Genomic DNA, 57,671 nt, shown 5'->3' with positions numbered 1-57,671 from the left:
GCATCGACGAGATCATCAACCCGGCGTTGCGCGACAAGGCACGGCGGCGCGGTGACGTCGTGGCCACCACGCCCGTGGTGGAATCCGGCGACGCCGTGCTCACGGTCACCGGCCTCAACGTCGTCTACCAGGGCGCCACACCCGTGCACGCGGTCAAGGACGTGTCGCTGACGTTGCGGCGTGGCGAGATCCTCGGCCTGGCGGGCGAGTCCGGTTGCGGCAAGACCACCCTCGCGTACGCGATCAACCGCCTGCACCGGCCGCCCGCCGAGGTCACCTCGGGATCGGTGGTGTTCGACGGGATCGACGTGCTGGCGCTGGCCCCGGAGGAGCTGCGCCGGTTCCGCTGGGTCCGGTTGTCGATGGTGTTCCAGGGCGCGATGAACTCGCTGAACCCGGTCACCCCGATCCGCGCGCAGTTGCAGGACGTCCTGCGCACGCACCGGCCGGAGATGTCCTCTCCGGACCGCGAGGACCGGTGTGCGGAGGTGCTGCGGCTCGTCGGCGTCGACCCGGCACGGCTCGGCTCGTACCCGCACGAGCTGTCCGGCGGCATGCGGCAGCGCGTGATGATCGCGATGGCGTTGCTGCTGGAGCCGCAGGTCATGATCATGGACGAGCCCACGACCGCGCTCGACGTGCTGGTGCAGCGGGAGATCCTGAACGAGATCAAGCGGTTGCGCGACGAACTGCGGTTCGCGGTCGTGTTCATCACGCACGACCTGCCGCTGCTGCTGGAGCTGAGCGACAGGATCGCGGTCATGCGCGACGGCGAGGTCGTCGAGTACGCGACGGCCGAGGAGATCTACCTGCGGCCCCAGCACCCGTACACGCGTCAGCTGCTGGCGTCGTTCCCCAGTCTGACCGGCGAGCGAGGAGCCCTGCTGTGACCGCGCTCGAAGTCCGCGACCTCGCCAAGACCTTCCACCGGCACCGCGCGGTCGACGGGGTCTCGTTCACGCTCACCGCCGGCCGGACGGTCGCGCTGGTCGGCGCGTCCGGCTCGGGCAAGTCGACGGTGGCGAGGATGATCGCCCGCCTGGTCCGCCCGACGTCCGGGGAGATCACGCTGACCGGGCCGGACGGCTCCCCCGTGCCGGACCGCGCCTACCGCGACCACGTCCAGATGATCTTCCAGGACCCGTTCGCGTCGCTCAACCCGTTCCACACGGTCGAGCACCACCTCGCCCGGCCGTTGCTGCTGCACGGACGATCACGGGCCGAAGTGCCCCACCTGCTGGAGCGGGTGAGCCTGAGCCCCGATTTCGCGCGACGGCGTCCGCACGAGCTCTCCGGCGGGCAACGGCAGCGGGTCGCGATCGCCCGCGCGCTCGCACCGGGCGCGAAGGTGATCGTCGCGGACGAGCCGGTGTCCATGTTGGACGTCTCGATCCGGCTCGGCGTGCTGAAGCTGCTGGACCGGTTGCAACGCGAGGAGGACCTGGCCGTCCTCTACATCACCCACGACCTGGCCACCGCCCGGCACTTCTCCGACGAGGTCCTGGTGATGCACCAGGGCCGCGTCGTCGAACGCGGGCCGAGCGACGACGTCCTGCTGCGCCCGCAGGACCCGTACACCCGCCGTCTCGCGGCCGCCGCGCCCGACCCCGACACCCGTTTCAGCCTGGGAGGTTCGTCTTGATCCGCCAGTACCTGCACGACGGCTGGCAGCTGACCGCGACCACGACCGAGGTGCCGGACAACGTCCGCGGCCGGACGGTGCCCGCGACCGTGCCCGGTGGCACGCACCTCGACCTGCTCGCGTCCGGGCTGATCACCGACCCGTTCCTCGACCGCGCCGAGGAGGAGCTCACCTGGATGCACCGCGCGGACTGGCGCTACGACACGACGTTCCTCGCCGCCGCCGTCACCTCCGGGCAGCGGGTCGACCTCGTCTTCGACGGCCTGGACACGATCGCCGCCGTCGAACTGAACGGCGCGCTGGTCGGCCACACCGCGAACATGCACCGCGGCTACCGCTTCGACGTGCGGGAACTCCTGCGGGACGGCGCCAACGACCTCACCGTGTCGTTCTCCTCTGCGCTCACCCACGCGGAGAAGGTCGAGGCCGCGCTGGGCCGGCGCGAGCACGTCAACGCCCACCCGTTCAACATGGTCCGCAAGATGGCGTGCAGCTTCGGCTGGGACTGGGGACCTGACCTGCAGACCGCGGGGATCTGGCGGCCGGTCCGCCTCGAACGCTGGCACACCGCGCGTCTCGCGCGGGTCCGCCCGGTCGTGACGGTCGCGGACGGCACCGGCCGGGTCGAGGTGCACGTCGACCTCGAATGGGCGGCGGACGAGGACCTCACGCTTCAGGTCACCCTGGGCGCGCACAAACGCACCGTCGCCGTCCCCGCCGGGCAGACGACGGTCATCGCCCGCGTGGAGGTGCCCGGCGCCGAGCTGTGGTGGCCGGCCGGGTACGGCGACCAGCAGCTCTACAAGCTGGACGTCGTGCTGCGCACCGAGTCCGAACTGCTCGACAGCACCGCGAAGCGGATCGGGTTCCGCACGATCACCGTCGACACGGCACCGGACGAGCACGGCACGCCGTTCACCCTCTTCGTGAACGACAGGCCGGTGTTCGTCAAGGGCGCCAACTGGATCCCCGACGACCACTTCCTCACCCGGATCACCCGCGAGCGGCTGGTGCGGCGGGTGGACCAGGCGGTGGACGCGCACGTCAACCTGCTGCGGGTGTGGGGCGGCGGGATCTACGAGTCCGACGACTTCTACGACGTCTGCGACGAGCGCGGTGTGCTGGTGTGGCAGGACTTCGCGCTCGCGTGCGCCGCGTACCCGGAGGAGGAGCCGGTGCGCGGTGAGCTGGAGGCCGAGGCGCGGGAGAACGTCGCGCGCCTGATGTCCCACGCCTCGCTGGCGTTGTGGAACGGCGGCAACGAGAACGTGTGGGGGTTCGCCGACTGGGGCTGGCCCGAGCAGCTCGACGGCCGCACGTGGGGCCTCGGCTACTACGACGAGCTGCTGCCGTCGATCGTGGCCGAGCTCGACCCGACCCGGTTCTACTGCCCCAGCAGCCCGTACAGCCCCGGCGAGCAGCACCCGAACGACGAGGACCACGGCACGCGCCACGACTGGCAGGTCTGGAACGAGGTGGACTACCGGCGCTACCGCGACCACGTGCCGCGGTTCTGCTCGGAGTTCGGGTTCCAGGGCCCCCCGTCGTGGTCCACGCTCACCCGCTGGATCCACGACCGGCCGCTGACCCCGGAGTCGCCGAGCTTCCTGCTGCACCAGAAGGCCGAGGACGGCAACGGCAAGCTCGTGCGCGGACTGGCCTCGCACCTGCCCGTCCCCGCGCGGTTCGAGGACTGGCACTGGGCGACGCAGCTCAACCAGGCGCGAGCCGTGGGCTTCGGCATCGAGCACTTCCGCTCGTGGTGGCCGCGCACGGCCGGTGCGGTCGTGTGGCAGCTCAACGACTGCTGGCCCGTCACGTCCTGGGCGGCGGTCGACGGCGAGGAACGCCTGAAGCCGCTCTGGTACGGGCTGCGGCACGCGTTCGCGCCCCGGCTGCTGACCTTCCAGCCGCGCGACGGCCGGACGGTGCTCATCGCCGTCAACGACCACGACGAACCGTGGGACGCGCACCTCACCCTGGACCGGCAGACGTTCCGGGGCGTCACGCTGCACCTGACTAGACTGCGCCGGACGGTGCCGCCCCGCTCGGTCCTCGCCGTGGACCTGGACGAGGCGTTGCTGAGCACGGCGCATGAGGACGCGGAGGTGATCGTGGCGACGACTGCGGAGGCCCGCGCGATCCTGCCGTTCCGGGAGGACCTCGAGCTGGCGTACGACCCGCGTCCCCTCACCGCGCGGGCGGAGGCGGTGCGCGGCGGGTACGAGGTCGAGGTGCGCGCGGACTCGTTCGCCCGCGACGTGGCGGTGCTGGCCGACCGGGTCGCACCGGACGCCGTCGTGGACGACTCGCTCGTGCCGATGCTCGCCGGGGAGGTGCGCGTGTTCCACGTCCGCACGGACGCCGTCGTCGACCCGGCGGCCTTCACCGGGCCGCTGGTCCTGCGCTGTGCCAACGACCTCCTCGCGGTGCCCCGTGTCCGCTGAACCGACCGGAGCGGTCGGGCTGGTGCTCGCGCGGCCGGCCCGCCTGCTCGGCGTCGAGCCGTTCTTCATGGAGTTCATCGCGGGGATCGAGGAACGGCTGGCGGAACGCGACCTGTCCGTCCTGCTGCACGTCGTGGCGGACCACGGGGCCGAGATCGCCGCGTACCGCCGGTGGGCGGCGCGCGGACTGGTCGACGCCGTCGTGGTGGTGAACCCGATCGCGGACGACCCGCGCCCGCCCGTGCTGGCCGAGATCGCACTGCCCGCGGTCGTCGTCGGCGACGATCCCGTGCTGCCGGCGGTCCGCACGGACCACGCGGGCCCGGTCGCCGAGGCGCTCGGGCACCTGCTCGGCCTGGGACACCGCCGGATCGCGCGCGTCACCGGTCCCTCGGCGTTGCTGCACACCCGTGCCCGCACCGAAGCACTGCTGGCGGGGTGCGCCCGAGCGGGAGTGGAACCGGTCCTCGTGGAGGGCGACTACTCCGAGGAGGCGGGCGCGAAGCTCACCACCGCGCTGCTCACCGGGCCGGAGCCGCCGACGGCGATCCTCTACGACAACGACGTGATGGCGGTCGCGGGACTCGCCGCGGCCGCGGAGCTCGGGGTCGCGGTGCCGGAGCACCTCAGCCTGGTGGCGTGGGACGACTCGACGTTGTGCCGGCTCGCCTCCCCCGCGCTCACGACGATGAGCGTGGACGTCCACCAGTTCGGGGTGTCGGTGGCGGAGTCTGTGCTGGAGCGGATCGACGGTGTGCCGGTCGTGCCGCGCTGGTCGCCGACGGCGAGGTTCGTACCGCGTGGCACGACGGCGGCCGCGTCCTCTTAGATGGCCGGGTGGCCTTTGACGCGGATGCCCGCTCGATCGTCCTGCGCCGCTACTGGCAGCACGTCATCGAGTTCGCCCTGTTGTGCGTCGCCGCCGTGCTGAGCCTGGTCCTCGGCGTCCTCGTGTCGTTGCCGCTGATCGAGCTCGGCGCGCCGAAGGAGGTCTTCACCTACGCGCCGCCGGTGGCGGTGGTCGCCGTGTCGCTGCTCGGGGTGCTGTGGCTCGAGATCTGGTACCCGTACCGGCACGGCGGCTCGACCCCGGCGATGCGGTGGCTCGGGCTGAAGATCACGACCCTGCGCGGCGGCGAGCCGTCGTTGCGCGACTACTTCGTGCGGTGGCTGCTGATGGCCGTGGACGGGTTGCTGCTGGGGCTGGTCGGCGCCGTGCTGATCGCCGTGACGCCGCGCAACCAGCGGCTCGGGGACCTGGTCGCGGGCACGGTCGTGCGGCGCGTCACCTGAGCAGGCCGCCCCGCCAGGCCCAGATGGCGATCTCGGTGCGGTTGCGCGCGCCGATCTTGCCGCCGGCGTTGGTGACGTGCGTCTTCACCGTGGACAACGAGATGTTCAGGTGTTCGGCGATCTCGGCGTTGGTCATGCCGCGGCCCACCGCCAGCACGACGTCGAGCTCGCGACCGGTCAGCGGGGTGCCGGCGCCGCGTTCACCGCCCGCGGTGAAGTGCGCGAGCAGCCGCACCGTGACGGCGGGCGAGACCAGCGCCTCTCCCCTGACCGCCGCGTGCACCGCCTCCACCAGCAACCGCGGCCGCGCGTCCTTGATCAGGAACCCGCACGCTCCCGCGAGCAGCGCCGCGTAGACGTTCTCGTCGACGTCGTAGGTGGTCACGACCAGCACCCGCAACGGATCCTCGACGCCCGGCCCCGCCAGCAGCTCGGTCGCCCGCAACCCGTCGAGCTTCGGCATCCGGATGTCCATCAGCGTCACGTCCGGGCGCAACCGGCGGGCCAGGCGGACCGCGGCCTCGCCGTCGGCCGCCTCGCTGATCACCTCGATGCCGGGCTCGGCGTCGAGGACGAGCCGGAAGCCGGTGCGCACGAGGGTCTGGTCGTCGGCGATCAGCACGCGGATCGTCATCAGATCCCCCTCGGTGGGACGAAGTCCTCCGGGACGCGCGCGGTCACCCGCCAGCCGTCACCGTGCGGGCCCGCGGTGAGCTCACCGCCCAGCGCGGTGATCCGCTCGGTCATGCCGGCGATGCCGTGCCCGCCTTCGGCCGGTGCGCCGGAGGGCACGCCGTCGTTGTCGACCTCCAGCACCAGATCTCCCTCCTCGGAACGCACGGCCACCCGTGTGGACGTGGCACGGGAGTGGCGCCGGGCGTTGGTCAGCGCCTCCATCAGAACCCGGTGCAGCGCAACGGAGACCTGGGGCGGCAACCTCATGGCCTCGACCTCGGTGGCGACGTGCACCGGCGTCTCCCCCGCCGCCGCGCGCACGACGTCGCCCAGCACCAGGCTCGGCGACGGCAGCGGCGCGTCGCTGCGCAGCACGCCGACGAGTCCGCGCGTCGCGGTCAGCGCCTCGGCCGCCGCGTGCTCGATGTCGTCGTAGACCTCGGCGGGGTCCTGGGAGGGCACCGCCTGGGCCGCGCGGGTCCGGACCACGATGCCGGTGACGTGGTGCGCCACCAGGTCGTGGAGGTCCCTGGCGAGTTGCAGCCTGTCCTCGTTGCGGACGCGGTCCAGCTCGCGGCGGTGCCGGGCGTCCGCGTCGCGCAGGATCAGGCCCAGCGCCAGCGCGGCACCCCACGCCAGCGCGGCGGCGACCGGGAACAGCGAGTCCAGGCCGTAGCGCACGACCGGGGCGAGCACGACGGTGACGCAGGCGGCGGTGGCGAGCACCGCCGCCCGCGCAGGAGGGAGCCGGCGGCATCCGGCGGCGGCCAGCAACAGCACCGCCAGCACCTCCGTCACCGGCGGGCGCACGGGAGCCCGTTCCACGAGCCCCGCGACCGCGGTCCCGGCGAGCGACAGCGCGATCACCGCGCCCGCCAGCAGTTCGATCCTGCGGGGGAACCTGCGCCGCAGCACCGCGAGAACCGCGGCGGCCTCCCCCGCGTACGGCACGACCATCGTCAGCAACGGCCCCAGCACACCTCGCGGGGCGTCCCCGTCGACCGCGAGCACGGCGTCCACGACCACCGCCACCACGAGCGCGACGACCTCCGCCACGAACACGCTGCGCCGCGCCGGTGTTCCGGTCATACCGGCATTCTCGCGCCCGCTCCCCCGACCGGTTACCCCGCCCTCTTGACGGTGTCGAAGTAGACGTTGGACGCCGGCAGGTAGCTCGCGATCACCGCCAGTGCCGCCACCGCCGCGCCCCCGTACGCCGGGAGCGTCGCCGACCCCTCGCCGACGAACAGCGACCCCACCTGGAACACGGTGAACACGGTCAGCAGCACCCTGGCCCAGTTGCGGCCCGACCGGAGCTTGAACGCGAGCCACAGCTGGACCAGCGCGATCACCACCGCGACGGTCGCGAACGTCACCTGGGTGACGGTGGCCGCGCTCTGCAGCTGCTCCTCGGTCATCGACGTCCCCGACGACCTCAGCGCGTCGACCAGGTCGTCGCGCGTGCCCACGAGGACGCCCACTGACGTCACCGCGAAGACGCACGACACGAGGAATCCGACGAACGCCGCGACGACGGTGCCCGGCGGCGTGGTCCTGCCCGTTGCAGTAGTCATGATCACGACCGTAGGAGCGCCGGGAAGTCGTTGCACCACAGCGGATCGGCATCTCGTACTTTCGGACGAGAGCCCGGTTGCGGCGGTGTCGCGGCACCGCCAGCATGCCGGGCCCGTCCGTCGCGTCAGCGGGTCAGGGCGACGCGGGTGAAGTCGACCGGGACGTCCAGGGCGACGTTGATGTAGTTGGTGAACACGTTCAGGGCCACGTGCGCCACCGTCTCGACGACCTCCTCCTGGCTCAGCCCGGCGTCGCGCGCGGCTTGGACGTCGGTGTCGGCGATCTGGCCGCGCTTCTCGACCAGGGCGGTGGCCAGGGTGAGCACCGCCGCGGCACGCGGGTCGTCGGACTTACCGCTCTGAGCGTTGCTCATCTCCTCGGCGGTGGCACCGGCCTTCCTGCCGAGCATGGTGTGCGCGGAAAGGCAGTAGTCGCAGCGGTTCCGGTCGGCGACTGCCACGGCGACCATCTCACCGAGCTTGGCGCCGAGAGCGCCCTTGCCCAGTGCGCCGAACTGGGCCCACATGCTGGTCAGCGCGGCGGGCGAGTGGGCGACGGCCTTGAACATGTTCGGCACGACGCCGAAGGCGCCCTTGATCTGCGCGAGGGTCTCGGCGCGCTCGTCGGTGATCTGGTCGGGGTTGGTGAGTTCGACGCGGGACATGGTGGTTCTCCTTCGTGTCGGGGTGGGATCAGGTGCAGGTGCCGTCGAGGGCGCAGACCGCGGGAGGGACGGCGCCGTCGAGCAACCTGGTGACGGCCGAGGCGAGCGACATGTCGTCGACCGGGCCGAGTTTCTGGCCGCGCAGCATGCCGTCGCGGTCGATGAGGACCGTGGTGGGCGTGCCCTGCATGCGGTAGCGGCTGAAGGTGACCGGTGCCGGGTGCGCGCTGCGCAGCGCGTCGACGCCGACCGGGAACGGGATGCGGTACTCGTGCAGGAACGCCTGGAGGCTCGTCGGGGTCATGGCCCTGTGGTGTTCGAACACGGTGTGCAGGCCGATGACGGCCAGTTCGTCACCGAAGGTCCTGGACAGCCGCACGGCCTGCGGGAGGGCGTGGCTGACGCAGCTCGGGCAGAGCATCTGGAACGCTTCGAGCACCACGACGCGGCCGTGCAGCTGGGCCAGGTTCACCGGCTCGCTGTTGAACCATTCGGTGGTCTCCCAGGGCATCGCGGGTGTGAGCAGCCCGCTCGACGGGGACAGCAGGAGGCTCACGGCGTCACCAGGCCCGGCCGGAGTAGGGCTGCGACCAGAGCGCGACCTGCAGCGTGACGGCCTTGAACCACGCCTGGTGCATGGCGTCGACCTGCTCGGCGTCGTGGCCACCGGCGGCGAGGAACGGCCGGATCGTCGCGGTGATCGGGTAGATGAACGCGATGATGTGGCGCAACGGGATGTGCGGCACCGAGTCGGCGTGGTCGGTCTGGTTCTTCTTCGGCTCGGTGTGCCGCAGGGCGATCTCCTGCTGGTAGGCGAGCCAGCGCTCGTCGTACGGGCGCGTGCAGGTGTCGGCGATCCAGCGGGCGAACCTCGCCCGCACCCGCGCCAGGTAGTCGTCGATCGGCGTGCCGTCCGGCGTGGAGAAGTAGGCCACGAGGTGCGGGTGGGAGCCGACGAACCCGTACCAGACGTCCAGCACCTGCTCGATCTGTCCACTGAGGACCTCACCGGCCAGGCGCAGCGCCTCCTCGTCCGCCGGTCCGAACAGGACGCTCGCCTTCAGCAGCGCGAGGTCCGCCGGCGTGACCGGCGACGGCGCGAGGCCGGGGTCGTCGTGGGTGTAGCCCGGGACGGGCTCGGGAGACGTCATGTCGCTTCCTTCGCGATGTCGGGGTTCCGCGGTGGGGATGTCCCCAGCGTGCCACAAACTAGGTAGGACTCCTACCAACTTTCTCAGATGGGTGATCCAGGTCTCAACGGGGAATGCACGTACCATCGCCGTGGAAAGTCCCACTGGCGAGGCGGAACGCATGACAGACACCGACGGCACGGCCGGGCTCGACCGGCGGCTGGCCGACGCGCTCGAGCGGCTCGGGCACGGCATGCGTTCACTGGCTCAGCGCACGGCGCGGGAGCACGGGCTGTCGCCGTTGCAGCAGCAGGTGGTGCTCGCGCTGTCCCGCCGGTCGCAGGCGCGCGGCGAGGTGGCCGCGCTCGCGGCCGAGTTCGACGTGACGACGCCGACGATGTCCGACGCGGTGACCGCGTTGGAGCGCAAGGAACTCGTGACCCGCTCACCGGGGACGGACGGCCGCCGGCGCACGCTGGCGCTGACCGGCACCGGCGAGGACGTCGCGCGAGGACTGTCCTCCTGGGACGATCCGCTGACGGCAGCGCTCGCGGGGATCTCCGAGCAGGACAAGGCCGTCACGCTGCACACGGTGCTGCGCGCGATCGCCGACCTGCACCGCGCGGGCGTGGTGAGCGTGACGCGCATGTGCACGACGTGCCGGTTCTTCGGGCGCGACGAGTACCCCGAACCGGAGGCACCCCACCACTGCCACCTGCTGCGCATGCCGTTGCCGCTGAACGGGCTCCGCACGGACTGCCCGGAACACGAACCGGCCGACGCGCCGGCCCGGCGCAGGCGCGGCTGAGGCTCAGCCTCCCAGCCGCGCGGCCTGGTCCTCGATGTCGCCGTCGACCCTGCGGCGCAACAACTTCACCCACGACTCGGGCAGCACGCGGGCGTGCCGGAGCAGCCGGCGCACGGCGACCTCGTCGTCGCGGTCGACGTTGAGCACGCGGTGCACCTCGGCCGCGGTGATCCCGTGCGACGGCCTGGTCGTGAGCTCCAGAGCGTCCCCCGCCGCGAGGTGTCCCGGCCGGAGGACCCGGCAGTAGAAGCCGGTGCGGCCGGTGTTCTGGGTGCGCACGGCCATGTCCTTGACCCCGTGGTGCGCCGCGAGCTTGTAGCAGGGCTGGCGGGGCTGGGTGACCTGCAGCAACACCGATCCGACCGAGTAGACCGACCCGAGCACGACGTCGCTCTCCAGCAGTCCGGACGTCGTGAGGTTCTCGCCGAACGCGGGCGTGACGAGCGGACCGACCTCGTCCGCCCAGGCCGGGTAGTGCTCGCCTGGGTAGAGCAACACCGCCTTGTCGGGCCCGCCGTGGTTCTCGCGGTCGCCCTGCTCGTCACCCGCCAGTCCGAGCGGACCGACCTCGACGGGCCCGGACACGGGTGACTTCGCGATCGCGGAGGTCACCGGGCGGCCGCGCCACGGCAACGGCCGCACCACCCCCGTCGACACGACCGACACGTGCGCACCGCTCATGGGAGGACCTCGCTCCTGGAACCGTTCTTGTCTTGGGGCGCCCAGCATGCCACAGTGTGGCTAGGAGTCCTAACTACTTGGAGTGGACGTGGTCGCAGCAGACCCGGTCGCCGCCCTGCGCGGGGCCTCGCTGAGGGTGACGAAGCAACGGATCGCGGTGCTGGTCGCTCTGGAACGGCACCCGCACTCGGACGCGGAACACCTCGCGCGGGTCGTGCGCGAGGACCTGGGTTCCGTCTCCACGCAGGCCGTCTACGACGTGCTGACGGCGTTGTCGGAGGCCCTGCTGGTGCGCCGGATCGAGACGGGGCCGCGGGCGCTGTTCGAACTGCGCGGCCACGACCACGACCACGTGCTGTGCCGGGAGTGCGGCGCGCTGGCCGACGTCGAACCGGCCGTCACCCCGCAGCACCTCCCGCAGGCGCACGGGTTCCGCGTCGACGAGACCGAGGTCCTGCACCGGGGCCTGTGCCCCGCGTGCCGCCCCGGCGTCCAGATCCCCTGATCGGAGAAGGTCCACCTGATGTCGTTCGAAGACAACACCAAGCCGCTCACCACGGCCGCCGGAGCTCCGGTGGCGGACAACCAGAACAGCCTCACCGCCGGTCCGCGCGGACCCGTTCTGCTGCAGGACCTGTGGCTGCTGGAGAAGCTCGCGCACTTCGACCGCGAGGTGATCCCCGAGCGCAGGATGCACGCGAAGGGCTCCGGCGCGTTCGGCACGTTCACGGCGACCGGCGACCTGACCGCTTACACGAGTGCGGCGCTGTTCAGCGAGGTCGGCAACCGGTGCGAGATGTTCGTGCGGTTCTCGACCGTGGCGGGCGAGCGCGGCGCGGCCGACGCCGAACGGGACATCCGCGGTTTCGCGACCCGCTTCTACACCAGCGAGGGCAACTGGGACGTGGTCGGCAACAACACGCCGGTCTTCTTCTTCCGCGACCCGTTGAAGTTCCCCGACCTGGCCCGCGCGGTGAAGCGCGACCCGAGGACGAACCTGCGCGACCCCGAGAACAACTGGGGCTTCTGGACGAACCTGCCCGAGGCGCTGCACCAGGTGACGATCGTGATGAGCGACAGGGGGATCCCGCGCTCCTACCGGCACATGCACGGCTTCGGGTCGCACACCTACAGCATGATCAACGCCGAGGGCGTCCGGCACTGGGTCAAGTTCCACTTCCGCACGCGGCAAGGGATCGAGAACCTCACCGACGAGCAGGCCGGTCAGCTGATCGGCCGCGACCGCGAGTCGCACCAGCGCGACCTCTTCGACGCCATCGAGCGCGGCGACTTCCCGGCGTGGAAGCTCTACGTGCAGGTCATGCCGGAGGCCGACGCCGCCACGTACCGCTTCCACCCGTTCGACCTCACGAAGGTGTGGAGCAAGGCGGACTACCCGCTGATCGAGGCGGGCGAGATGCGGCTGGACCGCAACCCCGGCAACTACTTCGCCGACGTCGAGCAGGCCGCGTTCACCCCGGCCAACGTCGTGCCCGGCATCTCGCTCAGCCCGGACAGGATGTTGCAGGGCAGGCTCTTCTCCTACGGCGACGCGGCGCGGTACCGGCTGGGCGTCAACCACCACCAGATCCCGGTGAACCACCCGAACGGCGCCCGGCTCGTGAACACCTACCACCGCGACGGCGCGATGAGGGTCGACGGCAACCAGGGCGGCGTGCCGGGGATCGAGCCGAACAACTTCGGCCGGTGGGCCGAGCAGCCCGGCTACGCCGAGCCGGCGCTGGCCGCGGGCGGGGTCGCCGACCGGTTCGACTTCCGCGAGGACGACTCGAACTACTACGAGCAGCCGGGAGATCTGTTCCGGCTGATGACCGGGGAGCAGCAGCAGGCGTTGTTCGACAACACCGCGCGGGCGATCAAGGGTGCTCGCAGGGAGACCGTCGAACGGCACGTCTTCCACTGCACCCAGGCCGATCCGGCCTACGGCGAGGGCGTGCGCAAGGCCTGCGAGGCGATCGGCGCGCTGTGACGGGTGTGGTGCGTGCCCCGCCGGGGAGCACGCACCACGTCCGCGTCCTAGCCGAAGTTCACGTCACTGCACCACATGTAGGTCTGGTCGAGGTGGGACGCCTGCCAGATCGTGAACACCACGTGGTGGCCGCGGTACGTGCCGTTCGTCTGGACGTTGAACCGGATGTCCTTGGCCGGCGCGAACCTCCCCGTCTGGGTGACGAGGTCGAGGTTGCCCCAGCCGAGCCGTTGCGTGGTGGGGTCGAACCCGTTCTTGCTGACGTAGACCCGGAAGTAGTCCGCGCCGTGACTCGCCTGGTCGTACAGGTGCATCTCGAAGTTCGCCCCCAGGTTGGTGGTCTTCCACCGGCCCGGGGTGTTCAGGGAGTTGTTGCGCGACAGCGCGTTGCTGCACAGCTGGCCGTCCGGAGTGGACCCCTGGAAGTTGCCGCGCAGGCCGTCCCGCAACGCGCTCATCCAGTTCCACATGGTGTCGGCGTTGGCCTGGAACGCCTGGTAGCACATGGGGTCCTGCTGCTGCATGGCCGGATTCGTGTGCTGGCTGCCCCACGTCTGCCAGCACTGGTAGGCGCGGGTGGCCGGACCGACGATCGTGCCGTGGGCCGACGCGGCCGGAGTCCACAGGAACGTGCAGACCAGTGCGCCGATGACCACGGCGACGAGACCGCGCCGTCTGGTGGAGAACCCGGAAGTGCGCATGACAAGCCTCCGATCTTCGCTGATCGAGCGGCGGCGGATTGGGAGCGCTCCCAGAACATTAACCCTAGCGGTGACCCTCAGAGACCACAACGACACGAGGAGTTATGACGACATTCGGAGCAGCCGGTTCGTACCCCGGGCGCAAACGCGCCATCATGCGAACGTTCCAGCGCGCCCCTAGCGTGAGGACATGTCCCTGATCTTCTCCAGTGTCGTCGACGCTCCCCTGGACGAGGTGTTCGCCTGGCACGCGCGGCCGGGCGCCATCCACCGGCTCACCCCGCCGTGGCAGCCGGTGGGCGTCGTGCGCGAGGCGGAGTCCCTCGACGGCGGGCGCGCGGTGCTGGGGCTGCCGCTCGGACTGCGCTGGGGCGCCCGGCACACCGCTTTCACGCCACCGCACCTGTTCGTCGACGAACTGGACTCCGCGCCTTTGAAGTGGGCGATGAAGTGGCGGCACAGCCACGAGTTCGCGGCGGAGGGCGACGGGACGCGGATGACCGACCGCGTGGACACGCAGGTCCCCGGCGTGTTCCTGCGGTCGATGTTCGCCTACCGGCACCGCCAGCTCGCCGCCGACCTGGCCGCCCAGGCGTCCGCGCGGAAGGCGGGCGACCGGCCGATCACGGTCGCGGTCACGGGTGCCAGCGGGTTCGTCGGCACGGCCCTGTGGTCGTTCCTCAGCACGGCGGGCCACCGGGTCGTGAAGCTGGTCCGCCGCTCCCCCGGCGGTCCTGACGAGCGGCGCTGGGACCCGGATCGACCCGCGCCGTACCTGCTGTCCGATGTGGACGCCGTCGTGCACCTGGCGGGCGCGTCGATCGCGGGCAGGTTCACCGACGCGCACCGCCGGGAGATCCGCTCCTCCCGGATCGGCCCGACCAGGGCACTCGCCGACCTGGCCGCCGCCACCGGCGTGCCGGTGTTCGTCAGCGCGTCCGCGATCGGTTTCTACGGCGCCGACCGCGGCGACGAGGAGCTCACCGAGGAAAGCGAACGCGGCGAAGGCTTCCTCGCGGACGTGGTCGCCGACTGGGAGGCCGCCACCGCACCCGCCGCGGCGGCCGGCGTGCGCGTGGTCACCGTGCGCACGGGGATCGTCCAGTCACCCGACGGCGGCACGCTGCGCCTGTTCCACCCGCTGTTCGCCGCGGGCCTCGGCGGAAGGCTCGGCGACGGCCGGATGTGGCAGTCGTGGATCGGCCTGGACGACCTGGTCGACGTCTACCACCGCGCGCTCTACGACGAGTCGCTGCGCGGCCCGGTCAACGCCGTCGCCCCGGAGGCCGTGCGCAACAGCACCTACACCACCACGCTCGCGAAGGTGCTGCACCGCCCGGCGTTGCTGCCGGTGCCGTCGTTCGGGCCGAAGCTCCTGCTCGGCGAGGAGGGTGCCCGCGAACTGGCCCGGGCGAGCCAGCTCGTCAGGCCCGCCGTGCTGACCGGGGCCGGGCACGCGTTCCGCCACCCGGACCTGGAGTCGGCGCTGAAGCACGTGCTGGGCCGCTAGTCGTGGTGATCACGAGTCAGGACGCGGATCCGGCGTGCACGAACACCTCGTTCGCGCCCAGCCTCGTGAACAGGTCCTGGTCGGCCGGGTCGCGCACCGCCGCCACGACGGTCGCCGTCGCGTTGAGCCCGCGCACGACCATCGTGATCAGCAGGCCGTCCAGGTCGTCGGGAACGGCCACGACGACCCGCTCCGCGAACTGCACCCCGGCCTGCTGCAACGCGCACATGTCCCGCCCGTCACCGCGTACGACCGTGGCACCGTTGGCGAGCGCACCGGTCAACGCGATGTCGTCGAGGTCGAGCACGGCGATCGTGGCGCGGTCGACCGGCAGATGTCTCAGGACGTCCAGCGCCGCGTCCCCGTAGCCCACCACCACCGTGATGCCGATCATCGTGGTCCCTCCCTGGTTGACTCATCGCGAACCTGACAGAGGGGATGCCCCGGTGCGGCTGGACTTGAACAGCTTCTTCGACCCGGACCTCGCGCAGCACGTCGAGGAGTCCAGGACCGAGAACGCGAGGAGGGGAACCCGTCGCGGTCCCTCGGGCCCCGCGGAACTGCAGGAGATCCGCGCCGCGACCAGGACGTCCGAGCACTCCGCGCCGATCGAGCACGACGGCCGCCGGACCCGCGTGCGGATCTTCCGCCCGAACGGCCAGCCCCGCGGCGTGTACCTGCACTTCCCGGGCGGGGGCTTCTACCTCGGCTCCACCCCGCAGGACGACGAGCGCGACCAGCGGCTCGCCGACGCGCTCGGCATCGCGGTCGTGGCCGTCGACTACCGCCTCGCCCCGGAGAACCCGTGGCCGGCCGCACCCGACGACGCGGAGACCGCGGCCCGCTGGCTGATCGCCCACGCCCACGAGCACTTCGGCACGACGAAGCTCGCCATCGGCGGTTTCTCGGCGGGCGCGACCCTCGCCGTGACGACGTTGCTCAGGCTGCGCGACCACCCGTTCACCGGCGCGGTGCTCCAGTTCGGCACGTACGACCTGAGCGGCCTCACCCCCGCGGGCCGGCTGATCGCGGACGAGTACTTCATCCAGGCGTACGCGGGCAACGCGCCGGACCGGACCGACCCCGACATCTCCCCCGTCTACGGCGACCTGCGCGGCCTGCCACCACTGCTGGTCGTCGTCGGCGCGCTGGACGTCCTGCTGGGGGACAACCTCGCTCTGGCGTCCCGGGTGGTCGCGGCGGGCGGCGAGGTCGACCTGAGGGTGTACCCCGAGTCGCGGCACGGCTTCACCAACCGCGACACGACGATCGCCCGGCAGGCGCGGCACGACGTGCGGCGGTGGCTGGCGGACCGGCTCTCCTGAGACACGGCTAGGCCAGGTGGATGCCCAGATCGGTGCGACCGGGCGCCAGGTCCTCCCGCAACGCGCGCGTGTCCGCGTACTCACCGTCGCGCAGGCGCCGGAACAGCCGCGGCCGTTCGTCGCCGATGCCACCGAGCCTGGCCGCCAGGCGCTCCGCCTGCTGCTCGACCCCGTCCGCGCCGAGCGAGTCGGCGTCGTGGACCACGTGCAGGTCGAGCGCCTCGACGCCGCAGTACCAGAGGACGCCGTGGGTGATCGGGAAGAGCAGGGACTCGAGGTCGCCGCTGATGCCGCGCGGGCCGATGGAGCGCTCGTCCTCGCCCGCGGTGACGACGACCAGCGCCTTGCGCCCTACCAGCCCGCCGTCACCGTACCGGCGGGGCACGCCGCGTTCGGGATCCAGATCACCGTAGGCGAAACCGCTCGTGAGGACGCGGTCGAACCACCCCTTGAGGATTGCCGGCGGCCCGTACCACCACAGCGGGAACTGCAGGACGAGCAGTTCGGCGGCCGCGAGCTTCGCCTGCTCCTCCCCGACGTCGGCGGGCAACTGGCCGCGGGCGTAGGCCTCGCCGGCCAGCTCCGAGATGTTGCCGGGGCGGTCCGCCAGGTCCCCCAGGTCCCGGCGGGACAGCACGGGGTCGAAGTCCTGGGCGTAGAGGTCGGAGACCGCGACCTCGTACCGCTGCGACACCGCCTTGGTCCCGGCTTGCAGGAGGCGGTCGTTCAGCGAGTCGCGGCGCGGGTGCGCGTACACCCACAGGGCGGTTCCGGGCTTCGGCGGATGAACGATGGTCATGCCGGCAAGTCAAGCCGCGAACGGCACGGCTCGGAATAGGTGAACGTCTCGCGCTCATGTGTGCGCGTCCGCGCCGGAGACCAGGGACACTCACGGGCGCGAACGACCCCCTGGGCCCGGCACCGTACTTCCTGAACACAGGAACACGAGGAGCCGAGGACATGCCCACCATCACGCTGACCCAGCAGACCACCGCGACGCCCGAGCAGTTCGTCGCCGGCCTCACCGACTTCGGCCCCGGCCGTGCCGAGCTCTTCCCGAACAGCGCCGACGCCGACCTGCGAGTGCACGACAGGGGCGACGTGTTCGCCGACGTCACCGAGGGCTCGGGCGGCATCTGGGAGCGCCTGCACTACGACTGGTCGAATCCCGAGCGGATCGTGCTGACCACCGTGGACTCCAACGTGTGGGGCGGCCGTTCCGGCCACACGTACACGTTCACGAAGAACGCGGACGGTACGACGCTCGTGCACGCGGAAGTGGTGCGGGAAGGCAAGAACCTCAAGGGGAAGCTGCTCGGGCTCTCGCTCGGGCTGCTCGGCAGGAAGGTGCTCGGCGGCGCGCTCGAGAAGACCGTGCGGGCCGTCGAGTCACGGGGTTAGGTAAGGGTGCCCTGGGTCAGCGCGCCGGTGGGAGCTAACGTAGCCCGTCGTGAGCATGGTCGTGGAGCAACGCGGGCTCGACCCCGCGCCCGCGCTGGAGGGTCCGCACCGGCGGCGGCGCCTCTGGCTGGCGGGGCTGCTGGTGGTGCTGGCCGCGGCATCGGTGTTGTCGCTGGTGGTCGGCGCCCGGTCGCTCACGCCGGCCGAGGTGTGGCAGGGGCTGTTCGGCGACCCCGCCGGGGACCAGCGGCTCACCGACATCACGCTGATCGTGCAGACGCTGCGGGTGCCGCGCACGGTGCTCGCGGTCGTCGCGGGCATCGGGCTCGGTGTCGCGGGGGCGTTGATCCAGGGCCACACCCGCAACCCCATCGCGGACACCGGGCTGCTCGGCGTCAACTCCGGGGCGTCGTTCGCGGTGGTGCTCGCCGTGTCCCTGTTCGGATTGCAGAGTCCGTTGCAGTACATGTGGTTCGCGTTCCTCGGGGCCGCGGCGGCGGGGGTCGTGGTGTTCGGGCTGTCGAGCCTCGGGCGCGGCGCGGGCAACCCGCTGACGCTCGCGCTCGCCGGGCAGGGCGTCACGTTGTTCCTGGCGGCCATGACGACGGCGGTCGCGCTGGGCAGCACCCAGGCGCTCGACGTGCTGCGGTTCTGGAACGCGGGTTCGGTGCAGGGCGTCGGGTTCGACGTGATCTGGGTGGCGGCGGTCTTCGTCGGCGTCGGGCTCGTCCTGGCGCTGCTCAACCTCCCGGCCATCAACCTGCTGAACCTCGGTGACGACGTCGCGCGCGGTCTCGGCGTGAACATCGCGGCGGGACGGACCATCGGTGTGGTGGCGGTCACGCTGCTCGCGGGCGCTGCCACGGCGGCGTGCGGGCCGATCGCGTTCCTCGGGCTGATGGTCGCGCACATCGCGCGGTGGTTCACGGGGCCCGACTACCGCTGGCTGGTGCCGTACGCCGGGCTGCTCGGCGCGATCGTGCTGCTGCTCGGCGACATCGCGGGCCGGCTCGTCGCGCGGCCCGCGGAACTGCAGGCGGGCATCGTCATCGCCCTCATCGGCGCCCCGTTCTTCGCGGTGCTGGTGTGGCTCGGGAAGTTCAGGCAGGCATGACCAACGCACCCGAAGCACCTGATCTTCACCGCGGTGTCCGCCTCGGCGGCTGGTCCTGGGTCTGGCGGCCGTGGATCGTGCTCGTCACGGTCGTGCTGGCCGCGCTGACGTTCCTGGTCTTCGCGGTGTCGATCGCGATCGGCGACTTCACCATCGAACTGCCCGCGGTGTTCAGGACGCTGGTCGGGCAGGGCGAGCGGGTCGACGAGTTCGTGATCATGGACCTGCGGATGCCCCGCGCGCTCGTCGGTCTCATCGCGGGTGTCGCCCTGGGCATCTCCGGCGCGCTGACGCAGTCGATCGCGCGCAACCCCCTGGCCAGTCCCGACGTGCTCGGCATCACCGGCGGCGCCAGCGCCACGGCCGTCTTCGTCGTCACGGCGAGCGGCGGCGCGGCGATCGCGAACTCGATCGGGCTGTCCGCCGCGGCGCTCACCGGTGGTCTGCTGACCGGGCTGCTCGTGTACTTCATGGCCTGGAAGAAGGGGATCGACGGGTTCCGGCTGATCCTCATCGGCGTCTCGGTCAGCGCGGTCATGCAGGCGATCACGACGTGGCTGCTGGTGCTGGCGGACATCCGCGACGTCGCCCGCGCGCAGCGGTGGCTCGTCGGGTCGCTCGACTCGCGGTCGTGGTCCGAGGTGTGGGCGTCGCTGTGGATCATGGCGGCGCTGGTCCTCGTCGTGCTGGTGGTGTCCTTCCAGTTGCGGCCCATGCACTTCGGTGACGACGTCGCCGCCGGGCTCGGCGTCCGCTACTCGGCGGTGCGCGCGGTCCTGCTGCTGTGCGCGGTGCTGCTGGCCGGCGTCGCGGTCTCGGCCGCCGGCCCGGTGCCGTTCGTGGCACTCGTCGGGCCGCAGATCAGCATGCGGCTGATGCGCACGCCCGTGCCGCCGCTGATCGCTTCCGGTCTCTTCGGCGCGTTGCTGCTGATCGGCTCCGACCTGGTCGCGCGGACGGTGCTGCCCAACGACCTGCCCGTCGGCATCGTGACGGCGATCATCGGCGGACCGTTCCTCGTCTACCTGCTGGTGCTGGCGAACGTGAAGCGGGCTGCCTGAGGACAGGCTTCGTTAAGTAAGGTTGCCCTATGACCGCGCTGCGCAACGATGCCGCCCGACTGGGGGCCGAGGGCGTCACGGTCGGGTACGCCGACCGGGTCGTGCTCGACAACCTCGACGTCGCCATCCCGACCGGGGTGATCACCACGGTCATCGGCCCCAACGGGTGCGGCAAGTCGACGCTGCTGCGCACGCTGTCCCGGCTGCTCAAACCGCGCCAGGGCACGGTGCTGCTCGACGGCCACGACATCGCGCGGCTCAGGACCAAGGACGTGGCGAAGCGGATGGGGCTGCTGCCGCAGACGCCGATCGCGCCGGAGGGCCTGACGGTCGCCGACCTGGTCGCGCGCGGCCGGCACCCGCACCAGAGCTGGGTGCGGCAGTGGTCGAGCGACGACGCGGACGTGGTCGCGAAGGCGTTGCACATGACCGGTGTGGCGGATCTGGCGCACCGCCCGGTCGACTCGCTCTCGGGCGGGCAGCGGCAGCGGGTGTGGATCTCCATGACGCTCGCGCAGGGCACCGACCTGCTGCTGCTGGACGAGCCGACGACGTACCTCGACCTCGCGCACGCCATCGACGTGATCGACCTCGTCGACGACCTGCACGAGAGCGGCTGCACGATCGTGATGGTCCTGCACGACCTGAACCTCGCGGTGCGCTACAGCGACAACCTGATCGTGATGAGGTCCGGGTCGATCGTGGCGCAGGGCCATCCGAGTGAAGTGATCACGAGCGAGCTGTTGCTGGAGACGTTCGGCCTCCAGGCCAAGGTGATCGACGACCCGGTGAGCGAGCGGCCGTTGATCGTGCCGATCGGGCGGACCCACGTGGTATCGAAGAGTGACCAAGACCTTGGTTAGCCTGCCCTAACTGGGTGATAAGGTTCGGCTGTCCTAATTTCCCCGCCGCGTGGGCAGCGAAGAACGAGGTGCCGAATGGGCCAGAGAACGACCATGACCTGGAAGCGACTGACCGCTGTGGCAGCAGCCGCAGTCGTCGGTGCCAGCGTCCTCGCCGGGTGCGGTTCCTCCACGCCTGAGACGAACTCCGGCACGAACAACGCCTCCGGTGGCACGTTCCCGACCACGGTCGAGCACTTCTTCGGCACGACGGAGATCAAGGAGGCGCCGAAGCGCGTCCTCTCCCTCGGCTACACCGACGACCAGACGCTGCTCGCGCTCGGCGTCGTCCCGGTCGGCATGGTCGACCAGTACCCGAACCCCGAGGGCACCAAGCCCGACATCAACACGCAGTGGGCCTGGGTCAAGGACAAGTGGGGCTCGACCACGCCCGAGGTCGTCATGAAGAACGGCGACACCGAGCCGAACTACGAGAAGATCGCGCAGCTGCGCCCCGACCTGATCGTCGCGGTGTACTCCGAGGCCGACCAGGCCTGGTACGACAAGCTGACCAAGATCGCACCGGTGGTCGGCCGCACCAAGGCCGAGAAGGAGCCCTTCAGCGCGAAGTGGCAGGACAACGTGCTGCAGATCGCGAAGGCGGTCGGCAAGGGTGACGAGGGCGCGAAGCTGATCAAGGGTCTCGACGACAAGCTGGCCGAGGCCAAGAAGGCCAACCCGGGCTTCGCGAACGAGACCGCCACCGTGGTCACCTGGTACAAGGACGCGGTCGTCCCGTTCACCACCACCGACGTGCGCGGCCAGCTCGTGTCCGGCATCGGGTTCAAGGGCAACACGAAGGTCGACGAGCTCGCCGGCGGCAGCTTCACCGCCCAGCTCTCGCCCGAGCGCATCGACGTGATCAACACCGACCGCATCTTCGTGATCGCCGACAAGGCGGACGCGGACTCGCTGAGGAACTTCCAGCTCTTCGCGAACCTGCCCGCGGTCAAGGCCGGCAAGGTCCACTACATCCTCGACAGCGAGGGCCCCGCGGTCGGTGCCGCGATCTCGCAGGCCACCCTCGCATCCCTGCCCTACGCGATCGACGAACTGGTGAAGGCCGCCAAGTCCGGCGCCTGATCCACGCACAACCCCAGCGAAAGGCCTCCCCTCGTGACCACGAGCGTCTCCGGCGTGCCGTCGAAGATCCTGCGCACGGCGTCCGGGCGGGAGGCCTCCCGCTGGCTGCTCGACCACTGCCGCAGCGCCCCCGCCCTGCCGATCGCCACCGTCGTGGCGACGATCGCGGGGGCGTTGCTGCAGATCGTCCCGGTGTTCCTGCTGGGCACCGTCGTCGACGGGATCGTGCAGGGGCGCGACGCGTCGATCCTCTGGTCGATCGGCATCGCGACCGTCGTCTCCGCGCTGGCGGGGGCGGTCATGACCGCGGTCTCGACCTACCTCGTCGGCCGCGTGGGCGCGGAAATGCTGGCGCGCCTTCGGGAAGGCGCCGTCCGCGCGGTGCTCGGGATGCCGAGCGCGCGGATCGAGGAGGTCGGCCGCGGTGACGTGCTGTCGCGCGTCGGCGACGACGTCGCGATCATCTCCAAGGGCTTCCGCACGGCCATCCCGACGATCTTCTCGGCGGTCGTGCTGGTGATCATCGCGACCATCGGCATGTTCGGCCTCGACTGGCGGCTCGGTCTCGCCGGTGCCTGCGCGTTGCCCGCCTACTGGTTCGCGCTGCGGTGGTACCTGCCGCGGTCGCAACCGCTCTACCGCGCACGGTCCGAGGCGCAGGCCGACCGCGCGCAGGCGTTGATCAGCGGCCTCGACGGAATCGCGACCGTGCGCGCCTATCGGCTCGAGAGCGCGTTCCGCGACAAGGTGACCGCGGAGTCGTGGCGGGTGCGCAACATCGGCATCGAAGTCTTCCGGTTCTTCGGCCGGTTCATCGGACGGGAGAACCGCGCCGAGTTCATCGGCCTGGGCCTGATCATTGTCGTCGGCTACTTCCTCGTGACGAACGGGGAGTCGTCGCTCGGCCAGGTCTCCGTCGCCGCGTTGCTGTTCCACAAGCTGTTCGTGCCTCTCGGCCTGATCATGGCGTTCTTCGACGAGGCGCAGAAGTCCGGCGCCGGGCTCACCCGGCTGGTCGGCGTGCTCACCGAGTCCGGCGGCGACCAGCTCGTGCGCAGCGCCGTGGCCGTCGACGCGGACGCGAAGCCGCTTCCGGTGTCGGTGCGCGGGCTTTCCTTCCGCTACCCCGAATCCAAGCACGACGTGCTGCGGGACGTCGACCTCGAGATCCCCGCCGGCACCTCCCTCGCCCTGGTCGGCGCGACGGGTGCGGGCAAGACCACGCTGGCCGCGCTGGTCGCGGGCACCGGCACCCCGCTGACCGGGTCCGTGCACATCGGCACCTCCGACCTGGCGGACCTCGACGAGGCGGGCGCCCGCGCGCTGGTCAGCATCCTCACCCAGGAGGCCCACGTCTTCGCCGGTCCGCTGGCCGAGGACCTGCGTCTCGCGGCACCGGACGCGACCGACGACGAGCTCATGGACGCGTTGCGGACCGTGGGCGCCGACTCGTGGGTGAACGCGTTGCCACAAGGCTTGCAGACCGACGTCGGCGAGGGCGGCGAGCGCCTCGACGTGACCAAGGTCGCCCAGATCGCGCTGGCCCGCCTGGTGCTCGGCCGCTCCCCCGTCGTCGTGCTGGACGAGTCGACGGCCGAGGCGGGCAGTCAGGGTGCCGCGGCACTGGAACGCGCCGCGCTCGCGGCCTGCCGGGGCCGCACGACGCTGCTGGTCGCGCACCGCCTGACCCAGGCGATCGCCGCCGACCGCATCGCCGTGCTCGACGCGGGCCGTGTGCTGGAACAGGGAACGCACGAAGAACTTGTCGCGCGTGACGGGCGTTACGCGGCACTTTGGGCCGCTTGGCGATTCGGATCCGCAAATACTTAGGTTAGGCTACCTTCACCGATCGTGAAGGGATGGCTGAGTCGTCGATGGAACAGATGGCCGACCGTGACGTACTTCTTTCGACCGCCCGGATCGCCTCCGTCCGGCGCCGGGCCGGTGAGTACCCGCAGCGGACCATCGCCGTGGCGAGTGCCGTCGCACTGCACCACTGGGCAGACCCGTCCCTCGCGGTCGAGGGCTTCGAGCTCACCCCGTCCACGCTGTTCAACGACGTGCTCGTGTGGGCCGACAAGGGCCAGAACTCCGCTGTCGCCGAACGGCCCGACGGATGGGCGATCCCCGTTCCCGACGGTGTCGGCCTCGCCGAGGCGCAGCGCGTGCTGGACGGCCTGGCCGAGTTCCCGAACCGCGCCATCGGCACGCTGACGTCCCAGACGGTCGAGGAACGCCTCGCGGAACTGGCCCGCTGGAACGACAACGAGTTCCCGCGCGAGCGCCCGAGCATCGTGGAACTGTTCCGCGAGCAGGCCCGGCAGCGCCCGGACGCCGTCGCGATCAACGACGACGACCGCTCCTTCACCTACGGCGAGGTGCTGGCGTTCTCCAACCAGCTCGCGCGCCACCTGGCCGAGCGCGGCGTCACCGCCGAACAGGTCGTCGGCATCTCGTTCCCCCGCTCGGCCGAGATGGTCGTGAGTCTGCTCGCGGTCCTGCAGGCCGGGGCCGCGTTCGTGCCGCTGGACCCGCAGTGGCCGGCCTCGCGCCGCGAGTCCGTGATCACCGACGCCCAGGTCGTCCTGACGCTGGGCAGTGGCCAGGAGAACGAGCCGGAAGCCGTCGCGGTCGACCTCTCCGACTGGGCCTTCTCGGAGTACTCCGATGATCCCACCGACGTCGCGATCCGGGGCGCGCAGCTCGCGTACGTGATGTTCACGTCCGGTTCGACCGGCCGCCCCAAGGGCGCGATGATCCGGCACGAGGCGATCAGCGAACGCCTGCTGTGGCAGGTGCACCAGATCCTCCACTTCGGACACTCCGACGCGTCGCTGTTCAAGGCGCCGCTGTCGTTCGACATCTCCATCAACGAGATCTTCCTGCCGCTGGTGTGCGGCGGCCGGACCGTCGTCGTGCGCTCCGGCGGCGAGCGCGACCCGCACCACCTGCTGCGCACGATCGACCGCCACCGCGTGACGTTCGTGTACCTGGTGTCGTCGATGCTGGACGTGCTGCTGAACATCGCGGGCGAGGGCGAACTGGGGAGCCTGCGGCACGTGTGGTGCGGCGGCGAGGTGCTGACCCCCGAGCTGTACGAGCGCTTCCGCACGCGCCTCGACATCCCGATGTACCACGGCTACGGCCCGGCCGAGGCCACGATCGGCGTCTCGCACGTCATCTACCGCGGCGAAGCCGAGCGGCTGTCGACGTCGATCGGCAGGGCGAACCCGAACACGGACCTCTACGTGCTCGACGACCAGCTGCGGCCGTGCCCGGTCGGTGTCGGCGGCGAGCTGTACATCGGCGGGTTCCTGCTGGGGCGCGGTTACGTGAACGCGCCTGGCCTGACGGCGTCGCGGTTCGTCGCGAACCCGTTCGCCACAGACGGATCCCGGCTCTACCGGACCGGAGACCTGGCGCGGTTCGCGCCGGACGGATCGCTCGACTTCCTCGGCCGCGTCGACAACCAGGTCAAGATCCGCGGCATGCGGCTCGAGCTGGAGGACGTCGAGCTCGCGCTGGCCGAGCACCCGCGGGTGCGCCACACCTGTGTCGTGGTGCGGAAGAACTCGGCGGGCGGCAACTACCTCGTCGGGTACGTCGTGCCGTCCGACCCGGAACTGACCTCGGACGCCGTCAAGCAGTGGGCGACCGAGAACCTCGTCGAGTACATGGTGCCCGCGCACGTCGTCGTGATGAGCGAGTTCCCGTTGACGCCCAACGGGAAGCTCGACCGCCGCGCGCTGCCGGAACCGGTCGTGGAGACCGGTCCGATCACCGAGGCCGCCACCGACGACGAGGCCGTGATCTGCGCCGCCGTCGCGTCCGTGCTGCGGATCGAGCAGGTGGGGGCCGACCAGGACTTCTTCGACCTGGGCGGCGACAGCATCCTCGCGATCTCGCTGCTGTCCGCGCTGCGGGCGGAAGGCGTGTTCGTCACCGCCACCCAGATCTTCACGAACCGGACTCCGCGCGCGCTGGCAGCGGTCGCTTCCCGTGACGGCGCAACGGCGGTGGACCACGACGACGCGCCGACCGGTCCGGTGGCGGGTCTGCCGATCGTGCAGTGGCTCGGGGAGACCACCGACGCGATCGACGGGTTCGTGCAGTCGGTCGTGCTCAACACCCCCGCCGAGCTGACCTCGGACGCCCTGACGCGGATCCTCGACGCACTGGTCGCGCGGCACGACATGCTGCGCGCCAAACTCGTCCGGGGCGAACGCTGGTCGTTCGACATCCCGTCCGACGGGTCCGCGTCGTGGTTGGAGAGCAACGCCTCCCTGGAGGAGTGCGTCGCCGCGGCGACCGAGGGGCTGGACCCGGACGCGGGCGTCATGCTGCGCGCTGTCTGGCGTCCGGAAGCCCGCCAGCTCGTGCTCGTGATCCACCACGTCGTGATCGACGGCGTCTCGTGGCGCATCCTGTTCGACGACCTCGCCCTGGCCTGGCAGCAGATCTCGTCCGGTGCTCCGGTCGAGCCCCGCCCGGTCGGCACGTCGTTCCGGCGCTGGACGCAGCTGCTGGAGCAGGCGTCGTTCGAGGACGACCGCGCGTACTACGAGCGCCCGCTGCCGGGCGTGGACCAGCTGCTCGGTCGGCGCGAGTTGACCGAGGCGGATGTCGTTGCGGCGGAACAGGTTCGCACCGTCACGGTCGGCTCCCGGGCCACCGCCGCGTTGCTCGGTGACGTGCCCGCGTTGTTCCACGCCAAGGTCAACGACGTGCTGCTGACCGGTCTCGCGGTCGCGCTGGCCCGCTGGCGCCGCGACAACGGGCAGGACCAGACGTTCGCGCACGTCGAGCTGGAGGGCCACGGTCGCGAAGGCCGGTTCGTGCCGCGCGACCCGGACCTGTCGCGCACGGTCGGCTGGTTCACGACGTTGTTCCCGGTGACGGTCGACCCGGTCGACGTCGACGACCTAGCCGCGGCCCTGAAGCGGGTGAAGGAGGACCTCGCGCGGGTGCCGAGCAACGGCGTCTCGTACGGCGCGTTGAAGTACCTGCACGACGAGAGCTTCGACGCATCACGCCCGCAGGTGCTGTTCAACTACCTCGGCCGGTTCGCCGGGGGCACGACCGGCGACTGGCAGCTCGCGGAGAACGCGGGTCAGCTCGGCGAGAAGCGCGACCCGGCGATGCGGCTGCCGCGCGCCCTGGAGTTCAACGCCTCCGCCGAACCCGGCGCCGACGGCGAGCTGGAGCTGGTCACCGTCCTGTCGTGGCCGGCCGGCGTGTTCACCGACGCCGACATCACCACGATAGGCGAGTACTTCGTCGCCGCGCTCGAAGGCCTGGCCGGGCTCACCGCCGGTGGCCACTCCCCCAGCGACTTCCCCCTGGTGCCGCTGACCCAGGCCGACGTCGACGCCCTGGACTCCCCGGCTCTGCGCGAGGTCCTGCCGCTCACGCCGTTGCAGGAAGGCCTGTACTTCCACTCCGTCTTCGACGACGACTCCGCGCACCGGTACGTCGAGCAGCAGCTGCTCACGCTGACCGGCGCCGTCGACGCCCGGCGGCTCGAGGAAGCCGCGACGCGGGTGTTCGAGCTGTTCCCGAACCTGGCCGCGCGGTTCGCGAGCCTCGCCGACGGCCGGGTCGTGTCGGTGCTGGAGTCCGGTGTCCGGCCCGTGTTCACCACGGTGAACGGCCAGGGCATGTCCGACGAGGAGATCAGCGAGCTGGCCGAACGCGACCGCGTCGCCGGCTTCGACCTCGCCGCCGGTCCGCTGATGCGCTACACGCTGGTGCTCACCGCGCCGCGGCGGTACGTGCTGATCCAGACCGTGCACCACATCATCGCCGACGGCTGGTCGGTGCCGCCGATGCTGCGCGCGCTGCTGGCCGAATACGACGCGCCGGGCTCGGTGCACGTGCGCGGCAGCTACTCCGACTACGTGCGGTGGCTCGCCGAGAGCGACGCCGGCGAGAGCGACCGGGTCTGGGCGCGCGAGCTGGAGGGCCTGCCCGGTCCGTCGATCACCGTGCCGGACCACACGCCGTCCAGGCTGTTCGCCGACATGCACCTCGACGCCCCGTCCGATGTGGACGAACGGGTGCGCGCCGCCGGGGTGTCGCTCAGCGTCGCCGTGCACAGCGCGTGGGCCGTGACGCTCGGCGGGATCCTGGGCCGCCAGGACGTCGTGTTCGGGTCGACGGTGTCGGGCCGCGACGCCGACGTGCCCGGCATCGACGAGCTCGTCGGCCTGTTCATCAACACCATCCCCGTGCGCGCCAGGTGGTCCGGCGGCACGACCGCGCGCGAGCTGCTCGACGCCGTGCGCGAACACCAGACCGCGGTCCTGCCGCACCAGCACGTGTCGCTGTCCAGGATCGGCAAGCTCGCGAACGCCGGGGCGCTCTTCGACACGCTCGTGGTGTTCGACGTCTCGGCCGACGTGACCTCGTTGCGCAGCGAGTCGTTCGGCATCGAGCGCGTCGACGGCGAGGGCGCGCCGCACTACCCGCTGACGCTGGTGGTCGAACGCCGGCACGACGGTTCCGTGCGGTTCAACCTGATCCACGACACCGCCGTGATCCGTCCCGCCGGTGCCTGCCGGATCGTGGAGGCGTTCGCCGGCACGCTGACCGCGCTGCTGACCGGCGAGGACGTCCCCACGCCTCGGAAGGACGAGCCCGCCGCGGTCGAGGCCGCGACGCTCGCCGAACTGTTCGACGCCGCCGCCGGCCGCGCGCCCGAGTCGCGGGCCGTGACGCTGTGCCGCATCGACGGCACCTCCGAAAGCCTGTCCTACGGCGAACTGGCCGAGGCGAAGACGCGGCTCGCACGCACGCTCGCCAACGCGGGCGTCGGGCCGGACGACCGCGTCGCCGTCGCCGTGCCGCGCTCGCTCGACCAGGTCGTCTCGCTCGTCGCGGTCGTGTCCGCGGGGGGCGCGTACGTGCCGCTGGACGTGGCGTACCCGGACGACCGGCTCGAGTACCTGATCGCCGACACCGCGCCGCGGGTCCTGCTCATCGCTCCCGAACAGCGCGACCGCTTCGCCGCGATCGTCTCCCGGATCGGCGGCGGCACGCGGGTGATCGCCGTCGGCGACGAGGTGGACGGCCCCGGTGTGATCACGCCGGCGACCTGGCGGCACCCGGCGTACGTGATCTACACGTCCGGGTCGACCGGCAAGCCCAAGGGGGTCGTGGTCTCGCACCGCAGCGCGGTGACGTTCCTCGCGAACATCCAGCCGGACGTGGGTCTGGGACCGGACGACGTGGTGACGCAGTTCCACTCGTTCTCGTTCGACCCCGCGGTGCTGGAGGTGTGGGGCACGCTGACCAACGGCGCCGAACTGGTGGTGCCCGACCGCGGGCTGACCCGCTCGCCGGTCGACTTCCACCGGCTGGTGCGCGAGCGCGGCGTCACCTTCCTGGTCCAGACCCCGGCGGCGTTCTACCAGATCATCGAGGCGGACCGGCACAGCGAGCCGATCACGACCGTGCGCCGGGTCATCATCGGCGGTGAGGCGCTGGAACCCGAGCGGTTGCGGCACTGGGCGGAGCGGTACGGCACCGCGCGGGCGGAGATCGCGAACTGCTACGGCCCGACCGAGTCCACTGTGTACACGACGTGGCACGTGCTCGACGACCACGACTACGAGCCCGGCCGCGCCGACGGCTGCCCGATCGGCCCGCCCGTGCCCGGTCAGCGCGCCTACGTGCTCGACGACCGGCTGCGGCCGGTCGGACCGGGCGTCACCGGTTCGCTGTTCCTCGCCGGTCCGCAGCTCGCGGACGGGTACGCGAACCGGCCGGGTCTCTCGGCGAGCCGGTTCGTCGCCGACCCGTTCGCGGGCGACGGCTCCCGCATGTACGACACGGGCGACCTGGCGAGGTGGAACCTCGACGGCGAGATCGAGTTCCTCGGCCGCGCCGACGGCCAGGTGCAGCTGCGCGGCTTCCGCATCGAGCTGGGCGAGGTCGAGGCCGTCGTCCGCGAGGTCCCGGGCGTCACCGACGTGGCCGTGACCGTGGCGGACACCGCCGACCACCTGGTCGCGCACGTCGTGGGCACACCGCCCGCCGACATCGCGTCGCTGCTCGCCGGGAAGCTGCCGCAGCACATGGTGCCGCAGCGGATCATCCCGCTGGAGCGGCTGCCGATCACGGTCAACGGCAAGCTGGACCGCGCCGCCCTGCGGGAACGCGCCCGCGAGCACGCGGCACCCGTGGCCGCGCCGTCCGCCACGGCGGATTCCTCCGTGCTCGACTCGCTGGTCGAAATCTTCCGCGACGCGCTGCCGGTGTCCGATGTGGACGCCGACACCGACTACTTCGTCGCGGGCGGCGACAGCATCGTGGCGATCGGCGTGGTGAACCGGGCGCGGGCGCTCGGGCTCCACATCTCGCCGCGCGACATGTTCCTGCACAAGACCCCGCGAGCGCTCGTGGAGAAGTTCGCCGCGCAACCCGTGCGGCAGACGGCCCCGGTCGTGGAGGAGATCTCCGACGGCCCGGTCGTGCCGACGCCGATCGTGTTGCGGCTGCGGGAGCTCGGCGGGTCGCTCGACCTCTTCGCCCAGGCGCGGCAACTGCCGTGCGCGAGCCTGGAGGAGGCCCGGCGTGCGGCGAACGCGGTCGTGGCGGCGCATCCCGCACTGCGCCTGCGCCTGAACACCGACCAGGGCGTGTGGTCGCTGCGGACAGAACCGGCCGCGGACGTCGACGTCGTCGTGTCGGCGGACGACCCGCAGGAGGCCGCCGAGGCGGCCGCGGGCAGGCTCGACGCCGAAGCCGGTGCCGTGGCGGCGTTCACGTGGCTGGAGAACAGCGGCACGCTGGTCGTCGTCGTGCACCACCTCGCGGTGGACGCCGTGTCCTGGATGATCCTGCTCGAGGACCTCGCCGTCGCGATGCGCGGCGAGGAGCTCGCGCCCGTGACGACGTCGTTCGCCTCGTACGCGGCGGCGCTGGCGCTGAACGCCCAGTCCGGCGGCGACCTGCGCCGGTGGATCGAGACGCTCGACGCCCCGGTGCTCACACCGCGGCTGGGTGAAAGGCGCGAGATCACCGTCGCGCTGGCTGCCGACATCACCGGCGCTGTCGTGCGGAAGGCGCCGAACGCCCTGGGCGTCGGCCTGACCGAACTGCTGCTCGGCGCGCTGCGGACCGCGCTCACCGAGATCCAGGGCACCCCGACGGACCTGGTGGTCGACCTGGAACGGCACGGCCGCGTTCCGGCCGCCGGGCACCACGACTACACCCGCACGGTCGGCTGGTTCACCGCGATCGCTCCCGTCAGGCTCGGCCCCGCCACGGATCCCGTCGAGGCGGCCCGCGAGGTCGTCTCCCGGCAACCGGACGAGGTCGCGCACGTCGAGTTCGGTCAGCTGCGCCACCTGAGCCCGCAGACCGCGCCCGTGCTGGCCGCGCTGCCCCGGCCGCAGGTGCTGTTCAACTACCTCGGCCGCGCCAGCGAGTCGCAGGCGCTGCACGTCGACCCCGAGAACCGGCCGAGCCCGTACGCGGTCGAGGTCAACTGCTGGGTCGACGCCCACGGCTCGTTGCGCGCCACGTTCGGGCTGACCGACGACGTGTCGGACGAGATCGCGGCGCGGTGGCTGCTGGCCCTGGAGCGGATCGCGGACGCCTCGGCGACCGTGCGCCACACCGCTCCGGTCTCGCCGTTGCAGCGCGGCCTGTACTTCCAGGCGGAGCTCGCCGGCGGTTCGGGTCAGTACGTGGCCCAGAGCTTCTTCGCGTTCGACCGGCGCCTCGACCCCACCGCCCTGGGCAAGGCGCTCGACCACGTGATCGCGAAGCACCCGGTCGTCGGCGCGGGCTTCCAGACCGACTCCGGCGGCACGCCGGTGCAGGTGCTGGGGACCGCCGTCCCGACGCGGGTGCGCACGGTCGACGTGCTCAACTCCGACGCCGTCGAGGCGTGGCGCGGGAAGGACCGCGCCACGGGCTTCGACCTGACCTCACCCCCGTTGGTGCGGCTCACGGTCCTGCGGCTGCCGGACGGCCGGGACGCGCTGCTGTTCACGAGCCACCTGCTGCTGTGGGACGGCTGGTCGCGCGCGATCGTGCTCGACGACCTGTTCGACGCCTACCGCGCGCTCCTCGCGGGCGAGCCCGTCGACCCGACGCCCGCCACGCCGAGCTTCGAGAGCTACACCCGCACCCTCGCCGAGAAGGACGTCGTTGCCGCGCAACGGTTCTGGGCCGATCACCTCGCGGACCTGCCCGGGCCGACGCTCCTCGGCGACCAGTCCACTTCGGACGCGCTGCCCACCAAGATCGTACGGACGTTGCCGGTCGAGGCGTCGAACCGGGTGCGGGAGACCGCGCGCCGGCACGGCGTGACGGTGAACTCGGTGGTCACCGGGGCTCTCGGGCTGGTGCTCGGCCGCGAGACCGGGCGTGGTGACGCGGTGTTCGGCGTGACGGTCTCCGGACGGGAGGAGGAGGGCACCGAGGGCATCGTCGGCGTCCTGCTCAACACCGTGCCGATGCGCGTGACCGCCCAGCCGCACAACACCGTCGGCGAGTTCCTCGCGGGCGTCCAGGCGTCCCGTGTCGCCTCGATGGAGCACGAGCACTTCGGCCTCGGCGAGATCCAGCGCGCGAGCGGCCACGACCAGCTGTTCGACAACCTGTTCGTGCTGCAGAACTTCCTGGACGACGACACGTTCACCGAGTTCAACGCGAAGAACGGGATCGTCGACCACGACGCCGAGGACTCGACGCACTACCCGTTCACGTGGGTCGTGACGCCGGGCGAGGAGCTGACCGTCAAGGTCGAGTACCGGCCGGACGTCACCGATCCGGCGTTCGCGCAGCGGGTGTTCGACTCCTACCTGGCCGTGCTCGACGAGCTGACCGGCACCGACGGGCTGGTCGGCTCGATCGGGTCGGGACCGGCGCCGGAACTCAACCCCGCCAACGACTTCGGCAATCTGACGGTGGTCGACCTGTTCGACCAGGCGGCCGACCGCAACCCCGAGCGAGTCGCGTTGGTCGCGCACGGCGACACGATGACGTTCGCGGAACTCCGGGACCGCAGCCGTCACCTCGCCGGCGTGTTGTCGGACAAGGGGATCGGCGTCGAGACCTCGGTCGCCCTCGCCGTTCCCCGCTCGCTGGACTGGGTCGTCGCGCTGTTCGGCGTCCTGCGCTGCGGCGCGGCCTACGTGCCGCTGGAGCTGGACCACCCGGACGAGCGGATCGCCGCGATCATCGACGACGCCCGGCCGGCGTTGGTCGTCACGACGAGCGCGGTGGCGCCGCGCATCCAGGGCACCACGTTCAAGCTGGACGAGCCGTGGCCGGACGCCGAACCGGTGACCACCTTCTCCGAGAACGACCCGAACCGGCTCAAGCACGCGGCCTACACGATCTACACCTCGGGTTCGACGGGCAAGCCCAAGGGCGTCGTCACGGAGTACGCGGGCCTGACGAACATGCTGGTCAACCACCAGCGGCGGATCTTCGAGCCGGTGCTGGCCGAGCACGGGCACCGCACGTTCCGGATCGCGCACACCGTGTCGTTCGCGTTCGACATGTCGTGGGAGGAGCTGCTCTGGCTCGCCGACGGCCACGAGGTGCACATCTGCGACGAGGAGCTGCGCCGCGACGCGACCGGGCTCGTCGAGTACTGCCTGGAGCACGAGATCGACGTCATCAACGTGACGCCGACCTACGCGCAGCAACTGGTGGCCGAAGGGCTGCTGGCCGCCGAGCACAAGCCCGCGCTGGTGCTGCTGGGCGGTGAGGCCGTCACGCCGACGTTGTGGCAGCTGCTCGCCGACACCCCCGGCGTGGTGGGTTACAACCTCTACGGGCCGACCGAGTACACGATCAACACGCTGGGCGTCGGCACGTTCGACTGCGTCGACCCGGTGGTCGGTGTGGCGATCGACAACACCGACGTCTACGTGCTCGACCCGTGGCTGCGGCACGTCCCGGACGGCGTGGCCGGTGAGCTGTACGTGTCGGGCGTGGGCATCGCGCGGGGGTACCTCGGGCAGCCGGGGCAGTCCGCGGAACGGTTCGTGGCGTGCCCGTGGGTGCCCGGCGAGCGGATGTACCGCACCGGTGACCTGGTGATCCGGCGCCCGGACGGCAACCTGCTCTACCTCGGCCGCACCGACAAGCAGGTCAAGATCCGCGGTCACCGCGTGGAGCTGGGCGAGGTCGAGGCCCGGTTCGCCGCCCACCCGGACGTCCGGTTCGTGGCGGCCGTCGCGCAGGCCGACCCGCAGGTCGACGGCGCCTACCGGCTCGCGGCCTACCTGGTCCTGGCCGAGGGAGCCGACATCCCGTCGATCGCGGCGGAGGTCGGCGCCGGCATGCCGGACTACCTGCGGCCGACGCACTTCGCCGCCGTGGACGCGATCCCGCTCACGGTCAACGGCAAGGCGGACACCGCGGCCTTGCCCGAGGCCCGTCCTCTGGGCACCCTGATGACCGAGGTCGAGGACCGCGAGCTGACGGAGACCGAGACGATCGTCCGCGAGATGTTCGCGGAGGCGCTCGATCTCGACGAGGACGAGGTGGGCATGGCGAGCGGTTTCACCGACCTGGGCGGGCACTCGATGCTCGCGGTGAGGCTGATCGGCCTGCTGCGCCGCGAGTTCGGTCCCGTGGTCACGATCCGCGACCTGCTGTCCCTCTCCACCCCCGAAGCGATTGCGCGCCACGTTGACGAATCCTGAAGTCCGCACCGGCAGGGAGATCCTGCGGGTCGCCCTGCGCCGCAACCGCGGGGCCATGACGGCCGGGACCCTGCTCATGGGGTCCTACCAGGCCGCCGAGACCGCCGTGCCGATCCTGCTCGGCGTGATCGTCGAGTACGCGTTGCGCGGCGGGCGGCTCAGCTCGCTCGGGCTGGCGCTGCTCGCGCTCGGGCTCGTGATGGCCACGGTGTCGTACTCGTGGCGGTTCGGCATGCGGATCCTGCAGAAGGCGAACACGACCGAGGCGCACAGGTGGCGCGTCGCGGTCGCCGACCGCGGCCTGCAGCCGGTGGCGCGCCAGGTCGACCTGAAGTCCGGCGAGGTGCTCACCGTCGCCACCGAGGACGCCGACCAGACCGCGGACATCATCGAGGTGGTGCCGCTGCTGGTCAGCTCGCTGGTGTCGGTGGTGATCACCGGGATCGTGCTGGCGGTGATCAGCGTGCCGCTGGGTGTCGCCGTGTTCGTCGGCACGGCGGCGATCCTGACCGTCCTGAGCGTGATGTCGAAGCGGATCGGCGCGAACACCCGGGTGCAGCAGGCGAAGGTCGCACGGGCCGGGGCGAAGGTCTCCGACCTGATCGCGGGCCTGCGGCCGTTGCACGGGTTCGGCGGCAGTTACGCGGCCTTCCAGGCCTACCGCCGGGTGAGCACCGAGGCGAAGAAGCAGTCGATCGTGGTGGCGCGGGTCAACGGCGTGTACGCCGGGGTGTCGCTGGCGCTGAACTCGGTGCTGGCGGCCGCGGTGACGCTGTGGGCGGGCCTGCTGACGTTCCGGGGTGAGATCGGCATCGGCCAGCTGGTGATGGTGGTCGGCCTCGCGCAGTTCCTGATCGAGCCGCTGAAGCTGTTCAGCGAGATGCCCAAGTACGTGATGATCGCGCGGGCCTCGGCCGAACGGATGGCGCTGGTCCTCGCGGCGCCGCCCCGCATGACGCCCGGTGTGGAGGTGCCCGGCCCGGAGAGCGGGCTGGAGGTCTCCGGGGTGTCGCTCGGATCGTTGCGGGACCTCACGTTCTCGGTGGAACCCGGTGAGTTCGTGGCGATCGCGGCCTACCAGCCGCAGGCGGCGGCCGAACTGGTGTCGGTGCTGTCCGTCGAGGCGCCACCGGACTCGTACTCGGGCGTCGTGCGGGTGGGCAAGCGCGAGGTCGCCTCCCTGACCATCGAGAGCGTGCGGGAACACCTGCTGGTGAACCCGTCGCACCACGAGGTGTTCGCGGGAACGTTGCGGGAGAACGTGGACCCGGCAGGCACCAGCGCGTTGGTGGACGAGGCCGTGGCCGCCGCGATGCTGACCGACGTCGTGGCCCTGCACTCCGAGGGCCTCGACTACGCCGTGCGCGACCGGGGCGCGAACCTGTCCGGCGGGCAGCGGCAGCGGTTGTCGCTGGCGCGCGCCCTGGCGGCGGACCCGGAGATCCTGGTGCTGCACGACCCGACCACGGCCGTCGACGCGGTGACCGAGCAGCTCATCGCCCGCAACATCACCGAGCTGCGCCGCGGCCGCACGACGGTCGTGATCACCAGCAGCCCCGCGTTGCTCGACGTGGCCGACCGGGTGATCGTGCTGGACGGCGGCGCGGTGACGTCCGAGGGCACGCACCGCGACCTGCTCGGCCGTGACTCCTCCTACCAGCTGGCGGTGGCCCGATGACGCGGTTCGAGTGGCGTGGAGGCCCTGCCTCGCTGCGGTTCGAGGACGTGCTGGACCCGGTGGAGCTGCTGCCCGACGGTGAGGTCTGGGCGGCCGAGGTCGATCTGCCGGAACGGTTGCGCGTGACCTACTACTTCGTGGACGCGGACGGCGAGGAGCACGCGGACCCGTCCAACCCCGCCGGGGCGGGGCCGAACCGGTCGATCTTCGCGACGCCGGACCTGGAGCCGCAGCCGCACTGGCCCGTGGTCGGGCCGGACGAGGTGCTGGACGTGCCGTCGTTGCGGATCCGGTGGAACGGGTCGTTGGGGCGCAAGACGATTCGCGTGCACAAGGGCGGCGAGCCGGTCGTGCTGCTGCTCGACGGCGACGACTGGATGTACGTGCACCCGGCCGTGGCCGCGTTCGAGTCGGCGGTGAAGGCGGGCGAGATGCCGTCCGCCACCCTCGTCTTCCTCCCCACGCCGCGTGATCGCGGTGCCGAGTACAGCTCACCCGAGCTGTGGCGGGCCGTCCGGGACGAGCTGCTGCCGTTGCTCGCGGAGAACGGCGTGGCGGTCGACCTGTCGCGGTTCGTGGTGGCGGGCCAGAGCCTGGGCGGGCTCAGCGCGTTCCGCGCGGCACTGGACTTCCCCTCGCTGGTGTCGAAGGTGGCGTGCCAGTCCGGTTCGTTCTGGTGGGGGCGCGACCTGCCGGAGCACGGGCTGTCGCTCGACGGCCCGGCCGGGGGCGACACCGCGGGCCTGTTGCGCGCGGGGCCTGACCTGTCGGGGCTGCGCGTGGCGTTCGACGTCGGCGAGCACGAGCCGAGGATGCACCGGCACTGCTCGGTGGTCGAAGAGCTGGCCGTGCGGGCGGGTGCGACCGTGCGGACGAACCGGTCGCCGTCCGGGCACGACCGGGTGGGCTGGCGGCACGCGCTGGTGCGCGACGTCGCTTGGCTGCTCGGCTAGCGCCCAGCTGGCCAGCAGCCGCAGGTTCTGCTCGGACGGCGAGCCCGGGCTCGACCTGCGCGCGTCGTGGGGCGGCACGTTCGCCATGTCCGACCCGGGCAACCAGGCGAAGCTCGCCGCCGTCGAGCAGGTCTCGAAGCTCGCCGCGGAGACCGGTGTCTCGTTGCCCGCGCTTGCGACGGCGTTCGCGCTCTCGCACCCCGGGGTCACGTCGGTGATCCTCGGCGGCAGCAAGCCGCACCACCCCACCGACCTGCTCGCGACGCAGAGGGTGCGGCTGAGCGAGGACGTGCTCGACGAGATCGTCCCGCCCGGCACGAACGTGCGGCGGAACGACGCGTTCGTGACGACGCCGGCCGTGCTGGACAAGAGGTGCGCCGCCGTCAGGACCGCAGCGGCCACACCTCGACGACTCCGTGCGCGACCGCGCACGGGGTCCCTTCCACCATCCGGACGGCCTCCTCCAGCGACTCGGCCTCGACCACCGCGAACCCCGCGACCGGCAGCGCGGAGGTCAGGAACGGCCCCTCGTCCACCTTCGTCCCGTTCCCGCCGTGGTTGCGCACCTGCACGGGCGGGCCCGCGACGCCCATCTCCACCCCGGCCGCCCGCAGGCGCGCGTCGTGGGCGTGCGCCTCGTCGCGGACGGCCTGGTCCGTGCGGTCGTAACCCGCGCGGTCGCCGTACCCGATCGTCACGAACTTCATCGCTGTACCTCCTCGTCGTCCCTCCTCCACTACCGACCCGCGGACTGCTCGGAACTCATCGGCCCGTTCATCGAGAGTTCACCTCCCGCTTGCCACCGGCCACCGGGAAAACCCGTCGAAGTGACGAAGGATCTGGTCCTCGACAGGGTTTCCGGCAGAGGTGGACAGTGAAGAGAACGCTCGGCATCGGCCTGGCGGTGGTGCTCCTGGTGGGCGTGGTGACCGCGATCGTCCTGGGACAGGGCGGCGACACCGCCCAGCTCCAGACCGTGCGCGGGGTGATCGGTTCGGAGAAGCTCGCCTTCTTCGCCGACCAGCGGGTCAAGGACGTGTTCGCGAAGCACGGCCTGGAGGTCGAGGTCGACCCGGCCGGATCGCGGCAGATCGCGACGACCGCGGACCTCGACTCGTACGACTTCGCGTTCCCCTCCTCGGCCCCCGCCGCCGAGAAGATCCAGCGCGACCGCAAGGCCGCCCGCACGTACGCGCCGTTCTCGTCGCCGATGGTCATCGCCACGTTCGACCCGATCGTCGACCTGCTGGCGAAGGTCGGCGTGGTGAAGTCCGGGCCTGGCTATCCGACGTTCGACGTGCAGGCTTACCTCGGGCTGGCGGCGCAGGGCACGCGCTGGGACCAACTGTCGGGCAACACCTCCTACCCCGCGCGCAAGAACCTGCTCGTCACCACGACCGATCCGCGTGACTCGAACTCGGCGGCCATGTACCTGGCGATCACGTCGTTCGTCGCGAACGGCGGTGTGGTGACCTCGGCCGACGGCGAGGCGCGTGTGCTGCCGGCGGTGTCGAAGCTGTTCCTGGACCAGGGGTACACGCAGAGCAGTACCGAGGGCCCGTTCGAGGACTACCTGTCCGCGGGCATGGGCAAGACGCCGCTGGTGCTGGCGTACGAGGCGCAGTTCGTGGACCGAGTGGTGCGCGGCGACTCGTCGATCCGACCGGACATGAAGCTGCTCTACCCGGCCCCGACCGTGCTGTCGAAGCACACCCTGGTGCCACTGCGCGCTGCCGGCGACCGCGTCGGGGAGTTGCTGACGGGCGACGCGGAACTGGGGAGGCTCGCGGCGACGTTCGGCTTCCGCACCGCCGATCCGCGGCACTTCGACGACGTGGTGAAGAACCTGGCCGTGCCGCGGACGATCGTGGACGTCGTCGAACCGCCCGCGCACGAGACCCTGGAGCGGATGCTCGAGGCGATCGCGAAGCAGTACTGACCATGTCCGACTTCGTGCTGACGCCACCGGACCCGGTCGAGCCCGTCCCGGCCGACCGTGCCGCGGGCCTGATCCCCTTGTCCGACAAGGCAGAGCTCTCGGCGCGTGCCGAGGCCTTCGTCTCCTCCCTGGCCGCCGTCGACCCGCAGTCGCCCGACTTCGGCCGCATCGTGGACGAGGCGCTGGTGCTCGGCGAGTCCGAGATGCGGGTCGCGGCCCAGATCGCGGGCCGCCTGCTCGACCGCACGCTGGCGTCGGTCTCGTCACCGCACGGCGCCCAGGTCTCGACCAGCCTGACCGAACTGCGGCGCTCCGTCCGCGAACTGGACCCGCAGGACCTGAGCAAGCTGACCGGCCGCAAGCTCTTCGGCCTGCTGCCCGGCGGCAACGCGGCGAGGAGCCTGCTGGCCCGCCTCCGCGCGGCGGACGAGCCGATCAACCGCATCGTGCTGAAACTCCGCTCCGGCCAGGACGCCCTCAAGCGCGACAACGCCGCCATCAAGGGCGAACGGCAACGCCTCTGGGACCTGATGACGCGGCTCTCCCGCGACGCCGCCCTGGCCGCCGAGATGGACGAGGCGGTGGAACGCCAGGTGGCGATCCTCGACCTGGCCGAACCCGCCCGCGCCCAGGCACTCCGCGCCGATGTGCTCTTCGGCCTCCGCCAACGACACCAGGACCTCCTCACCCAACTCGCCGTCTGCGCACAGGGCTACCTGGCCCTCGACGTGGTGCGCCGCAACAACGACGAACTCGTCAAGGGCATCGAACGCGCCGTCAGCACCACCGTCACCGCCCTGCGCATCGGCGTGGCCGTGGCAGCGGCGCTGGCGGGTCAGCGCGAGGTGATCGACCAGGTGGACGCCGTCCGAGGGCTCACCGACTCGATCCTGAAGTCCAACGCGACGCTGATGTCGGTGCAGGGCCAGGACGTCCAGCGCATCGCGTCCACGCCGGCCGTCGGCATCGAGGCGGTGCGGACCTCGTTCGACCAGATCTACTCGGCGATCGACGCGATCGACACGTTCAAGGCGCGGGCGGCCGACTCGATGTCGAGCACGGTGTCGGCGCTGGACGCGGAGATCAGGCGCGCGCACGACCACCTCAGCCGGGTGCGGGAGACCGGGGACCGGCAGTGACCGGCTGCGGAAGACCGGGGACCGGTCGCGGCGTGGCCGCAGACCCCGCACCTCTCACCGCCGCCTGCCCGCACACCTGTGCCCCCACCGGCCGCCCACACCTCCCACCTCCAGCCTCCTCCCAGGAGCCCGCATGATCCGCCGCCTCCTCCCCGCAGCCGCCGCTCTGGCGCTGCTAGCGGGATGCTCCGACTCCCCCGACCCCGCCACGCCCGTCGGCGACCCCACCCCGGGCACCCTCCGCGTCCTGGCCGGCAGCGAACTGGCCGACCTCCAGCCGATCCTGGAAGAAGCGGCCGACGCCACCGGCGTCACCGTGAAGTTCAGCTTCACCGGCACCATCGAAGGCGCCGACAAGGTCGCCAGTGGCGAGGCCGAGAAGGGCTTCGACGCCGTCTGGTTCTCCTCCAACCGCTACCTCGAACTGGTGCCCGACGCCCAGAAGCGGCTGGGTACGCCCACCAAGGTCATGTCCTCCCCCGTCGTGCTCGGTCTGCCCGCCGACAAGGTCGAGGAACTCGGCTGGGACACGAAACGCGTCGGCTGGGCGGAGATCGCCGCGGCCGCGGGCGCGCAGAAGTTCACCTACGGCATGACCGACCCGTCCGCCTCGAACTCCGGGTTCTCGGCACTGGTGGGCGTCGCGGCCGCGCTGTCCGGTGAGGGCTCTGCCCTGGACGCCGCCCGCATCAACGCCGTCGCGCCGCAGCTCAAGCAGTTCTTCTCCGCGCAGAAGCTGTCCGCCGGCTCCTCCGGCTGGCTGACCGAGGCGTTCCAGCGCAGGGCCAGAGGGGAGGACCCCGGCGCCGAAGTGGACGGTCTGATCAACTACGAGTCGGTGCTGCTGTCGTCGCCCCAGCCGCTGACGCTGGTCTACCCGAGCGACGGGGTGGTGACGGCGGACTACCCGCTGACGCTGCTCACGTCGGCGACGTCGGAAGCCCGTGAGGCGCACCAGAAGCTGTCCGACCACCTGAAGTCGCAGGACGTCCAGCGCAAGATCATGGAGACCACGCACCGGCGTCCCGCCACGCCCCAGGTGCAGCTCGACGCGAAGTTCGCCGTCAAGGATCTCGTCGAGCTACCGTTCCCCGGCAGCCAGTCCGCTGTGGACGGTCTGATCACCACGTACTTCGACCAGCTGCGCCGCCCGTCCCGCACGCTCTACGTGCTCGACACGTCCGGCTCGATGCAGGGCGACCGGATCGACGGCCTGCGCCAGGCGCTCACCGGGCTGACCGGGGCCGACGAGTCGCTCGCCGGGAGGTTCAGCCGGTTCCACGGGCGCGAGCAGGTCACGTTGCTGCCGTTCAGCAGCAGCGCGAGGCCGGCGCTGAAGTACGAGGTGCCGCAGGACGACCCGCGCCCGGTGCTCGACCAGATCCGCGCCACGGCCACGAGCCTCGACGCGTCCGGCGGTACGGCGATCTACAGCAGTCTGCGCGGCGGTTACGACGTGCTGCGCCGGCAGATCGACGCGGACCCCGACCGGTTCACGTCCATCGTGCTGATGACCGACGGCGAGAACACCGGTAGCGAGGACGTCCTGGACTTCCAGCTGTTCCACCAGGCGCTGCCGCAGGACCTCAGGGGCATCCCGATCTTCCCGGTGCTGTTCGGCGAGAGCGCGACGGCCGAGATGGAGCAGGTCGCGAAGATGAGCGGGGGCAAGGTGTTCGACGCCCGCAGCCGCTCGCTCTCCGCCGCCTTCAAGGAGATCCGTGGCTATCAGTAGGTACCTGGCCTCCTGGAAGAACCTCGCCGGCTGCACGGGTGGGCTGATCGGGCTCGGCCTGCACTTCGCCGGGGTCGCGGGCTCCTACTGGGTCGTGGTGGTCGTCGGCCTCTACGGCGTCGGCGCGCTGCTCGCCCCACCCGAGCGCATCACCCTGGTCACCGACCCCGAGGAGGAAGCCGGCGCGCTCAAGTCCGAACTGGACGCGCTGGTGCGGAAGGTCCACGGCTTGAAGGTGCCGGACGAGGTCGCGCCGAAGGTCGCGGAGATCGCCGAGGTCCTGCACGGCCTGCTCGACCGCCCTCGCGAGCTGCGCGCCGACCCGGACGCCCTGCACGCCGTCACGAGGCTCGTGGGCACCGACCTGCCGCTGTCCGTGCAGACCTACCTGAACCTGCCGTGGTGGTACGCCGCCGCACGTGGTTCGGGCGCGGAACTGGTGCGGCAGCTGGACCTGCTGCACGCCGACGCGATCAGAACGGCCGAACGGTTCCACGCCGCCGACGCGCAACGCCAGGCCGACCACACCCGCTACCTGGAGGACCGCGAGTAGGTGGCGTCCGCCTCGACGAAGCTTCGCCGGTAAATGCGTGCCGACCGCGTACGTGGCGGTCGGCGGACTCCGCTAGGTTTCCCCGGTCCTGGCTGGAGAAGTGCATTCGAGGGTGAAGCTGTGCTGGTGCCGGAGTCGGCGTTCGAGCGGGCGAAACTGGGGTCCGGGCAGCTCTTCGCGGTCACCCGGCCACCGGGCGCCGAACGGACGCGGCACCTGGTCCGGGCGGCGGAACTGGCGCGGGCGCACGGGTTCGCCGTCGCCTGGGTCGGCTGCCGCGCGGACGCTCCGGCGTTCTGGCCGTGGCAGGCGGTGCTGGCGGGCCTGGGGGCCGACACCTCCACGCTCGACGCCGCACCGGAGGACGTCGTCGAGGCACTGGCCGGGACACCCGCGTTGATCGTGATCGACGACGTCGACCTGGCGGGCGAGGAGGCGGCCCGGCTCACGCAGGTCGTGGCGGGCAGCGTCCACCGCCTGCCCGTCGTCATCGTCGTCACGTCCGCGGACACCGCACCTGTCCTCCCGTCGCCGCCGGAACAGGACGCGGCCCGTATCGTCGAGCGTGCGCACACCGCACTCGCGGAGGGCCGGATCACCGAGGCCCGCGACCTCCTCGACCAGGCCGCCCGCGACGGCGACCCCGAGGCCGCACTCGGTCTGCCCGGCATGTGGGTCAACAAGTTCCGCGCCCGTGCGGACCGCGCCCTCGCGATCGCGCGCCTGCGCGAGGCCCTCGACGGGCACCCGCCGGAACCGTTGCGCACCAGGCTGATCACGAGGCTCGCCGCCGAGCACGCCTACGACCGGCGTGAGACCGAGCCCGTGCTGGAGGCGCTCGGGAAGGCCAGGGCCACCGGCGATCCGCGGACCCTCGCCGAGGCGTTGTCGCTTGCCCACCACGCGCTGTGGTCCCCGGAGCACACCGCCCTGCGGCTGGCGCTCGCCGACGAACTGGTCTCCGTCGCGTCGGCGGCGAGACTCGGCCTGCTGGCGCTCAGCGGCCTGTGCCGCCGCACGATGGACCTGTTCTGCCTGGGCGACCCGCACGCCGAACGGTCGCAGGCAGAACTCGCGAGACGGGCGGCGAACCATCCGGGTCTGCTGTTCTTCCACGCCGCGATGGACGTCATGCGCACGATCCGCGCCGGACGGTTCGCCGAGGCCGAGCAGAAGTCCCTGCACTGCCTGCGGATCGGGCTCGAAGCAGGCGACGTGGACGCGGAGACGTTCCACAGCACGCACCTGTTCGCCATCCGCTGGCTGCAGGGCCGCGGTGGCGAACTGGTCGACCTCGCCGAGCAGGTCACGCACCCCCACCCTGCCGGACCTGGAGTTCAGCTTCGAGGCGGCGCTCGCGTTGCTGGCTCTCGAAGCGGGACAACGGGATCGCGCGCGGTCGGCGATGCATCGATTGACGATCAACGGACTGAGCGCGGTTCCGCTGTCCAGCACGTGGATCACGTGCATGTTCTGCGTGGTCCACGTGGCGGCGGCGCTGGGTGAGGCCGAGATCGCCCGGGAGGCGTACCGGTTGCTGGAACCGTTCGCGGACCTGCCCGTGGTCCCGGCGACGGCGATCGTCTGCTTCGGCTCGACCGAGCTGCTGCTGGGCATCGCCGCGACGACGTTCGGGGAGTCCGCTCTCGCGACCGGGCACCTGGAGCGCGCCGTCACCACGAACATCCGGCTCGGCAACCTGCCGATGACCGCGTACGCCCGCGCCACGCTCGCCCACCTCGTCGGCGGTGACCGCGGGCGGGAGCTGTTCGACGTCGCCATCCGCGACGCGAAGGCGATCGGCATGGACGAACGCGCCGCGCTGTGGACACGGGCACGGGACGGGCTGGCCGGCCGGATCGTGATCCGCAAGGAGAACGTGTGGTGGGTGGTGTCCCACCACGGCAAGGAGATCCGCGTCGAGGACCTGGTCGGCATGCGGTACCTCGCGCGGCTCGTGGCGGACCCCGGTGTGGAGATCGCCGCGCTGGAACTGGTCGGCGGTGAGGACAGCGGCAACCAGCCGGTGCTCGACCCGGTGGCCCGTGCCGCCTACCTCACCCGCATCCGCGACCTGCGCGCGCAGCTCGACGACGACCCGACACCGCGCCTGGAGGCAGAGCTGGAGGCGTTGCTCAGCCACCTCGAACGCGAGACCGGCATGGGCGGCCGCGGCCGGAACTTCGCCGGGCCCGCCGAACGCGCCAGAACCGCGGTGCGCAAGGCGATCCGGCGCGCCATCGACGCGATCGCGGCGACCGAACAGCCCACGGCGGACGCGCTGCGCGACGCCGTGACCACCGGCTACCGCTGCTCGTACCGGCCCGGCTGATCTTGACCACCGGCTGACCACCGCCGACCGGCAGGATGAGACCGGATCGCGGCTCGCACCCCCAGGGCGAGCCGCGGTCCACCCCCGGTCAGTGCCTCCGAGGGGGACGCACTGACCGGACAGCGGGGAGCACCGCGGCGCGCACCCCCGACACGCGCCCGGTGCTCCCCGCTTCGAGCAGGCCCGCTACCCGGCCAGCACCGCCGCCTCCCTGCGCCGCAACGCCGAACCGGGCTCCAGCCCGAACTCCTCGACGAGCAGCGCGCGCACCCGCCGGTACGTCCGCAACGCGTCACCGGCACGACCCGCCCGGTGCTGGGCCTCCATCAGCAGCTCCCACAACGACTCCCGCAGCGGGTACAGCGCGACGAGCCGTTCCAGCTGGGCGATCGCCTCGGCGTACCGGCCGTCCAGGCACAGCGCCGCCGCGTGGTTCTCCTCCGCGAACGCGAGCGCCTCCCGCAGCCGCACGACCTCCGCGTCCGCCCAGCCCTCGACGGGGCAGTCCGCCAGCGGATCACCGCGGTGCAGGGCGATCGCCTCCGCGTACCGGCCGCGGCGCAGGTGTTCGTCGAACTCCTCGACGTCGACGACGACCTGCGTCACGTCGAGCAGGTAGCCGGGTTCGCGCGTCAGCACCACGCCGTCGGCCCCGGCCAGTTCCAGCGCCCGGCGGACCTTGGCCACGTGCCCCTGCAGCGTCTTGGTGCCCGTCGGCGGCACGTCCTCGCCCCACAGCCCGTCGACCAGCGCCGATCTCGACACCAGACGGCCGGTCCTCAACGCCAGCAACGCGAACACGGCCCGCCGCCGCGCCCCGGTGAAGTGCACCGGTCCGTTCGGTCCGCGCACTTCGAGCGGCCCCAGGAGCCGCACCTCGATCTTCATCACCATTCCCCTCCCCGTGGACACAGGAAGAGGCGTGCCACGGGTGTGCCGCGCCGCGTCACATCACCGCGAGATAACCGAGCGGTAACAGGCACGTATACCGACCGACCACACGGTCGGTGGTTCTGGTGTGCTCGGAGCATGGACATCGAGAAGGCGATCGCGCGCCTGGACCTGGCTCGGAAGGTCCGGCTGCTGACCGGTTCCGCGCTCTTCGCGCTGCACGACGAACCGGAGATCGGGCTGGCGTCGCTGAAGCTGTCCGACGGCCCGACCGGTGTCCGCGGCGCCGAACTGCGCGGCGGCACGATCGCCTGCGTCCTGCCGAACGCCACGCTGCTCGCCCAGCACTGGGACACGGCGCTCGCACGCGAGGTCGGCGAGGTGCTCGCGGACGAGGCGGCGGCCCAGCAGGTGCACGTCGTGCTCGGCCCGACGATCAACCTGCACCGCACGGCCCTGGGCGGCCGCCTGTTCGAGGCCTACAGCGAAGATCCCCTGCTCACGGCCGCGATCGCCGCCGCCTACGTGCGCGGCCTGCAGGACAAGGGCATCGCCGCGACGCCGAAGCACTACGTGGCCAACGAGTCCGAGACCGAGCGCCGCACCGCGAGCATGGTGCTCGACGAGAAGACCCTGCGCGAGATCTACCTGCTGCCGTTCGAGATCGTCGTCGAGGACTCCTCGCCGTGGGCGATCATGGCGGCCTACAACAACGTCAACGGCGTCCCCGCGACCGAGCACGCCGAACTCGTCGAGGGCGTGCTGAGGGGCGAGTGGGGCTTCGACGGCCTGCTCATGTCCGACTGGTTCGCCACGAAGTCCACGGCGGCGAGCGCGAACGGCGGTCTCGACCTCGCCATGCCCGGCCCCGGCGGGCCGTGGGAGGACAAGCTGGTCGCGGCTGTGGAGGCGGGCGAGGTCGCGGAGTCGACCATCAACGACCACGTGGCCCGGTTGCTGCTGCTGGCGTCGCGGACCGGGGCGTTCGGCGAACAGCGCGCCTGGCCGCAGGACCTGCCCGCACCCGACAGCACGCTCCGCCGTGAGCAGCTGCGGAGGTTCGCCGCCGGAGGCATGACCGTACTGACGAACTCCGGTGTGCTGCCGTTGCAGGACGACAGCGTTGCGCTGATCGGCCGCCACGCGATCGACACGGTGGCCCAGGGCGGCGGTTCGGCCGGCGTGCGGCCACCGCACGTGATCAGCATCGCGGACGGCCTGACCTCGCGACTCGGGGACGCGGTGTCCGTTGTGGACGGTGTGGAGGTCAGGCTCCGGTACGCCGCTCCCGGCGCCGGGGTGCTGACGGACATCCGCGCCACGACCTTCGACGCGGACGGCGAGGTGCTCGCGACCCGCGACATGGAGATCGCCGAACTCGCCGCGTACGGCGGGTGGGCGCAGGGCGCCACGTCGATCGAGGTGTCCGGCGAGGTGGTGCTGGACGAGCCCACGCGGATGCTGATCGGCGTGCGCGGGTTCGGCGAGTGGACCGTCGACGTCGGCGGGAAGCAGTACGCCACGCTCCTGGCCTGGGCCGACGGCATCGTCGAGGAGGCGCTGCTCAAGCCTCCACACTGGACGGCGGAGGTCCTGCTGTCGCCGGGCGACCGGATCACGGCCCGCGTCCGCGGCGCCAGCGCGCTGGTCGGCCTGATCACCCAGCCCGTCCCCCGCTCCCCCGCCGACGCGATCGGTGCCGCGGTGCGGGCCGCGCGCGAGGCGGACGTGGCGGTCGTGGTCGTCGGCCTCACCGAGGAGCAGGAGACCGAGGGCTTCGACAAGACCACGCTCGCGCTGCCCGGCGAGCAGGACGCGCTGGTCGCGGCGGTGGCGGCAGCCGCCCGGCGCACGGTCGTCGTGGTGAACGCGGCGACGCCGGTGCTCATGCCGTGGCTCGACCAGGTGGACGCCGTGCTGTGGGCCGGGCTGCCGGGGCAGGAGGCCGGTGACGCCGTGGCGGCCGCGCTGCTCGGCGACGTCGAACCGGCCGGGCGATTGGTCACGACGTTCCCGCGGGCGGACGCCGACGCGCTGAACCTGGTTCCGTCCGACGGCGAACTGGTCTACTCGGAGGGCACCGCGATCGGCTACCGCGGTGCGACGAACCCGTTGTTCTGGTTCGGGCACGGACTCGGCTACACGACCTGGGAGTACGGGACCGCGGAGCTGTCCGTTGTGGACGGTCTGGTCGGCTCGGTGTCCGCGGAGGTCACGAACACCGGCGACCGGGCAGGACGGGAGGTCGTGCAGGTCTACCTGCGTCCCCGCGACGAGCCGGTCCGCCTCATCGGCTTCGCCGTCGCCGACCTCGCCCCTGGCGGGACCGCGCACGTCGAGGTGCCCTGCGACCCGCGGGTCCAGCGCGTCTGGCAGGACGGCTGGCACCCGCTGACCGGCGGAGAGGTGCTGATCGCCCGCGGGCTCGGCGACGTCCGCGTTACCCTGCCCGCTGATCAGGAGTGAGGTGACGCCGTGTCGGTCCCGCCGAGGTACCGGGCCAGGTCGCGGGTGGACGTGTCCGGTGAGGAGTCCAGGGCCAAGGCGGTGGCCGTCGCGACCGAGCTGTTCGCGCTGACCGGGTTCAAGGGGACGTCGGTCGCGGCGGTGGCGGCGAGGACCGGGCTCTCGCAGTCCGGTCTGCTGCACCACTTCCCGAGCAAGGCCGCGCTGCTGACAGCCGTGCTGGAGGAACGCGACCGGCAGGACGGCGACTTCCTGGCCGGCAGCGCCGGACCGCCGCTCGGCTGGGCGGCGTTCGACGCGCTGGGAGCCCTGGTGGCGCGCAACTCGACGCGGCCGCACCTCGTCGGGTTGTTCGTGCGGCTGGCCGCCGAGGCGACCGAACCCGCCCACCCGGCGCACGGGTGGGTGCAGGAGCACTACTTCGGGCTGCGGCGGTGGCTGACCGACGCCGTGCACGCCGGCCAGGCACGAGGTGAGATCGCGCAGGAGGCGCCGGTCGGTTCGCTCGTGCGCATGACGATCGCGGTGGTCGACGGGTTGCAACAGCAGTGGCTGCTCCACCCGGACGAGATGTCGATGACGGCCGAGTTCGAGGCCTTCACCGCGACTCTGCGCGCCCGCTGGGGGCGCTGACCCTCCCCCGCCGCAAGGTGGTGGCCCGGTTCAGTCTGGGGGACCCGCCCGGGCCACCGGTCTTGCGGTAGGTGGCCGACGTGCGCGGTGACTTTCACACGCCGGCCGGGTTCTGGGGGAACCGGACCCGGCGACTGCGCCGACCCCCACTCCCAGGAGCTTTCGGGCCCGGCGGCGCAGGTACCGGATCTGGACACAAAGATGACAGGGGGCGTGCACAGATTTCGCCCAGGGCGTGCACAGGCCGTCGAGAAGTGCGCGAGTATGGCTGTGCACCCAACGACCGGATCATCGAGGAGCGATCGACCTGTGGAGTTCCTGTTGCTCGGCTCGCTGGCGGTACGGCGGTCGGGCACACTGCTCGAGCTCGGCGGACCTAGGCAGCGCGCGGTGCTCACCATGCTGTTGCTGCACGCGAACGAGGCGGTCAGCGTCGCACAGCTGACGGAGGCGGTCTGGGACTCACCGCCGGTGTCACCCGAGTCGAACCTGCGCACCTACGTCGCAGGGTTGCGCAAGGTGCTCGGGGACCGCTTGATCACCCGTCCCGGCCACGGCTACCAGCTGGTGGTCGAACCCGGCGAGCTGGACCTCGACGCGTTCGACCAGCTCGTCCGCGACGGTGAGAACGCCCTGGCGGACAACGACACCGCGGCCGCGGCAGACCTCTTCGGACAGGCCCTCGCCAAGTGGCACGGCATCCCGACCGCCGAGCTGAACGCGGGGCCGCTGCTGCGCGCCGAGTTCACCCGCATCCAGGAGCGCAGGCTCACGGCCGTCGAGAGGTACGCCAGGACGTCGATCGAGCTCGGCCGGTTCGACGACGTGATCGACCGGCTGCGGCGGGAGTCGGCGCTGCACCCGTTGCGCGAGGAGCTCTGGGCGCAGCTGATGGTGGCGCTCGACCGCTCCGGTCGTCGCGGCGAGGCGCTGGAGGCCTACGCGACGGCGCGCAGGCACGTGGTCGAGCAGGTCGGCGTCGAGCCGGGCGCGCGGTTGCGCCAGTTGCAGCAGGTGATCCTCGAAAGCCGGGTGCCCTCGCCCGCGGCTTTGAACGCGCACCGCCAGCTGCCGATGGACATCGCCGAGTTCACCGGCCGCGAGGCCGAGCTGCGGCGGCTGTGCGAGCCGGGCCCGCAGAGCACGGTCGTGATCTCCGCGATCGAGGGCATGGCCGGGGTCGGCAAGACGAAGCTGGCGGTCAGGGCGGCACACCGGCTCGTTCAGCGTTACCCGGACGTGCAACTGTGGGCCGACTTGCACGGGTTCGACGCCGACGAGCTGCCCGCGGAGCCGTCCGCCGTGCTGGAGGGCTTCCTGCGCCTGCTCGGCGTGCCCGGCGCGCAGATCCCGGAGTCGCTGGAGGAACGCGCCGCGCTCTACCGCGACCGGCTGGCGGGCAAGCGCGCGTTGGTGCTGCTGGACAACGCCGCCGGTGAGGACCAGGTGCGGCCGTTGCTGCCGGGCGGCTCCAGCTGCATGGTGCTGATCACCAGCCGCCGCACCCTGTTGCAGCTCGACGGCGTGAAGTCCGTCCTCCTCGACGTCTTCACGCCCGGCGAGGCGCTGGCACTGCTCTCCCGGATCGCCGGCGAGGACCGGGTGCAGGCGGACCGCGAGGCCGCGGAACGGATCGCGGAGCTGTGCGGGCACCTGCCGATCGCCGTAGCGCTGGCCGCCAAACGGCTCGCGCGCCGTCCACAGTGGACGACGCGCGACCTGGTGGCACAGCTGGAGCGGGGAGGCGGTCTCGGTGTCCGGGGCGTGTTCGACCTCTCGTACCAGGCGTTGCCCGACCACCAGAGGCGTCTGTTTCGCCTCCTCGGACTCCACCCGGGAGAGGACGTCACCGCCGAGTCCGCCGCCGCCCTCGCCGGGCTGACCGCGCACGAGGCGGGCGACCTGCTGGAGACGTTGCTCGACGAACACCTGTTGCAGCAGCACACACCCAGCCGTTACGGCCTGCACGACCTGCTGCGCGCGTACGCCGTCGAGCAGGTCACGGCCGCCGAACCGCCGCCCTCCCGTGCGCTGGCCCGCCGCCGCGTGCTCGACTGGTACGTCCACACGTCCTGGCAGAGCGCGCAACGCCTGAACCCCCAGCGCAAGCTGGAGATCGCGACGCCGGACCCGTCCGTGCACCCGCGCACGTTCGCCGACCGGGACGCGGCTCTGCTGTGGTGCGACACCGAACGGGCGAACCTGGTCGCCGCCGTGCGAGAGGCCGCCGAGCACGACCTGCCGGAGCACTCGTGGAGCCTCGCCCAGTGCCTGTGGGACTTCTTCAACCTGCGCAAGCACTGGGCGGACTGGATCGACACGCACGGCGTCGCCCTGGCCGCGGCCCGGTCCGTCGGCGCCCGCGAAGCCGAGGGCAGGATGCTGATCACGCTCGGCATCGCGCTGCGCGAGGTCCGGCGGCACGACGAGGCGATCGAGCACGCCCAGCAGGCCATCGCGATCTTCCGCGCGCTCGGCGACAAGGCGCGGCAGGAACCGGCCCTCAACAACCTCGGCATCGCGTACATGGCGCAGGGCAGGGTCGACGACGCCCTGGCGTGTTACGAGCAGGCGGCCGAGATCGCCCGTGAGCTCGGCAACGCGCACACCGAAGCCGTGCTGCTCAACAACATCGGCCTCCTGCACGCCGACGCGGGCCGGTTCGACCTCGCGCTGGCGCGGTACCTGCGGGCGCTGGAGATCCGGCAGGAGATCAAGGACCCGTACAGCGAGGCCATCCTGCTCAACAACATCGGTGAGGTGCACCGCGGCCTGCTCGACTTCCCGCAGGCCGTGTCGTACGTCGACCGGGCGCTGGAGACGTTCCGGGCGATCGGCGACCTCTACGGGCAGGCGGAGTCGCTCGACAACCTCGGCCTGGCGCTGGACGGGCTCGGTGACCGGCGTGGTGCGGAGAAGTGCTGGCTCGAGTCGGTGGCGTTGTTCGAGGAACTGGGCGAGCCGAAGGCGGAGGAGGTCCGCGGGCGCCTGTAGCCCGTCAGATCTCCACCGCCTCCAGCAGCGCGTCGACCGTCGGCTCGATCGCCGCGGCGGGTCGAGGATCGCGACGGGTGCCGGGTAGGCCGCGGTCTGCTGCCCCGGCAGGAACCGGCCGGACTCGGCCGTCCCAGGTACAGCGGCACGCCGCGGGCCCTGATCGCCTCGTCGACGACGTCGCCGCGCTCCCCGGCCTTCGCGTCGTCGATCAAGGCGACGTGTGGCCGACGGCGTCCGTCTGGAGGAAGATCATCGGTGTGCTGACCGAGTGGCTCCACACCGTTCCACCGCTCCTGGTCTACCTGGTCGTGGGCCTGGTGGTCGGCGTCGAGAGCATGGGCATCCCGCTGCCGGGCGAGGTCGTGCTCGTCGCGGCCGCGCTCATGGCCTCGCACCACGACGGCCTCTCACCGCTGTGGGTCGGCATCGCGGCATCCGCCGGAGCGATCATCGGCGACAGCATCGGGTACGCGCTCGGCAAGCAGTTCGGGCCGCGGATCTTCGGGTGGGCCGGTGAGAAGTTCCCGAGCCACTTCAGCGAGGACAAGGTCGGGCGCGCCCGCGCGGTGTTCGAGGAGTACGGCGCCTGGGCGGTCTTCTTCGGCCGGTTCGTGGCGCTGCTGCGGATCCTGTCCGGTCCGCTCGCGGCCACGATGGGCATGCGCTACGGGAAGTTCCTGCTGGCCAACGCCGCCGGCGGCATCGCGTGGGCCGGCGGCACGACGGCGGCCGTCTACTTCGTCGGAGAGGCCGCCGAGCACTACCTCGCGGAGTTCTCGTGGATCGCGCTCGTGGTCGTGCTGGTGGCGGTGATCGGGTTCAGCGTCCGAGGCCGGCTCCGCCGTTCACGCCGATGACCTGCGCGGTGATGTGCCCCGCCTCCGGGGACGTCAGGAACGCGATGGTCGCGGCGACGTCCGCCGGGGTGCCGGACCGGCCGTTCGCCGTGGTGCCGACGAGCACCTTGCGCCTCTCCTCGCTCAGCGTGCCGCCGAAGAACTCCGTGTCGTCGGTGACACCCGGTGACACCACGTTGACCGTGATGCCCCTGCCTCCCAGCGCGAACGCCAGGTCCGCCGTCCACGCCTCGACCGCGGCCTTGGCCGCGCCGTAGGAACCGGACCCCCGCCGGCCCGCGATCGACCCGAGCGTCACCACGCGGGCGTTGTCGGCCAGGCGCGGCTCCAGCGCCGTCGTGACGAGCACCGCGCTGACGACGTTGGTCTCGTAGCTCGCGACCCAGAGGTCCCGCACGTCCGCGAGGCTCTCCGGCGCCGGACGCCGCCGGGCGACGTTGCCGCCCGCGTTGTTCACCAGGACGTCCACCTGCGACGGCAGGTCGCTCAGCGCCGCCTGCACCGCCTCCGGATCGGTCGCGTCGAACGCCACCGCCCGCGCGCCGATCTCCTGCGCCGCCGCCTTCAGGACGTCCTCCCTGCGCCCCGTGATCACCACGTCCAGACCCTGTCCGGCGAGCCGCGCCGCCACCGCCTTGCCGATGCCCGTGCCGCCGCCGGTCACCACTGCTGTTCGCGTCATGCAGGCCTTGATATCAGCGAGGAACATGCAGGTCGACCGGTTTGTCGGGCCGCCGCGGTTCACGTTTGTGACTAGGCTGCTCAGACCCGACCCGACTGGGGAGAAACCCATGAAATCCCACGTTCTGGACACCGATCAGGCCGCCATCGCCTACGACGTGAGCGGCGAGGGCCGCCCGCTGATGATGATCGGCCAGCCCATGGACGCCAGCGGCTTCACGGCCCTGCGCGCGCAGTTCCCCGACCGCAAGGTGATCACCTACGATCCGCGCGGCATAGGCAGAAGCACACGATCGGACGGCCGCACCGACAACACACCGGAGACCCAGGCCGCCGACGTGCACGCGGTGATCCAGGCCGTCGGCGGACCGGTGGACCTGTTCGCGTCCAGCGGTGGCGCGGTCACGGCCCTCGAGCTCGTGGCGGCCTACCCCGGCGACGTCCTCACGCTCGTCGCGCACGAACCACCGATCATCGACGTGCTGCCCGACGCGGCCGCCGCTCGCAGGGCACGCGACGCGTTCATGGAGGCCTACCAGGCCAAGGGCCAGGGCGCGGGCATGGCGGCGTTCATCCAGATGAGCTCGCACCAGGGCGAGTTCACCGACGAGTACTTCGCGCAGCCGCTGCCGGACCCGGCGCAGTTCGGCATGCCCGCCGAGGACGACGGCAAGCGCGACGACCCGCTGCTCGGCACCGCCTCGCTCGCCATCACCGACTACTACCCGCGGGTGCAGGACCTCGTCGCCGCGCCCGCCCGGATCGTGATCGCCGTGGGTGAGGAGACCGGGGACGCGTTCACCGCGCGCACGGCCGTCCACACGGCACAGCTGCTCGGGCAGGACGCGGTGGTGTTCCCCAGCCACCACGGCGGGTTCATGGGCGGCGAGTTCGGGTACGCGGGCAAGCCGGAGGAGTTCGCTGCCAGGCTGCGCGAGGTGCTCGGCTGAGGAACGACCCGCACGGATCCGGTGCCTCGCCGGATCCGTGCGGGCGGATCACCGCAGGAACGCCTCGACCACCTCGGCCACCCTCAGCCCGCTCGCGAAGTCCGCGAGGTCACGCGGGTGCCCTCCCCTGACCGCCTCCGCGAACAGCGTGAGCCTGGAGTAGTCCGACCCGGTCTGCTCCAGCGGCACCCGCTCCCACGGTCCGCCGTCCGAAGTGGACAGCAGCGCCCACTGGTCGAGGCGCAGCGACCGCTCGGTGCCCCAGGCGGTCCACTCGTAGACCTCGGGCCCGGCCAGCCCGGAGAACGCGGACACGTGCACCGGCACGCCAGCGCCCCGCAGCACACCGCGTGCCGCGACCTCGGCGGCACCGGGCGAGGGGAAGTCCGCCGACACCGACTCGACGGTGAGCGGCCCGAGCACCCGGTCGGTCAGGTAGACGAAGTGCGACAGCACCTCGCGCACGAACCCGCCCTGCTCGGACCGGGACAGCCAGGTCGCATCCGCCTGGAACGCCCTGGGCCAGCGCGGGAACTGCAGCCGGACCTCGACGCCCCGCAGCTCGCCGAGCGACGGCAGCAGGCGCTCGATCTCGAGCGTCGCGACCATGTCCGACAGCGCGAAGTTGACGGCGTTCGGGCGGCCCTCGGCGGCCTCGGCCAGCGCGCGGGCCTCGGCGAGGTCGACGGCCAGCGGCTTCTCGCAGAACACCGCCTTGCCGGCGGCGAACGCCTTCAGCACGAGCTCGGCGTGCGACGCGGGTGGCGTCGAGACGTACACGGCGTCCACATCGGACAGCACGTCGTCGAGCGAGGTGACGACCGGGACGTCGAGCGTGCGGGGTGCGACGTCGACACCCGCGACCACGGTGTAGCCGGGATGGGACCGCGCCGCCGCCAGCATCCGGGTGCCCATGGCTCCCAGGCCGACGACGGCGAGGCGAATCGGATCAGCGATCATGCGGCCTATTCTGCCGGTGCCCAGGCCTTCGACAGCTTCACCCGCGCACCGGTCTGCAGCAGCGAGCCGGTGTAGAGCCGCGAGGCGACCAGCAGGATCACCACGACGGTGGCCGCGAGGATGCCCATCGACAGCAGGGCCTCCCACGCCTGGGCCTGCTCGGCGAACAACCGGACCGGCATCGCGACGCCGGCCGTGAACGGCACGAACGACATCCACTTGAGCACGACGGGGTTCTCGTAGAAGAACTGCACGCCGAAGTACGGGCCCATCACCGCGAGCATGACCAGGCCCATCGTCGAGCCGAGGTCCTCCTGGCGGCTGACCAGCGCGCCGGCCACCGCCCACATCGACGAGATCAGCACGAACCCGAGCATCAGGAACGGGACGAACCAGCCGAGCGCGGGCGCCACCACCCCCAGCAGCTCACCGAGCCCCGCCACCCGCAACGCGATCGGCGCCACGAGCGCCAGCACCACGACCTGGCCGAGCGTGAGGATCGTGTGCCCGAGGATCTTGCCCGCGAGCAGTGCCCGCACCGGCACCGTCGACACGAGGATCTCCACGATCCGCGTCTGCTTCTCGGTCACGGTGCTCTGCGCGATGGCGGCGCCGCCCATGCCGAACATGAGGAACACCAGCCCGAACACGATCACCGTGACGGACCGCTGCCCGGACGTCACCACCGAGCCCTCCAGCAGCTCCACCGGCGGCGACTCGACGAGCTCGCGGATCACGGAGTTGGGCGGGGAGTTGAGCGCGAGGACCTTGATCCCGGCGCCGTCCGGCACGATCGCCGCCTCGACCTCGTCGGCCCTGACCAGGTCGGCGGCCTCCTGCACGCTGCCGACCTCGCGGACGTCGAGTGCCTTGCCCCGCACCACCTGCGAGGCGGAGCCGACGACGGCGACCTCGGGGTCGTCGCCGCCGAACACCGTCGGCAGCACGGTGAGCGCGAACAACCCGACGATCGTGAAGAGGAAGCCGATCCAGAAACCCTTGGTGCCGACCAGGGTCTTCATCTCGCGTTCGGCGACGAGCCACGTCGCCTGGCTGAAGGACGCGCGGGCCATGTCAGATCACTTCCTTGAAGATCTCGTCCAGCGTGGGCACGACGGGCGTGAACGAGCGGACCTCGCCGCGGTCCAGCGCCGCCCTGAGCACCTGCTGGGGTGCCGCCTCGAACACGGCGCGCGGGCCGTCGAGCTCCAGGATCGTCACGCCGGGCACGTCGCGGACCCAGCCCGCGTCCTGCTCCACGACGATCTCGTACCGATCGCCCGCGTGCTTCGCGCGCAACTCCTCGCGCGACCCGTTCGCCGCGATCCGTCCCTTCGAGATGATCACGACGTCGTCGCAGAGCCGTTCGACGATCGCCAGCTGGTGGCTCGAGAACAGCACCGGCACCCCGGCGGCGGCGCGCTTGCGCAGCACGTCCAGCACGGTCTCGACGGCGATCGGGTCGAGGCCGGAGAACGGCTCGTCGAGGATCAGCACGTCCGGTTCGTGCACCAGCGCGGCCGCGATCTGCACGCGCTGCTGGTTGCCGAGCGACAGCTCCTCCAGCCGGTCCCCCGCTCGGCCGGTCAGCTCCAGGTCCTCCAGGAGCTCGTCGGTGTTGCGCCGCGCGGTCTCCCGGTCGACGCCGTGCAACCGCGCCAGCCACGTGATCTGGTCGCGCACCTTCATCTTCGGGTAGAGGCCGCGTTCCTCCGGCATGTACCCGAAGTCGGGCCGGTTGTCCGACCCGACCTCGGTCCCCTTCCAGCTCACCGTGCCCCCGTGCGCGGCGAGCACCCCCAAGACGATCCGCATGGTCGTGGTCTTGCCCGACCCGTTGGCGCCCAGGAAGCCCGTCATGCGGCCGGGCCGGACGTCGAAGCTCACCTCGTCGAGCACCTTGTGATCGCCGAAGCTCCGGCTGATCCCCCTGACAGTCAACATGGGCAGAACACTAGGTCGGCGCGTTCAAGATCGCGTCCGCCGTGCGGCATCATCCTCGCGGAGGACCCCTTACGGGCTAACGTGCCGGCATGACGACCTTCCGCCTGGGGGCCTACGCGGTGGCCATCGAGAACGACCGCGTGCTGCTGGTTCGTTGTGCGTCAGCGTTCGACGAGGGCCACTGGTCGTTGCCCGGCGGCGCGGTGGAGCACGGCGAGGACCCGTTCGACGCGGTGGTCCGGGAGGTGGCGGAGGAGACCGGGTGCGCCGCTGCCGTGACACGCCTGCTG

The 57,671-nt window shown here is 71.5% G+C and carries 47 protein-coding genes and 1 pseudogene (2 of these 48 only partly in view); 32 read left to right on the top strand and 16 right to left on the bottom strand.

Features of this window, described 5'->3' with window-relative positions; translation table 11 throughout:
* The 5 genes in view from ND450_RS03325 to ND450_RS03305 are tightly spaced (at most 8 nt apart) and all read left to right on the top strand, a layout consistent with a single transcriptional unit that may run on beyond the window.
* Nucleotides 1-890 carry the 3' portion of a dipeptide/oligopeptide/nickel ABC transporter permease/ATP-binding protein gene (locus ND450_RS03325; RefSeq protein ID WP_253324680.1) on the top strand. 781 nt of this gene lie to the left of the window's left edge, so 890 of the gene's 1,671 nt are visible here — the last part of the coding sequence; the start codon falls outside the window, past its left edge; the stop codon is at nucleotides 888-890.
* Entirely contained in the window at nucleotides 887-1,642 is a 756-nt protein-coding gene (locus ND450_RS03320; RefSeq protein WP_253324679.1) for an ABC transporter ATP-binding protein, read from the top strand. The genes ND450_RS03325 and ND450_RS03320 overlap by 4 nt, the downstream gene beginning before the upstream one ends.
* Nucleotides 1,639-4,089 carry a glycoside hydrolase family 2 protein gene (locus ND450_RS03315; RefSeq protein ID WP_253324678.1) on the top strand — a complete coding sequence of 817 codons (2,451 nt, stop codon included), beginning with the start codon at nucleotides 1,639-1,641 and terminating at the stop codon, nucleotides 4,087-4,089. The genes ND450_RS03320 and ND450_RS03315 overlap by 4 nt, the downstream gene beginning before the upstream one ends.
* Complete coding sequence (locus ND450_RS03310; protein WP_253324677.1) at nucleotides 4,079-4,918, top strand: LacI family DNA-binding transcriptional regulator; 840 nt, start codon at nucleotides 4,079-4,081, stop codon at nucleotides 4,916-4,918. Before ND450_RS03315 ends, ND450_RS03310 begins: the two co-directional genes overlap by 11 nt.
* An 8-nt stretch (nucleotides 4,919-4,926) precedes the next feature.
* Nucleotides 4,927-5,382, top strand: coding sequence for an RDD family protein (locus ND450_RS03305; RefSeq protein ID WP_253324676.1), 456 nt, complete (start codon nucleotides 4,927-4,929; stop codon nucleotides 5,380-5,382).
* On the opposite strand, the gene ND450_RS03300 is transcribed toward ND450_RS03305, so the two are convergent.
* The 6 genes from ND450_RS03300 to ND450_RS03275 all read right to left on the bottom strand — a co-directional run bounded on the left by ND450_RS03300 (nucleotide 5,375) and on the right by ND450_RS03275 (nucleotide 9,447).
* The gene (locus ND450_RS03300) at nucleotides 5,375-6,016 is read right to left on the bottom strand and encodes a response regulator transcription factor (RefSeq protein ID WP_253324675.1); all 642 of its coding nucleotides are present in this window, start codon (nucleotides 6,014-6,016) and stop codon (nucleotides 5,375-5,377) included. The genes ND450_RS03305 and ND450_RS03300 overlap by 8 nt on opposite strands.
* Nucleotides 6,016-7,146: a sensor histidine kinase gene (locus ND450_RS03295; protein WP_253324674.1), complete on the bottom strand. Its 1,131-nt coding sequence runs from the start codon at nucleotides 7,144-7,146 to the stop codon at nucleotides 6,016-6,018. Before ND450_RS03295 ends, ND450_RS03300 begins: the two co-directional genes overlap by 1 nt.
* Nucleotides 7,147-7,178: 32 nt before the next feature.
* Entirely contained in the window at nucleotides 7,179-7,631 is a 453-nt protein-coding gene (locus ND450_RS03290) for a hypothetical protein (RefSeq protein WP_253324673.1), read from the bottom strand.
* A gap of 125 nt (nucleotides 7,632-7,756) precedes the next feature.
* On the bottom strand, nucleotides 7,757-8,296 hold the full coding sequence (locus tag ND450_RS03285; protein ID WP_253324672.1) for a carboxymuconolactone decarboxylase family protein: 540 nt from the start codon (nucleotides 8,294-8,296) through the stop codon (nucleotides 7,757-7,759).
* Nucleotides 8,297-8,324: 28 nt separating this feature from the next.
* Nucleotides 8,325-8,852, bottom strand: a complete 528-nt coding sequence (locus ND450_RS03280; protein WP_253324671.1) for a TlpA disulfide reductase family protein — start codon at nucleotides 8,850-8,852, stop codon at nucleotides 8,325-8,327.
* 4 nt (nucleotides 8,853-8,856) lie between these two features.
* Nucleotides 8,857-9,447 carry a protoglobin domain-containing protein gene (locus ND450_RS03275; RefSeq protein WP_253324670.1) on the bottom strand — a complete coding sequence of 197 codons (591 nt, stop codon included), beginning with the start codon at nucleotides 9,445-9,447 and terminating at the stop codon, nucleotides 8,857-8,859.
* A 160-nt stretch (nucleotides 9,448-9,607) separates the two neighbouring features.
* On the opposite strand from ND450_RS03275, the gene ND450_RS03270 reads away from it, so the two are divergent.
* Entirely contained in the window at nucleotides 9,608-10,234 is a 627-nt protein-coding gene (locus tag ND450_RS03270) for a MarR family winged helix-turn-helix transcriptional regulator (protein WP_253324669.1), read from the top strand.
* Between the two features lie 3 nt (nucleotides 10,235-10,237).
* Here the strand turns inward: ND450_RS03270 and ND450_RS03265 are convergent, their stop codons facing one another.
* Complete coding sequence (locus ND450_RS03265; protein WP_253324668.1) at nucleotides 10,238-10,915, bottom strand: MOSC domain-containing protein; 678 nt, start codon at nucleotides 10,913-10,915, stop codon at nucleotides 10,238-10,240.
* An 88-nt stretch (nucleotides 10,916-11,003) separates the two neighbouring features.
* Between ND450_RS03265 and ND450_RS03260 the strand changes: the two genes are divergently transcribed.
* Nucleotides 11,004-11,420, top strand: coding sequence for a Fur family transcriptional regulator (locus tag ND450_RS03260; protein ID WP_089920287.1), 417 nt, complete (start codon nucleotides 11,004-11,006; stop codon nucleotides 11,418-11,420).
* 18 nt (nucleotides 11,421-11,438) lie between these two features.
* Nucleotides 11,439-12,905, top strand: coding sequence for a catalase (locus tag ND450_RS03255; RefSeq protein ID WP_253324667.1), 1,467 nt, complete (start codon nucleotides 11,439-11,441; stop codon nucleotides 12,903-12,905).
* 47 nt (nucleotides 12,906-12,952) lie between these two features.
* Here the strand turns inward: ND450_RS03255 and ND450_RS03250 are convergent, their stop codons facing one another.
* On the bottom strand, nucleotides 12,953-13,606 hold the full coding sequence (locus ND450_RS03250; protein WP_253324666.1) for a lytic polysaccharide monooxygenase: 654 nt from the start codon (nucleotides 13,604-13,606) through the stop codon (nucleotides 12,953-12,955).
* Nucleotides 13,607-13,796: 190 nt separating this feature from the next.
* Between ND450_RS03250 and ND450_RS03245 the strand changes: the two genes are divergently transcribed.
* Entirely contained in the window at nucleotides 13,797-15,116 is a 1,320-nt protein-coding gene (locus tag ND450_RS03245) for a TIGR01777 family oxidoreductase (protein WP_253324665.1), read from the top strand.
* A 16-nt stretch (nucleotides 15,117-15,132) separates the two neighbouring features.
* On the opposite strand, the gene ND450_RS03240 is transcribed toward ND450_RS03245, so the two are convergent.
* Nucleotides 15,133-15,510: an NAD(P)-binding protein gene (locus ND450_RS03240; protein ID WP_253324664.1), complete on the bottom strand. Its 378-nt coding sequence runs from the start codon at nucleotides 15,508-15,510 to the stop codon at nucleotides 15,133-15,135.
* A gap of 52 nt (nucleotides 15,511-15,562) precedes the next feature.
* Between ND450_RS03240 and ND450_RS03235 the strand changes: the two genes are divergently transcribed.
* Nucleotides 15,563-16,441 (top strand): alpha/beta hydrolase, encoded by an 879-nt coding sequence (locus ND450_RS03235; protein WP_253324663.1) that lies wholly within the window; start codon nucleotides 15,563-15,565, stop codon nucleotides 16,439-16,441.
* A 7-nt stretch (nucleotides 16,442-16,448) separates the two neighbouring features.
* Here ND450_RS03235 and ND450_RS03230 read toward each other — a convergent pair whose 3' ends face one another.
* Complete coding sequence (locus ND450_RS03230) at nucleotides 16,449-17,240, bottom strand: NAD(P)H-dependent oxidoreductase (RefSeq protein ID WP_253324662.1); 792 nt, start codon at nucleotides 17,238-17,240, stop codon at nucleotides 16,449-16,451.
* A 161-nt stretch (nucleotides 17,241-17,401) separates the two neighbouring features.
* Between ND450_RS03230 and ND450_RS03225 the strand changes: the two genes are divergently transcribed.
* The 10 genes and pseudogenes from ND450_RS03225 to ND450_RS45955 all read left to right on the top strand — a co-directional run.
* Nucleotides 17,402-17,842 (top strand): SRPBCC family protein, encoded by a 441-nt coding sequence (locus tag ND450_RS03225; RefSeq protein ID WP_089920013.1) that lies wholly within the window; start codon nucleotides 17,402-17,404, stop codon nucleotides 17,840-17,842.
* 55 nt (nucleotides 17,843-17,897) lie between these two features.
* The gene (locus tag ND450_RS03220) at nucleotides 17,898-18,956 is read left to right on the top strand and encodes an iron ABC transporter permease (protein ID WP_253327849.1); all 1,059 of its coding nucleotides are present in this window, start codon (nucleotides 17,898-17,900) and stop codon (nucleotides 18,954-18,956) included.
* Nucleotides 18,953-20,017 carry an iron chelate uptake ABC transporter family permease subunit gene (locus ND450_RS03215; RefSeq protein ID WP_253324661.1) on the top strand — a complete coding sequence of 355 codons (1,065 nt, stop codon included), beginning with the start codon at nucleotides 18,953-18,955 and terminating at the stop codon, nucleotides 20,015-20,017. The genes ND450_RS03220 and ND450_RS03215 overlap by 4 nt, the downstream gene beginning before the upstream one ends.
* 29 nt (nucleotides 20,018-20,046) lie before the next feature.
* Nucleotides 20,047-20,880: an ABC transporter ATP-binding protein gene (locus ND450_RS03210; RefSeq protein WP_089920007.1), complete on the top strand. Its 834-nt coding sequence runs from the start codon at nucleotides 20,047-20,049 to the stop codon at nucleotides 20,878-20,880.
* 93 nt (nucleotides 20,881-20,973) lie between these two features.
* Complete coding sequence (locus ND450_RS03205) at nucleotides 20,974-22,002, top strand: iron-siderophore ABC transporter substrate-binding protein (RefSeq protein ID WP_253324660.1); 1,029 nt, start codon at nucleotides 20,974-20,976, stop codon at nucleotides 22,000-22,002.
* Between the two features lie 33 nt (nucleotides 22,003-22,035).
* A complete protein-coding gene (locus ND450_RS03200) occupies nucleotides 22,036-23,832 on the top strand; it encodes an ABC transporter ATP-binding protein (RefSeq protein WP_253324659.1) in 1,797 nt (598 codons plus the stop codon).
* Nucleotides 23,833-23,861: 29 nt separating this feature from the next.
* Entirely contained in the window at nucleotides 23,862-34,673 is a 10,812-nt protein-coding gene (locus tag ND450_RS03195) for a non-ribosomal peptide synthetase (RefSeq protein WP_253324658.1), read from the top strand.
* Nucleotides 34,660-36,351 carry an ABC transporter ATP-binding protein gene (locus ND450_RS03190; protein WP_253324657.1) on the top strand — a complete coding sequence of 564 codons (1,692 nt, stop codon included), beginning with the start codon at nucleotides 34,660-34,662 and terminating at the stop codon, nucleotides 36,349-36,351. The genes ND450_RS03195 and ND450_RS03190 overlap by 14 nt, the downstream gene beginning before the upstream one ends.
* Nucleotides 36,348-37,304 carry an alpha/beta hydrolase-fold protein gene (locus tag ND450_RS03185; protein WP_253324656.1) on the top strand — a complete coding sequence of 319 codons (957 nt, stop codon included), beginning with the start codon at nucleotides 36,348-36,350 and terminating at the stop codon, nucleotides 37,302-37,304. Before ND450_RS03190 ends, ND450_RS03185 begins: the two co-directional genes overlap by 4 nt.
* Nucleotides 37,305-37,389: 85 nt before the next feature.
* Nucleotides 37,390-37,596: pseudogene (locus ND450_RS45955) on the top strand (aldo/keto reductase); the annotation flags it as partial.
* A gap of 91 nt (nucleotides 37,597-37,687) precedes the next feature.
* Here the strand turns inward: ND450_RS45955 and ND450_RS03180 are convergent.
* On the bottom strand, nucleotides 37,688-38,011 hold the full coding sequence (locus ND450_RS03180) for a YciI family protein (protein WP_253324655.1): 324 nt from the start codon (nucleotides 38,009-38,011) through the stop codon (nucleotides 37,688-37,690).
* A 167-nt stretch (nucleotides 38,012-38,178) separates the two neighbouring features.
* On the opposite strand from ND450_RS03180, the gene ND450_RS03175 reads away from it, so the two are divergent.
* The 6 genes from ND450_RS03175 (at nucleotide 38,179) to ND450_RS03150 (ending at nucleotide 45,002) form a co-directional block, all read left to right on the top strand.
* Nucleotides 38,179-39,243 (top strand): hypothetical protein, encoded by a 1,065-nt coding sequence (locus ND450_RS03175; protein ID WP_253324654.1) that lies wholly within the window; start codon nucleotides 38,179-38,181, stop codon nucleotides 39,241-39,243.
* 2 nt (nucleotides 39,244-39,245) lie between these two features.
* Nucleotides 39,246-40,382 carry a toxic anion resistance protein gene (locus tag ND450_RS03170; RefSeq protein ID WP_253324653.1) on the top strand — a complete coding sequence of 379 codons (1,137 nt, stop codon included), beginning with the start codon at nucleotides 39,246-39,248 and terminating at the stop codon, nucleotides 40,380-40,382.
* A gap of 133 nt (nucleotides 40,383-40,515) precedes the next feature.
* Nucleotides 40,516-42,117, top strand: a complete 1,602-nt coding sequence (locus ND450_RS03165) for a VWA domain-containing protein (protein WP_253324652.1) — start codon at nucleotides 40,516-40,518, stop codon at nucleotides 42,115-42,117.
* Complete coding sequence (locus ND450_RS03160; protein ID WP_371927636.1) at nucleotides 42,104-42,670, top strand: hypothetical protein; 567 nt, start codon at nucleotides 42,104-42,106, stop codon at nucleotides 42,668-42,670. Before ND450_RS03165 ends, ND450_RS03160 begins: the two co-directional genes overlap by 14 nt.
* Before the next feature lie 120 nt (nucleotides 42,671-42,790).
* Complete coding sequence (locus ND450_RS03155) at nucleotides 42,791-44,176, top strand: hypothetical protein (protein WP_253324651.1); 1,386 nt, start codon at nucleotides 42,791-42,793, stop codon at nucleotides 44,174-44,176.
* Nucleotides 44,139-45,002, top strand: coding sequence for a hypothetical protein (locus ND450_RS03150; RefSeq protein ID WP_253324650.1), 864 nt, complete (start codon nucleotides 44,139-44,141; stop codon nucleotides 45,000-45,002). The genes ND450_RS03155 and ND450_RS03150 overlap by 38 nt, the downstream gene beginning before the upstream one ends.
* A gap of 186 nt (nucleotides 45,003-45,188) precedes the next feature.
* Here ND450_RS03150 and ND450_RS03145 read toward each other — a convergent pair whose 3' ends face one another.
* Complete coding sequence (locus tag ND450_RS03145; protein WP_253324649.1) at nucleotides 45,189-45,890, bottom strand: AfsR/SARP family transcriptional regulator; 702 nt, start codon at nucleotides 45,888-45,890, stop codon at nucleotides 45,189-45,191.
* A 141-nt stretch (nucleotides 45,891-46,031) separates the two neighbouring features.
* On the opposite strand from ND450_RS03145, the gene ND450_RS03140 reads away from it, so the two are divergent.
* The 4 genes from ND450_RS03140 to ND450_RS03125 all read left to right on the top strand — a co-directional run bounded on the left by ND450_RS03140 (nucleotide 46,032) and on the right by ND450_RS03125 (nucleotide 52,846).
* On the top strand, nucleotides 46,032-48,359 hold the full coding sequence (locus ND450_RS03140) for a glycoside hydrolase family 3 C-terminal domain-containing protein (protein ID WP_253324648.1): 2,328 nt from the start codon (nucleotides 46,032-46,034) through the stop codon (nucleotides 48,357-48,359).
* Between the two features lie 9 nt (nucleotides 48,360-48,368).
* Nucleotides 48,369-48,992 (top strand): TetR/AcrR family transcriptional regulator, encoded by a 624-nt coding sequence (locus ND450_RS03135; protein WP_253324647.1) that lies wholly within the window; start codon nucleotides 48,369-48,371, stop codon nucleotides 48,990-48,992.
* 309 nt (nucleotides 48,993-49,301) lie between these two features.
* On the top strand, nucleotides 49,302-51,986 hold the full coding sequence (locus tag ND450_RS03130) for an AfsR/SARP family transcriptional regulator (RefSeq protein ID WP_253324646.1): 2,685 nt from the start codon (nucleotides 49,302-49,304) through the stop codon (nucleotides 51,984-51,986).
* A 260-nt stretch (nucleotides 51,987-52,246) separates the two neighbouring features.
* Nucleotides 52,247-52,846, top strand: coding sequence for a DedA family protein (locus ND450_RS03125; RefSeq protein ID WP_253324645.1), 600 nt, complete (start codon nucleotides 52,247-52,249; stop codon nucleotides 52,844-52,846).
* On the opposite strand, the gene ND450_RS03120 is transcribed toward ND450_RS03125, so the two are convergent.
* A complete protein-coding gene (locus ND450_RS03120; RefSeq protein WP_089919933.1) occupies nucleotides 52,809-53,528 on the bottom strand; it encodes an SDR family NAD(P)-dependent oxidoreductase in 720 nt (239 codons plus the stop codon). The genes ND450_RS03125 and ND450_RS03120 overlap by 38 nt on opposite strands.
* A gap of 109 nt (nucleotides 53,529-53,637) precedes the next feature.
* On the opposite strand from ND450_RS03120, the gene ND450_RS03115 reads away from it, so the two are divergent.
* Nucleotides 53,638-54,477 (top strand): alpha/beta fold hydrolase, encoded by an 840-nt coding sequence (locus tag ND450_RS03115; protein WP_253324644.1) that lies wholly within the window; start codon nucleotides 53,638-53,640, stop codon nucleotides 54,475-54,477.
* A 48-nt stretch (nucleotides 54,478-54,525) separates the two neighbouring features.
* On the opposite strand, the gene ND450_RS03110 is transcribed toward ND450_RS03115, so the two are convergent.
* From ND450_RS03110 to ND450_RS03100, 3 genes are read right to left on the bottom strand one after another with little or no spacing between them, the layout of a single operon-like run.
* Nucleotides 54,526-55,437, bottom strand: coding sequence for a Gfo/Idh/MocA family protein (locus tag ND450_RS03110; RefSeq protein WP_253324643.1), 912 nt, complete (start codon nucleotides 55,435-55,437; stop codon nucleotides 54,526-54,528).
* A gap of 5 nt (nucleotides 55,438-55,442) precedes the next feature.
* The gene (locus ND450_RS03105) at nucleotides 55,443-56,510 is read right to left on the bottom strand and encodes an ABC transporter permease (RefSeq protein ID WP_253324642.1); all 1,068 of its coding nucleotides are present in this window, start codon (nucleotides 56,508-56,510) and stop codon (nucleotides 55,443-55,445) included.
* Nucleotide 56,511: 1 nt separating this feature from the next.
* Nucleotides 56,512-57,381: an ABC transporter ATP-binding protein gene (locus ND450_RS03100; protein WP_253324641.1), complete on the bottom strand. Its 870-nt coding sequence runs from the start codon at nucleotides 57,379-57,381 to the stop codon at nucleotides 56,512-56,514.
* An 89-nt stretch (nucleotides 57,382-57,470) separates the two neighbouring features.
* On the opposite strand from ND450_RS03100, the gene ND450_RS03095 reads away from it, so the two are divergent.
* Nucleotides 57,471-57,671: the 5' end (the start) of an NUDIX hydrolase gene (locus ND450_RS03095; protein WP_253324640.1), read on the top strand. Its footprint extends 273 nt past the window's final position; 201 of the gene's 474 nt are visible here — the first part of the coding sequence; its start codon is at nucleotides 57,471-57,473; its stop codon lies off the right edge, out of view.

The sequence above is a fragment of the Lentzea sp. HUAS12 genome (assembly GCF_024125735.1).
GTDB classification, from domain to species: domain Bacteria; phylum Actinomycetota; class Actinomycetes; order Mycobacteriales; family Pseudonocardiaceae; genus Lentzea; species Lentzea albida.
This window is presented reverse-complemented; position numbering and strand designations above follow the sequence as displayed.

What these genes read in the sequence shown, in the direction of transcription:
- ND450_RS03285 (WP_253324672.1), bottom strand. Translation starts at nt 8,296, where the DNA reads ATGTCCCGCGTCGAACTCACCAACCCCGACCAGATCACCGACGAGCGC.
- ND450_RS03240 (WP_253324664.1), bottom strand. Translation starts at nt 15,510, where the DNA reads ATGATCGGCATCACGGTGGTGGTGGGCTACGGGGACGCGGCGCTGGAC.
- ND450_RS03270 (WP_253324669.1), top strand. Translation starts at nt 9,608, where the DNA reads ATGACAGACACCGACGGCACGGCCGGGCTCGACCGGCGGCTGGCCGAC.
- ND450_RS03255 (WP_253324667.1), top strand. Translation starts at nt 11,439, where the DNA reads ATGTCGTTCGAAGACAACACCAAGCCGCTCACCACGGCCGCCGGAGCT.
- ND450_RS03215 (WP_253324661.1), top strand. Translation starts at nt 18,953, where the DNA reads ATGACCAACGCACCCGAAGCACCTGATCTTCACCGCGGTGTCCGCCTC.
- ND450_RS03150 (WP_253324650.1), top strand. Translation starts at nt 44,139, where the DNA reads ATGTTCTGCGTGGTCCACGTGGCGGCGGCGCTGGGTGAGGCCGAGATC.
- ND450_RS03170 (WP_253324653.1), top strand. Translation starts at nt 39,246, where the DNA reads ATGTCCGACTTCGTGCTGACGCCACCGGACCCGGTCGAGCCCGTCCCG.
- ND450_RS03165 (WP_253324652.1), top strand. Translation starts at nt 40,516, where the DNA reads ATGATCCGCCGCCTCCTCCCCGCAGCCGCCGCTCTGGCGCTGCTAGCG.
- ND450_RS03195 (WP_253324658.1), top strand. Translation starts at nt 23,862, where the DNA reads ATGGCTGAGTCGTCGATGGAACAGATGGCCGACCGTGACGTACTTCTT.
- ND450_RS03205 (WP_253324660.1), top strand. Translation starts at nt 20,974, where the DNA reads ATGACCTGGAAGCGACTGACCGCTGTGGCAGCAGCCGCAGTCGTCGGT.
- ND450_RS03140 (WP_253324648.1), top strand. Translation starts at nt 46,032, where the DNA reads ATGGACATCGAGAAGGCGATCGCGCGCCTGGACCTGGCTCGGAAGGTC.
- ND450_RS03230 (WP_253324662.1), bottom strand. Translation starts at nt 17,240, where the DNA reads ATGACCATCGTTCATCCGCCGAAGCCCGGAACCGCCCTGTGGGTGTAC.
- ND450_RS03225 (WP_089920013.1), top strand. Translation starts at nt 17,402, where the DNA reads ATGCCCACCATCACGCTGACCCAGCAGACCACCGCGACGCCCGAGCAG.
- ND450_RS03290 (WP_253324673.1), bottom strand. Translation starts at nt 7,631, where the DNA reads ATGACTACTGCAACGGGCAGGACCACGCCGCCGGGCACCGTCGTCGCG.
- ND450_RS03275 (WP_253324670.1), bottom strand. Translation starts at nt 9,447, where the DNA reads ATGACGTCTCCCGAGCCCGTCCCGGGCTACACCCACGACGACCCCGGC.
- ND450_RS03100 (WP_253324641.1), bottom strand. Translation starts at nt 57,381, where the DNA reads ATGTTGACTGTCAGGGGGATCAGCCGGAGCTTCGGCGATCACAAGGTG.
- ND450_RS03250 (WP_253324666.1), bottom strand. Translation starts at nt 13,606, where the DNA reads ATGCGCACTTCCGGGTTCTCCACCAGACGGCGCGGTCTCGTCGCCGTG.
- ND450_RS03145 (WP_253324649.1), bottom strand. Translation starts at nt 45,890, where the DNA reads ATGAAGATCGAGGTGCGGCTCCTGGGGCCGCTCGAAGTGCGCGGACCG.
- ND450_RS03180 (WP_253324655.1), bottom strand. Translation starts at nt 38,011, where the DNA reads ATGAAGTTCGTGACGATCGGGTACGGCGACCGCGCGGGTTACGACCGC.
- ND450_RS03185 (WP_253324656.1), top strand. Translation starts at nt 36,348, where the DNA reads ATGACGCGGTTCGAGTGGCGTGGAGGCCCTGCCTCGCTGCGGTTCGAG.
- ND450_RS03220 (WP_253327849.1), top strand. Translation starts at nt 17,898, where the DNA reads ATGGTCGTGGAGCAACGCGGGCTCGACCCCGCGCCCGCGCTGGAGGGT.
- ND450_RS03110 (WP_253324643.1), bottom strand. Translation starts at nt 55,437, where the DNA reads ATGATCGCTGATCCGATTCGCCTCGCCGTCGTCGGCCTGGGAGCCATG.
- ND450_RS03120 (WP_089919933.1), bottom strand. Translation starts at nt 53,528, where the DNA reads ATGACGCGAACAGCAGTGGTGACCGGCGGCGGCACGGGCATCGGCAAG.
- ND450_RS03300 (WP_253324675.1), bottom strand. Translation starts at nt 6,016, where the DNA reads ATGACGATCCGCGTGCTGATCGCCGACGACCAGACCCTCGTGCGCACC.
- ND450_RS03265 (WP_253324668.1), bottom strand. Translation starts at nt 10,915, where the DNA reads ATGAGCGGTGCGCACGTGTCGGTCGTGTCGACGGGGGTGGTGCGGCCG.
- ND450_RS03115 (WP_253324644.1), top strand. Translation starts at nt 53,638, where the DNA reads ATGAAATCCCACGTTCTGGACACCGATCAGGCCGCCATCGCCTACGAC.
- ND450_RS03295 (WP_253324674.1), bottom strand. Translation starts at nt 7,146, where the DNA reads ATGACCGGAACACCGGCGCGGCGCAGCGTGTTCGTGGCGGAGGTCGTC.
- ND450_RS03105 (WP_253324642.1), bottom strand. Translation starts at nt 56,510, where the DNA reads ATGGCCCGCGCGTCCTTCAGCCAGGCGACGTGGCTCGTCGCCGAACGC.
- ND450_RS03245 (WP_253324665.1), top strand. Translation starts at nt 13,797, where the DNA reads ATGTCCCTGATCTTCTCCAGTGTCGTCGACGCTCCCCTGGACGAGGTG.
- ND450_RS03210 (WP_089920007.1), top strand. Translation starts at nt 20,047, where the DNA reads ATGACCGCGCTGCGCAACGATGCCGCCCGACTGGGGGCCGAGGGCGTC.